The organism is Methyloversatilis discipulorum, from assembly GCF_000385375.1.
Taxonomy (GTDB): Bacteria; Pseudomonadota; Gammaproteobacteria; order Burkholderiales; family Rhodocyclaceae; genus Methyloversatilis; species Methyloversatilis discipulorum_A.
Genome location: NZ_ARVV01000001.1, coordinates 2,806,673 through 2,863,839 on the forward strand (window position 1 = coordinate 2,806,673; position 57,167 = coordinate 2,863,839).

General features: G+C 67.6%; 48 protein-coding genes (2 of these 48 running past the window's edge). 16 read left to right on the top strand and 32 right to left on the bottom strand.

The window, feature by feature from the left end:
- From phbB (METRZ18153_RS0113190) to METRZ18153_RS0113200, 3 genes are all read right to left on the bottom strand, one after another.
- Positions 1-8: the 5' portion of a beta-ketoacyl-ACP reductase gene (gene phbB, locus METRZ18153_RS0113190; RefSeq protein WP_029143757.1), read on the bottom strand. It extends 733 nt beyond the left edge of the window; the window shows 8 of its 741 coding nt (coding positions 1-8); it begins with the start codon at positions 6-8; its stop codon lies off the left edge, out of view.
- An 85-nt stretch (positions 9-93) separates the two neighbouring features.
- Positions 94-834: an acetoacetyl-CoA reductase gene (phbB, locus tag METRZ18153_RS0113195; protein ID WP_029143758.1), complete on the bottom strand. Its 741-nt coding sequence runs from the start codon at positions 832-834 to the stop codon at positions 94-96.
- A 67-nt stretch (positions 835-901) separates the two neighbouring features.
- Entirely contained in the window at positions 902-2,617 is a 1,716-nt protein-coding gene (locus METRZ18153_RS0113200; RefSeq protein ID WP_020165165.1) for a PHA/PHB synthase family protein, read from the bottom strand.
- Positions 2,618-2,922: 305 nt separating this feature from the next.
- Between METRZ18153_RS0113200 and METRZ18153_RS0113205 the strand changes: the two genes are divergently transcribed.
- Positions 2,923-3,183: a hypothetical protein gene (locus METRZ18153_RS0113205; protein ID WP_020165166.1), complete on the top strand. Its 261-nt coding sequence runs from the start codon at positions 2,923-2,925 to the stop codon at positions 3,181-3,183.
- Here the strand turns inward: METRZ18153_RS0113205 and METRZ18153_RS0113210 are convergent.
- Genes METRZ18153_RS0113210 through rluD form a run of 3 tightly spaced genes read right to left on the bottom strand, consistent with a single transcriptional unit; the run spans position 3,112 to position 5,750 of the window.
- Positions 3,112-3,963 carry a ZIP family metal transporter gene (locus METRZ18153_RS0113210; protein WP_020165167.1) on the bottom strand — a complete coding sequence of 284 codons (852 nt, stop codon included), beginning with the start codon at positions 3,961-3,963 and terminating at the stop codon, positions 3,112-3,114. The two genes, METRZ18153_RS0113205 and METRZ18153_RS0113210, sit on opposite strands and share 72 nt — an antisense overlap.
- Before the next feature lie 30 nt (positions 3,964-3,993).
- Entirely contained in the window at positions 3,994-4,773 is a 780-nt protein-coding gene (gene pgeF, locus METRZ18153_RS0113215; protein ID WP_020165168.1) for a peptidoglycan editing factor PgeF, read from the bottom strand.
- Positions 4,770-5,750, bottom strand: a complete 981-nt coding sequence (rluD, locus tag METRZ18153_RS0113220) for a 23S rRNA pseudouridine(1911/1915/1917) synthase RluD (RefSeq protein WP_029143759.1) — start codon at positions 5,748-5,750, stop codon at positions 4,770-4,772. The genes pgeF and rluD overlap by 4 nt, the downstream gene beginning before the upstream one ends.
- Between rluD and METRZ18153_RS0113225 the strand changes: the two genes are divergently transcribed.
- The 3 genes from METRZ18153_RS0113225 to METRZ18153_RS0113235 are packed head-to-tail and all read left to right on the top strand — an operon-like array spanning position 5,749 to position 8,395.
- The gene (locus tag METRZ18153_RS0113225) at positions 5,749-6,543 is read left to right on the top strand and encodes an outer membrane protein assembly factor BamD (RefSeq protein ID WP_043363903.1); all 795 of its coding nucleotides are present in this window, start codon (positions 5,749-5,751) and stop codon (positions 6,541-6,543) included. The genes rluD and METRZ18153_RS0113225 overlap by 2 nt on opposite strands.
- A gap of 32 nt (positions 6,544-6,575) precedes the next feature.
- On the top strand, positions 6,576-7,016 hold the full coding sequence (locus METRZ18153_RS0113230) for a universal stress protein (RefSeq protein ID WP_020165171.1): 441 nt from the start codon (positions 6,576-6,578) through the stop codon (positions 7,014-7,016).
- On the top strand, positions 7,013-8,395 hold the full coding sequence (locus METRZ18153_RS0113235) for a sigma-54-dependent transcriptional regulator (RefSeq protein ID WP_020165172.1): 1,383 nt from the start codon (positions 7,013-7,015) through the stop codon (positions 8,393-8,395). The genes METRZ18153_RS0113230 and METRZ18153_RS0113235 overlap by 4 nt, the downstream gene beginning before the upstream one ends.
- A gap of 206 nt (positions 8,396-8,601) precedes the next feature.
- On the opposite strand, the gene METRZ18153_RS0113240 is transcribed toward METRZ18153_RS0113235, so the two are convergent.
- The 10 genes from METRZ18153_RS0113240 to METRZ18153_RS0113285 form a co-directional block, all read right to left on the bottom strand.
- Complete coding sequence (locus tag METRZ18153_RS0113240; protein WP_029143761.1) at positions 8,602-9,018, bottom strand: GFA family protein; 417 nt, start codon at positions 9,016-9,018, stop codon at positions 8,602-8,604.
- Positions 9,019-9,093: 75 nt separating this feature from the next.
- Positions 9,094-9,801, bottom strand: a complete 708-nt coding sequence (locus METRZ18153_RS0113245) for a (5-formylfuran-3-yl)methyl phosphate synthase (RefSeq protein ID WP_043364227.1) — start codon at positions 9,799-9,801, stop codon at positions 9,094-9,096.
- Positions 9,802-9,806: 5 nt separating this feature from the next.
- Positions 9,807-10,370 (bottom strand): DUF447 domain-containing protein, encoded by a 564-nt coding sequence (locus METRZ18153_RS0113250; protein WP_020165175.1) that lies wholly within the window; start codon positions 10,368-10,370, stop codon positions 9,807-9,809.
- Positions 10,367-11,827, bottom strand: coding sequence for a DUF6513 domain-containing protein (locus tag METRZ18153_RS0113255; RefSeq protein ID WP_020165176.1), 1,461 nt, complete (start codon positions 11,825-11,827; stop codon positions 10,367-10,369). Before METRZ18153_RS0113255 ends, METRZ18153_RS0113250 begins: the two co-directional genes overlap by 4 nt.
- Positions 11,828-11,865: 38 nt before the next feature.
- Positions 11,866-12,453: a flavoprotein gene (locus METRZ18153_RS0113260; protein WP_019917657.1), complete on the bottom strand. Its 588-nt coding sequence runs from the start codon at positions 12,451-12,453 to the stop codon at positions 11,866-11,868.
- Positions 12,443-14,419: a sigma-54-dependent Fis family transcriptional regulator gene (locus tag METRZ18153_RS0113265; RefSeq protein ID WP_020165177.1), complete on the bottom strand. Its 1,977-nt coding sequence runs from the start codon at positions 14,417-14,419 to the stop codon at positions 12,443-12,445. The genes METRZ18153_RS0113260 and METRZ18153_RS0113265 overlap by 11 nt, the downstream gene beginning before the upstream one ends.
- 433 nt (positions 14,420-14,852) lie before the next feature.
- Positions 14,853-15,656, bottom strand: a complete 804-nt coding sequence (locus METRZ18153_RS0113270) for an ankyrin repeat domain-containing protein (RefSeq protein ID WP_020165178.1) — start codon at positions 15,654-15,656, stop codon at positions 14,853-14,855.
- The gene (gene epsA / locus METRZ18153_RS0113275; RefSeq protein WP_020165179.1) at positions 15,656-16,447 is read right to left on the bottom strand and encodes an XrtB/PEP-CTERM-associated transcriptional regulator EpsA; all 792 of its coding nucleotides are present in this window, start codon (positions 16,445-16,447) and stop codon (positions 15,656-15,658) included. The genes METRZ18153_RS0113270 and epsA overlap by 1 nt, the downstream gene beginning before the upstream one ends.
- 125 nt (positions 16,448-16,572) lie before the next feature.
- Positions 16,573-17,490 carry an alpha/beta fold hydrolase gene (locus tag METRZ18153_RS0113280; protein WP_020165180.1) on the bottom strand — a complete coding sequence of 306 codons (918 nt, stop codon included), beginning with the start codon at positions 17,488-17,490 and terminating at the stop codon, positions 16,573-16,575.
- Between the two features lie 143 nt (positions 17,491-17,633).
- Positions 17,634-18,743, bottom strand: coding sequence for a YVTN family beta-propeller repeat protein (locus METRZ18153_RS0113285; protein WP_020165181.1), 1,110 nt, complete (start codon positions 18,741-18,743; stop codon positions 17,634-17,636).
- A gap of 228 nt (positions 18,744-18,971) precedes the next feature.
- Between METRZ18153_RS0113285 and prfB the strand changes: the two genes are divergently transcribed.
- From prfB to METRZ18153_RS0113310, 5 genes are all read left to right on the top strand, one after another.
- A protein-coding gene (prfB, locus tag METRZ18153_RS0113290) for a peptide chain release factor 2 (protein ID WP_157257243.1) occupies positions 18,972-20,076 on the top strand; the annotation gives its coding sequence in 2 pieces (ribosomal slippage) (positions 18,972-19,052 and positions 19,054-20,076; 1,104 coding nt in all).
- Between the two features lie 2 nt (positions 20,077-20,078).
- Positions 20,079-21,341 (top strand): hypothetical protein, encoded by a 1,263-nt coding sequence (locus METRZ18153_RS0113295; RefSeq protein ID WP_020165183.1) that lies wholly within the window; start codon positions 20,079-20,081, stop codon positions 21,339-21,341.
- Entirely contained in the window at positions 21,338-22,624 is a 1,287-nt protein-coding gene (locus METRZ18153_RS0113300; RefSeq protein WP_020165184.1) for a hypothetical protein, read from the top strand. The genes METRZ18153_RS0113295 and METRZ18153_RS0113300 overlap by 4 nt, the downstream gene beginning before the upstream one ends.
- A 16-nt stretch (positions 22,625-22,640) precedes the next feature.
- Entirely contained in the window at positions 22,641-23,339 is a 699-nt protein-coding gene (locus METRZ18153_RS0113305) for a hypothetical protein (protein ID WP_020165185.1), read from the top strand.
- A 53-nt stretch (positions 23,340-23,392) separates the two neighbouring features.
- Positions 23,393-26,182, top strand: coding sequence for an AAA family ATPase (locus tag METRZ18153_RS0113310; RefSeq protein WP_020165186.1), 2,790 nt, complete (start codon positions 23,393-23,395; stop codon positions 26,180-26,182).
- Positions 26,183-26,423: 241 nt separating this feature from the next.
- On the opposite strand, the gene METRZ18153_RS0113315 is transcribed toward METRZ18153_RS0113310, so the two are convergent.
- From METRZ18153_RS0113315 to METRZ18153_RS0113330, 4 genes are all read right to left on the bottom strand, one after another.
- Positions 26,424-27,770 carry a replication-associated recombination protein A gene (locus tag METRZ18153_RS0113315; RefSeq protein WP_020165187.1) on the bottom strand — a complete coding sequence of 449 codons (1,347 nt, stop codon included), beginning with the start codon at positions 27,768-27,770 and terminating at the stop codon, positions 26,424-26,426.
- A 40-nt stretch (positions 27,771-27,810) separates the two neighbouring features.
- Complete coding sequence (gene lolA / locus METRZ18153_RS0113320; RefSeq protein ID WP_029143764.1) at positions 27,811-28,452, bottom strand: outer membrane lipoprotein periplasmic chaperone LolA; 642 nt, start codon at positions 28,450-28,452, stop codon at positions 27,811-27,813.
- Positions 28,449-30,680, bottom strand: coding sequence for a DNA translocase FtsK (locus tag METRZ18153_RS0113325; protein WP_020165189.1), 2,232 nt, complete (start codon positions 30,678-30,680; stop codon positions 28,449-28,451). The genes lolA and METRZ18153_RS0113325 overlap by 4 nt, the downstream gene beginning before the upstream one ends.
- 198 nt (positions 30,681-30,878) lie before the next feature.
- Complete coding sequence (locus METRZ18153_RS0113330; protein WP_019917642.1) at positions 30,879-31,502, bottom strand: Crp/Fnr family transcriptional regulator; 624 nt, start codon at positions 31,500-31,502, stop codon at positions 30,879-30,881.
- Between the two features lie 350 nt (positions 31,503-31,852).
- Here METRZ18153_RS0113330 and trxB point away from each other — a divergent pair, with 350 nt between their 5' ends.
- The gene (gene trxB, locus METRZ18153_RS0113335; RefSeq protein WP_019917640.1) at positions 31,853-32,809 is read left to right on the top strand and encodes a thioredoxin-disulfide reductase; all 957 of its coding nucleotides are present in this window, start codon (positions 31,853-31,855) and stop codon (positions 32,807-32,809) included.
- Between the two features lie 20 nt (positions 32,810-32,829).
- A complete protein-coding gene (locus METRZ18153_RS0113340) occupies positions 32,830-33,408 on the top strand; it encodes a Smr/MutS family protein (RefSeq protein WP_020165190.1) in 579 nt (192 codons plus the stop codon).
- Positions 33,409-33,430: 22 nt separating this feature from the next.
- Here the strand turns inward: METRZ18153_RS0113340 and METRZ18153_RS0113345 are convergent, their stop codons facing one another.
- On the bottom strand, positions 33,431-33,769 hold the full coding sequence (locus METRZ18153_RS0113345) for a P-II family nitrogen regulator (RefSeq protein ID WP_019917638.1): 339 nt from the start codon (positions 33,767-33,769) through the stop codon (positions 33,431-33,433).
- A gap of 231 nt (positions 33,770-34,000) precedes the next feature.
- On the opposite strand from METRZ18153_RS0113345, the gene METRZ18153_RS0113350 reads away from it, so the two are divergent.
- Positions 34,001-35,854 carry a S1 family peptidase gene (locus METRZ18153_RS0113350; RefSeq protein WP_020165191.1) on the top strand — a complete coding sequence of 618 codons (1,854 nt, stop codon included), beginning with the start codon at positions 34,001-34,003 and terminating at the stop codon, positions 35,852-35,854.
- On the top strand, positions 35,851-38,196 hold the full coding sequence (locus tag METRZ18153_RS0113355; protein ID WP_020165192.1) for a tetratricopeptide repeat protein: 2,346 nt from the start codon (positions 35,851-35,853) through the stop codon (positions 38,194-38,196). The genes METRZ18153_RS0113350 and METRZ18153_RS0113355 overlap by 4 nt, the downstream gene beginning before the upstream one ends.
- Positions 38,197-38,236: 40 nt before the next feature.
- Here METRZ18153_RS0113355 and METRZ18153_RS0113360 read toward each other — a convergent pair whose 3' ends face one another.
- A complete protein-coding gene (locus METRZ18153_RS0113360) occupies positions 38,237-39,853 on the bottom strand; it encodes an NAD+ synthase (protein ID WP_020165193.1) in 1,617 nt (538 codons plus the stop codon).
- 4 nt (positions 39,854-39,857) lie between these two features.
- Complete coding sequence (orn, locus tag METRZ18153_RS0113365) at positions 39,858-40,406, bottom strand: oligoribonuclease (protein ID WP_020165194.1); 549 nt, start codon at positions 40,404-40,406, stop codon at positions 39,858-39,860.
- 140 nt (positions 40,407-40,546) lie between these two features.
- Here orn and METRZ18153_RS0113370 point away from each other — a divergent pair, with 140 nt between their 5' ends.
- From METRZ18153_RS0113370 to rsgA, 3 genes are read left to right on the top strand one after another with little or no spacing between them, the layout of a single operon-like run.
- Positions 40,547-41,779 carry a M48 family metallopeptidase gene (locus METRZ18153_RS0113370; RefSeq protein WP_020165195.1) on the top strand — a complete coding sequence of 411 codons (1,233 nt, stop codon included), beginning with the start codon at positions 40,547-40,549 and terminating at the stop codon, positions 41,777-41,779.
- 2 nt (positions 41,780-41,781) lie between these two features.
- Positions 41,782-42,120, top strand: coding sequence for a 4a-hydroxytetrahydrobiopterin dehydratase (locus METRZ18153_RS0113375; RefSeq protein WP_020165196.1), 339 nt, complete (start codon positions 41,782-41,784; stop codon positions 42,118-42,120).
- Between the two features lie 4 nt (positions 42,121-42,124).
- Positions 42,125-43,009, top strand: coding sequence for a ribosome small subunit-dependent GTPase A (rsgA, locus tag METRZ18153_RS0113380; protein ID WP_020165197.1), 885 nt, complete (start codon positions 42,125-42,127; stop codon positions 43,007-43,009).
- Positions 43,010-43,088: 79 nt separating this feature from the next.
- On the opposite strand, the gene pelG is transcribed toward rsgA, so the two are convergent.
- From pelG to METRZ18153_RS0113425, 9 genes are all read right to left on the bottom strand, one after another.
- The gene (pelG, locus tag METRZ18153_RS0113385) at positions 43,089-44,459 is read right to left on the bottom strand and encodes an exopolysaccharide Pel transporter PelG (RefSeq protein ID WP_020165198.1); all 1,371 of its coding nucleotides are present in this window, start codon (positions 44,457-44,459) and stop codon (positions 43,089-43,091) included.
- The gene (gene pelF, locus METRZ18153_RS0113390) at positions 44,459-46,036 is read right to left on the bottom strand and encodes a GT4 family glycosyltransferase PelF (RefSeq protein ID WP_020165199.1); all 1,578 of its coding nucleotides are present in this window, start codon (positions 46,034-46,036) and stop codon (positions 44,459-44,461) included. Before pelF ends, pelG begins: the two co-directional genes overlap by 1 nt.
- A gap of 66 nt (positions 46,037-46,102) precedes the next feature.
- Entirely contained in the window at positions 46,103-47,104 is a 1,002-nt protein-coding gene (locus METRZ18153_RS0113395) for a hypothetical protein (RefSeq protein ID WP_020165200.1), read from the bottom strand.
- Positions 47,094-48,485: a PelD GGDEF domain-containing protein gene (locus METRZ18153_RS0113400; RefSeq protein ID WP_020165201.1), complete on the bottom strand. Its 1,392-nt coding sequence runs from the start codon at positions 48,483-48,485 to the stop codon at positions 47,094-47,096. Before METRZ18153_RS0113400 ends, METRZ18153_RS0113395 begins: the two co-directional genes overlap by 11 nt.
- Positions 48,482-49,009 (bottom strand): hypothetical protein, encoded by a 528-nt coding sequence (locus METRZ18153_RS0113405; RefSeq protein ID WP_020165202.1) that lies wholly within the window; start codon positions 49,007-49,009, stop codon positions 48,482-48,484. Before METRZ18153_RS0113405 ends, METRZ18153_RS0113400 begins: the two co-directional genes overlap by 4 nt.
- Positions 49,010-49,024: 15 nt before the next feature.
- Entirely contained in the window at positions 49,025-52,738 is a 3,714-nt protein-coding gene (locus METRZ18153_RS0113410; RefSeq protein ID WP_020165203.1) for a tetratricopeptide repeat protein, read from the bottom strand.
- Positions 52,701-55,520, bottom strand: coding sequence for a bifunctional glycoside hydrolase 114/ polysaccharide deacetylase family protein (locus METRZ18153_RS0113415; RefSeq protein ID WP_020165204.1), 2,820 nt, complete (start codon positions 55,518-55,520; stop codon positions 52,701-52,703). The genes METRZ18153_RS0113410 and METRZ18153_RS0113415 overlap by 38 nt, the downstream gene beginning before the upstream one ends.
- Positions 55,521-55,641: 121 nt before the next feature.
- The gene (locus tag METRZ18153_RS0113420) at positions 55,642-56,376 is read right to left on the bottom strand and encodes a proteasome-type protease (protein ID WP_020165205.1); all 735 of its coding nucleotides are present in this window, start codon (positions 56,374-56,376) and stop codon (positions 55,642-55,644) included.
- Positions 56,377-56,446: 70 nt separating this feature from the next.
- On the bottom strand, positions 56,447-57,167 hold the 3' portion of the coding sequence (locus METRZ18153_RS0113425; protein ID WP_020165206.1) for a transglutaminase family protein. The gene runs 89 nt beyond the window's last position; 721 of the gene's 810 nt are visible here — the last part of the coding sequence; its start codon lies off the right edge, out of view — the gene reads right to left on this strand; it ends in the stop codon at positions 56,447-56,449.

Consider the following 57,167-nt stretch of genomic DNA (forward strand, 5'->3'; position numbering starts at 1 on the left):
TTCGTCATGACTTCTCTCCCAGCCAGCTGCGTGAAAAACCCTCCACCCCCGCCGGACGAGGTGGAAGGCGTGCGCGGACCTCCGCGCGGGCGGTCAGGACATGTGCTGACCGCCGTTGATTGCAATGTTGGCGCCGGTGACGAAAGCCGCCTCGTCCGACGCCAGATAGGCCACCAGGCCGGCGATCTCTTCCGGCTTGCCCAGACGCGACACCGGGATCTGCGGCAGGATCTTCGAATCGAGGATGTCCTGCGGAATCGCGGTCACCATCTTGGTACCGATATAGCCCGGCGAAATCGTGTTCACGGTGACCCCAGCGCGCGCCACTTCCAGCGCCAGCGCCTTGGTGAAGCCGTGCATGCCGGCCTTGGCGGCCGAGTAGTTGGTCTGGCCGAATGCACCCTTCGAACCATTCACCGAAGACACATTGATGACGCGGCCCCACTTGCGCTCGGTCATGCCGTCGATGACCTGCTTGGTCATGTTGAAGCAGGAGTCGAGGTTGGTGCTCATCACCACGTCCCAGTCCGCCTTCGTCATCTTCTTGAAGGTCATGTCGCGGGTGATGCCGGCGTTGTTCACCAGCACGTCAACCGGACCGACTTCCTTCACAACCGTCTCGACACACGCCTTGCAGGAGTCGAAATCCGACACGTCGCACGGGTAGGCCTTGAAGCCATAGCCCATGTTGTTCATGGTCTGCAGCCATTCGGCTGCCTTCGTATTGCCAGGACTGTGTGTGGTCACCACGCGGAAACCCAGTGCCGCGAGCTTGATGCAGATCGCTTCACCCAGTCCTCCCATACCGCCTGTTACCAGTGCGACTCGCGTCATTTCCTTGTCTCCTTTTATTAGTCGAGGGTGTGTCTTCCGCAGCCCCCCTCATGAGGCTGCCATGTGTTCAATTCGTTGCGCTGCCTTTCACATAGCGCCCGGGTGCGGGCTCGATCACCTTGTATTGCGCGTTGCCCGCTCGTGACGGGGGCGCGACCTTCTTGCCTGACTTCGCAGTCAGCCACTTGATGTAATGCTTCCACCAGCTGCCCGGCTGTTCGCCGGCATTGGCCCGCCACTCCTCGGCGGTCGATTCGTTGCCGCCAACCCAGTGCGAGCGCTTGTCCTTCGACGCCGGATTGATCACGCCGGCCACGTGGCCGCTGGCACCCAGCACGAAGGTGGTGTCGCCGCCGAGCAGCTTGCGCACCAGATAGGCACCGGTCCACGGCACGATGTGGTCTTCCGACGTGGCCAGCAGGTAGGCCGGCATGTCCACCTTGCCCAGATCCGCCTTGACGCCCAGCATTTCGAGTTTACCCGGCACGCGCAGACTGTTTTCAAGGTAGAGGTTGCGCAGATACCAAGCGAGGAAGGGGCCGGGCAGGTTCGTGCTGTCGCAGTTCCAGTGCAGGATGTCGAAGGCCGGCGGCGTTTCGCCCTTCAGGTAGTTGCCGACCACGTAGTTCCAGATCAGGTCGTTCGGACGCAGGCTGCTGAAGGTCTGCGCCAGTTCGCGCCCCGGCAGCAGGCCACCGCGGCCTATCGTGTGCTCGCGCGCCGCGACCATGCCTTCGTCGACCAGGCAACCGATCTCGCCGGCATCCGAGAAATCGAGCAGCGTGGTCAGCAAGGTCATGCTGGCAGCAGGTTTTTCGCCACGACCGCAGGCTACGGCCAGCGCCGAGGCGAGTATCGTGCCGCCGACGCAGAACCCCATGGTGTTCGGCTGCGCATCTCCGCTGATGTCGCGCACGACATCGAGCGCGGTCAGCGGCCCGAGGCGCAGATAGTCGTCCCAGGTCAGCTGGGCCAGCGTCTGATCGGGATTGCGCCAGGAAATCAGGAACACGGTGATGCCCTGCTCCACCAGGAAACGCACCAGCGAGTTCTCCGGCTGCAGGTCCATCAGGTAGTACTTGTTGATGCAGGGCGGCACGATCAGCAGCGGCTTGGCGTGCACCTTGTCGGTCGTCGGCGCGTACTGGATGAGCTGTATCAGCTCGTTCTCGAACACCACCGAACCTTCGGTCACGGCAAGGTTTCTGCCCACTTCGAAGGCACCGGGCGCCGACATCGAAATATGGCCCTGCTGCAGGTCGCGCAGCAGGTTCTCCAGACCGCGGCGGATGCTTTCACCCTCGGTGCGCAGCGCGGTTTCGACGAATTCCGGGTTGGTGGCGGCGAAATTGGCCGGAGACATCGCCTCGATCATCTGTTTCGACAGATAGCGCATGCGATCCTTCGCACGCCCGTCGGCCACCGGCGTCGCTTCGACGCAGGCACGCATGAACTGCGCGTTCAGCAGATAGGCCTGACGCAGATAGTCGAAATAGGGGCTCTTGGTCCACTCGGGCGCGCGAAAACGGCGGTCGGTGGGGTCGGACTGCACCACGGCCGGCGCCGGTCCGTCGTCCGGTTTGCGCTGGGCGAAGGCCTGCCAGAGCCGGTGCTGGCTTTCCAGCCACTGCTGATGAAGTTCGGAGAAACGGGCGGCTTCGGGTGCCGGGAAGGCACTGCCGTTGAGCGGCGTGTGTGCGGCCAGCGTGCTCTGCTGGCGCGTCATGAATTCGCTGAAGTTCTTGCCCATCGCGGCCATGATGGCCGTCCAGTCGGACTGCACGGCCTCGCTGCGAGGCGGGACGGACTTTCCGGGTGCTGCCGAGTCACTGCTCATCAAACCAAACCCCAGTCGTTCTTATTCAGATGCAACGCGATGGCGTCGTCGGGAATCTGCGTCTATCGTGCCGGTCGCAATCGCGCCAGGCGAGCATAACAGTGCATGCCGACGGACGTGCGCACCACGGGTGCGATCACCCGGCACACGCAACACGACTGGATTGTTGCATCGCACAAAATAGCTGTCAATCCCGCCCGTCCGCCCCTGGCGCGGGCCCATGAAACTCGCAGCAGGAAAGGATTCCCCGCATGTACATCATTGCGATTGCGTGGCTGTATGTGGTGCTGATGATGGCGGTGACCGAACACAGCGTCGTCGCCGCCGTGCTCACCGTGCTTTTCTACGGCGTCGCGCCGCTGGCGCTGTTCCTGTGGATCTTCGGTACGCCGGCGAGGCGGCGTGCGGCCGCGCGGCGGCCGCACCCGGAGGAGGACGGATCAGTGATGGGCGAAACCGTCCACGAAGTGGTGGATCAGCACGATGCTGCCGACGCCCAGCGAAATCAGTAGCACCTGCTGGATGGTGGCGCCGATCTCGGCACGCTTGTGCAGGCCGGGAATCAGATCGGCCACCGCGACGTAGATCATGCTGGCTGCCGCAATGCACAACAGATAGGGCACGGCGCCACTCACGAGCGACAGCGCGAAATAGGCGCCGACCGCGCCGACCAGGGTCGCCATGCTGGACAACAGGTTGAAAGCCAGCGCGCGCATGCGGCTCATGCCCGAATGCAGCAGCACCAGGTAATCGCCCACTTCCTGTGGAATTTCGTGCGCGACGATGGCGGTGGCGGTAACGATGCCCAGCGGAATGCTCTGCGAGAAGGCGGCGGCAATCAGCACACCATCGACGAAGTTATGGAAGGCGTCGCCGATCAGGATGAGCGAGGCGGCGCGCGCGCCGTCGCCGCCATGACCGTGATCGTGGTGTGTCAGCGCCGCGTGGTCGTGGTGAGCCTGGTCGTGGCCCGCGTGCTGCGCCAGTTCAGCCGGATCGTGCGCCTCGCAGCTGACCTCGTGGCAGTGCCGCCACAGCACCAGTTTCTCCAGCAGGAAGAAACCGAGGATGCCCGCCAGAAGCAGACTGGTGGCCAGTTCTACACTGCCAACTTCCTCGATCGCCTGCGGCAGCACGCCGAGCAGAGCGGCGCCGAGCAGCGCGCCGACCGAGTAACTGATGAGCATCGGAATGCGTTGAAGATTGACGGCCATGCCGAACAGCGCGGCGGCACAGACGCTGATCGCACCGCCGACGAAAGAGGCAAGCACGATCCAGGCAAGGACAGACATGGGGGATTCGAAACTGAAAACGGTCTCTTATTATCCTTGATACGACGGTTCCGCGGCGAACGGGGTGGCGCGATCCGCGATCCAGATCAGGCTGGCCATGCGTCCGCAACGGCCATCGCGCCGGAAGGAATGGAAAAGTTCGCGCTGGCTCACCGTGCACAGCCCACCGCCGTACACCGCCTGCACGCCCGCCGCGGCCAGCTCCAGCCGAGCCAGCGCGTAGATGTCTGCGTACAGTCGATCGCCCGTCCCGGCGCGAAATGCACGCGCGGCGCCGCGCAGCCGTTCGACGAATGCGGTGCGCACTTCCGGCCCGACCTCGAACGCGTCGGGCCCGATGGCCGGGCCGAGCCAGGCCATCAGGTCAGCTGGCGCGCAACCCATGCGCTCGACCGTGCGCGTCAGCACCCCGGCCACCAGACCGCGCCAGCCCGCGTGGGCCGCCGCAACCACGCTGCCCTGACGGTTGCAGAACAGCACCGGCAGACAATCCGCGGTCATCACCGCGCAGACGCGGTTCGGCCGGTGCGCGACCGAGGCGTCGCCGGTACCGCAACGCTGACGGTCGGCATCCAGCACCTCCACGCCGTGTACCTGATCCAGCCACAGTGGCTCGGCCGGCAGGTGTGCGCGCAGCAGCGCCCGGTTGTCGGCCACCGCCTGCGGGTCGTCGCCGACGTGGGTCGCCGGATTGAACGGTCCGAAAGGCGGCGCGCTGACGCCGCCCAGCTTCGTCGTGACACAGGCGCGCACCGACGGCGGCGCCGGCCAGTCGGGCAGGATCAGTGGCAGCGCGACCGGCCTGCTCACGTGGCTATCCTCAGCCCGGCGATCAGGCCTTCCATGTCGGCCGGCAGCGGCACCTCCCACTCGACTTCGGCCCCGCTCTTCGGATGGATGAGCCCGAGCCGCCAGGCATGCAGCGCCTGGCGCGAGAAGCGTTCGGAGACGTTGCGCGGGGCATAGACCTCGTCGCCGAGCAGCGAGTGACCAATGTGCGCCATATGTACACGTATCTGATGCGTGCGTCCGGTTTCAAGCCGGCACTCGACCAGCGTCGCACCCTGCAGCCGTTCGCGCACGAAATAGTGGGTGCGCGCGGGTTTGCCGCCTGCCTGCACGACGGCCATGCGGGTGCGCTGCACCGGATGCCGGCCGATGGCGGCGTCAACCGTACCGTCCGTCCTCAGGTCGCCGGCCACCACCGCGAAGTAGCGACGCGACACTGTGCGCGCCTGCAGCTGCCGCACCAGGTCCGTCTGCGCTTCCAGTGTGCGGGCGACCACAAGCAGGCCGGTGGTGTCGCGATCCAGCCGGTGCACGATGCCGGCGCGTGGCACCTGCGCCAGTCCGGGCACGCGGTGCAGCAGCGCGTTGAGCAGCGTGCCATCCGGCACGCCATTGCCCGGGTGCACCACCATGCCGGCCGGCTTGTTGACCACCAGCAGCGTGTCGTCCTCGAACACCACGTCGAGCGGGATGTCCTGCGGCGCGTGCACGGTGTCGGCAGGCAGGCTGCCGGGGTCCAGTTCGAGACGTTCGCCGGTGAAGGTGCGGCGGCGCGCGTCGTCGCAGGCCTTTCCGTCGACCCGCACCCTGCCCTCGCGCAGCCAGCCCTGCAGGCGGCTGCGCGAATACTGCGGCCAGACCCGGGCGAGCACCGCGTCGAGCCGGTCGCCGACCACGCCGGCGGGTACCGTCGCGCATATCGGGACTTGAGGCCGGTTCGCGGGCTGCTCGGCGATATAATCGTCGTCTTGCGTATCTTCCAGGGTCAAAGCGGTCATGTGGCGTAGTGTAGCGATACTGTGGGTGGCTCTGGCCGCCGGGTGCGGGCTCCTTCCCGATAAGATCGACGAAACCGCCAACTGGTCCGCCCAGCGCCTCTACACCGAGGCGAAGGAGTTGATGGGCGAAGGCTCTTACGAACAGGCGATCAAGCTGTACGAGAAGCTGGAAGCCAAGTTCCCGTACGGCCGCTATGCGCAGCAGGCGCAGATCGAAGTTGCCTACGCCTATTACCGCCAGGGCGAGCGCGTACAGGCCGTCGCCGCCTGCGACCGCTTCATCCGGCTGCATCCGAATCACCCCAACGTCGACTACGTGTATTACCTGCGCGGCCTCGTTCACTTCAACGAAGACCTCGGCGTGATGAGCGTGCTGTCGCGCCAGGACATGACCGAACGCGACCCCAAGGGCCTGCGCGATTCCTTCGACGCATTGAAGGAACTGGTGACGCGCTATCCGGAAAGCAAGTACACGCCGGACGCGACGATCCGCATGAACTACCTGGTCAATTCGCTGGCGGCGCACGAAGTGCACGTGGCGCGCTACTACATCAAGCGCGGCGCCTACCTCGCGGCAGCCAACCGCGCGCAGTTCGCGGTCAGCAACTATCAGCAGTCGCCGGCGGTCGAAGAGGCACTGTATATCCTGATGGTGGCCTACGATTCGCTGGGACTGACTGACCTGCGCGACGACGCCCAGCGCGTCATGCTGAAGAACTACCCGCAGAGCGACTTCCTCGCGCGTGGCTTCAAGCGGCCGGGTGAGGACGACCCCTGGTGGAAGCTCTGGTAGGCATCGACTTTCGACACAGCAGGAGAACGTTCATGTACAGCAAGGTATTGCTCGCCTACGACGGTTCCGAATCGGGTCGTCGCGCACTGCTCGAATGCGCCGACATCAACGACCTGCTGCACGCCGAAATCCATCTGCTGGCCGTCGCGCCGATCGCCGCAACGCTGTTCGTCGCTGAAGGCTTCGTCGCTGACGTGCCGCAGGAGGAAGAGAACGAGCGCTTCGCCGAGGTGCTGAAGGAAGGTCTGGACCAGCTGAAGGCGCGCGGCGTCACTGCTGAAGGTCATCTTGTCACCGGCGACGCCGTGCGTGAGATCAGCCGCCTCGCGCACGAACTGCACGTCGATCTGATCGTGATCGGCCACACCCACCATGCCTCGCGACTGGAGCGCTGGTGGAAGGGCTCGGTCGGCGCCTCGCTGGTCGAGGAAGCGCCGTGCAACATCCTCATCGTGGTACAGCCATCGGCATGAACGCCGCGCGCGCGCCCTCGGCCGCCGCCCGCGACGGCGAGCGCGACTGGCAGCAGTATTCGGTGCTGGTCGTCGACGACGAAGAGGGCATGCGCAGTTTCATCAGCCGCGCACTCGGCTCGCGCTGCGGGCTGGTCGAGACGGCGGGCAGTGTCGAGCACGCGCAGCAGCTGTTCGCGCGGCTGCACTTCGACCTCATCATCCTCGACATTTCGCTGCCGGGGCGCAGCGGCCTGGAGTGGCTCAACGAACTGCGCGAGCAGGGCCAGCAGTGCGATGTCATCCTGATCACCGCCTTCGCCGACATCGAAACCGCGATCAACGCGCTGCGCGCAGGCGCCTCGGATTTCATCCTCAAGCCCTTCCGCATCGACCAGATGATGAATGCAGTGGACCGCTGTTTCGACCGCGCCGGCCTGCTGCGCGAGAACTATGTGCTGAGACGTGAGATCGCGCGCCAGACCGAGGGCGTCGAGGGCATGGTGGGCGAATCGCAGCCGGTACGTGAGCTGGCCAGCGTGCTGCGCCGCGCCGCCGCGATGCCGAGCACCGTGCTGCTGACCGGCGAGTCCGGTGTCGGCAAGGAAGTGGCCGCACGCGCGCTGCACCAGATGAGCCCGCGCGCGGCCGCGCCCTTCGTGCCGGTCAATTGCGGCGCGATCAGCGCCGAGCTGATCGAGTCGGAACTGTTCGGCCACGTGAAGGGTGCTTTCACCGGCGCGCAGGACAACAACCCGGGCCTGCTGTTCTACGCCCAGGGCGGCACGCTCTTCCTCGACGAGATATCCGAACTGCCGGCGGCGATGCAGACCAAGCTGCTGCGTGTGCTCGAAGACCGCATGATCCGGCCGGTCGGTTCTTCACGCGAAGTGCCGGTGGACATCCGCGTCGTCGCGGCCACCAACCGCGATCTGGCAACCGAAGTGCGCGCCGGCCGCTTCCGCCAGGACCTGTTCTACCGGCTCGACGTCGTGCGCATCACCATCCCGCCGCTGCGCGAGCGGCGCGAGGACGTGAAACTGCTGGTCGCCCATTTCATGGCCCAGCTGTCGTCACGGCTGGGCGTGGCCCCCATCCCGCTGGACCGCGACACCATCGCCCGCATGGCGACGCACGACTGGCCGGGCAATATCCGCGAACTGCGCAACCTGGTCGAACGCGCCCTCATCCTCGGCTATTTCCCCACAGACGCCTTCGGCACCCTCACTCCGCCCCGTTCGGCCGAGCCAAGCGCGGCGCTGGAAGACGTCGAGCGCAAGCACATCCTCGACGTGCTGGCTGCCTGCGGCGGCAACAAATCCGAAGCCGCCCGCCAGCTCGGCGTATCCCGCAAAACCATAGAACGCAAATGCGCGCAGTGGGGCCTCGCCGGGGTTTAGCGACGCACTGCGTCGCTCCGGCGACACGGGTCGGCCATGCAGGGCCGACCTCCCACATAAAGGATAGAGGCGACGCATGCGTCGCCCCTGCGAGACGGGCCGGCTGTGCAAAGCCGACCTCCCACCTAAGGGGCTTAGCGACGCGCACCCCGCCCGACGTCGACCGCGAGCCCGACCGTCGCACCTCCTCCCCCGGTGTTCCAGGATCAGGACTTCGCGTCCTCCGGCGGAAAACCGTACTGTTCGACCACCTGCTGCTCGGTGAGCATCGGCGTCTCGTTCGCGAACGCGTAGTAGTCGGGCTTCCGATCGACGTAGATCTGGCTCGTCATCACCATGTCGTTCGACTCGAAGGTTCCGGCCGGAATGAAGTACTCGCCGGTGGCGAGAAGGCGGTAATACAGGTGAGTCCCGCACTGACTGCAGAAAGCGCGCTCGGCCCATCCGGAAGACGCATAGACGGTGATGCGCTCGGCGCCGGTAAAGCTCACGCTGGTTCCGCAATGCGTTGCCAGCAACGGGCCGCCGCCCCATCGGCGGCAGAAGCCGCAGTGGCATACCCCGATGTCCTTCGCATCCGGCGCGCTGAATCGTACCGCGCCGCAAAGACAATGACCTTCCATTTCCGCCTCCTCTCGTCATCGGTCCTGAACCGCAGGCGATGGGCGGATGCCGGAGCCTGCTCCGGCTACGACAGCTCAGGCGGCAAGGTGTTGCGCGGCCTGCACAGCGCCGCGCACGCGACGGACCGCGTCGGCCCCGAGCGCGTGTGCCCTCGCCTGCCCGGCGCACAGTGCTCCGCGAAAGCCGAGATAGTCCGGCGCGAGCCGCGCCAGCGGCGCGATGTGGCCCTCGCGCAGCGAACCGGCCAGCCCGCACAGCAGCCCACGGGCACGCGCGCCTCCGACAAAAGAGGCCAACCAGTCGTCAGTGGCGACGTCGGGCAGGCTGTGGCCGGTCTTCAGCGCAGTGTCGACCATGACGCCGTCGAAGCCGGCCTCGGCCACCGCATCGACCAGATCGAGCGGCGGCGCGAGATCGGCGAACATGACCGCGATGCGCCGCACACCGTTCAGCGGGACCAAGCCGCCAAGGCAGGCGCGTACCGCCGCGTAGTCGCGGCCGCCCTGCTGCCAAGCTGCCGGAAACAGCCCCGCCTTGACGTAATCGACGCCGGTCGCGGCGATGCTCTGCATCGCGGCCTGTACGGCCTCCGCATCCGGTTCGATGTTGCCGGCGGTGGCGCTGGTCAGCGTGCGGCCGGCGACGAAGCCAACGACTTCGCTGATCACTTCGGGCGGCAGTGCGCCGAGCGCGCCGTCGGCCGGCTGCTTCAGGTCTATCAGGTCGACCCCGGCATCGAACACGATGCGCGCCTCGTCGAGGTCGCGCACGCTGGCCAGCATGCGGATCACGCCTGCGCTCCGGCGCGGTGCGCGGCGATGCGTTCGATCAGCCAGCCCCAGGCTTCGAGTTCGGCCGGGCCCGCGGTCTTGTCGATGGCGATCTGGAGGTAGACCAGTTCGGCGTCGATCTTGTCGATCGGCAGCATGTGCAGACGGCTCACCAGGATGGCCGCCTCGATCACGGCGGAACGCGCGCGGTTGAAGCCGGGGAAGGCACCATGGCTTTCCTCGTGCACGGTGCGACAGAACAGGCGCGGGCGCACCTCGTCCTCCTCGACCTCGACCAGTTCGAGTTCGCGGTGAGCCAGCGTATTCACGAGGCGGGCACAGCCTATCTTCTCGGCCGCCTGCACCGGCCAGTCGCGGCGGCCCGTCAGCGCGCCGGCGAACACGCGTACGTCATCGGTGAAGTTCACCACCGCAATGCGCGTGGCCAGCACATTGTCCAGCGTGCCCGACGGACGGAAGGGCGCGAGCACGGTCAGCCCGCGTTCCTCGCGCACGCCCAGCGGCGTGATGTGGGTGCGGCCCTGCACGTCCACGGTGGTCAGTATGGTTTCCCAGATCATGCTTGGTCCTGTGTGTCGTCGGCCGGCGGCGGCGCGTCCGTCTGCCTACGCTTCGTCTTGCGCTGCAGCGTGGTGCCGGGCGCGCAGTGCGCCATCAGATCCTGCTCCTTCTTCTCGACCGCGGCGCCCCACTGCAGTTCTTCGTCCTGCGCATAACGGCGGCCGAGCTGCCAGGCGATCTGCGCGCGCGCCAGTTCGACGCCGAGGTAGAAGGCGTGTGCGCCGTCCTCGGCGACATTGAGCCCGGGGTAGAGCGCGAACGGATCGGTATGCACCTGCAGGCCGTCGCGGTTGTAGATGTGTATGCCCTGCTCGCTCACCTGGATGCGGAAGTTCGGGTCGCGCACGGTGGCGGCGATCTCGGCGATCTCCTGCGGTGTATCAGGAAAGGGGCGGCGCTGATGGGTGGTCATCAGGTCGTCGGAATAGTCGCGCGGCAGCGCGTTGTCTTCGCGCGCGGCGAACATGACGCGCCGTGCGATGTCCGCTTCCTTCACGGCCCGGCGGGCGTGCGGGCTCACTTCGGTGGCCAGCACGGCACCGATGCGCAGCTCGGAAATGATGCCGAACAGCAGCGCGTTGATGCCGCTGGTGTCGGCGTCGGTCAGTTCGGTCAGGTTGCCCACGCCCATCATGACCGGAATGTCCGGGTGGCTGCGCCGCAGTTCGTGGTAGCGCACGATGGACGCGGTGAAGCCGAAGTGTATGGGCTCGACGATGGGGTCGGCGTAGAAGGGCAGACCGCGCGCAGTCATGATGTCCACCGCCTCGCGCAGCGAATCGAGGTCGCCCGGCGTGTCCGGTATCAGCACCGGAATGGCATCGACCTCGTCGGCCACCCACAGCGTGCTCTTCTTCAGGCTCAGCAGGTAGTCGGCACCCGCGTAGGCGCCGCGCAGCAGGTCGTCGGTGTTGAGCGAATCGATGCTCACCTGGAAGCCCTCGGCCTTCAGCGCGCGGATGCAGTCCTCCAGGTGCGGGAAGGGCGTGTCCGGCAGGCAACCGATGTCGATCACGTCGGCGCCATCACGGCGGTAGCGGCGCGCGGTGGCGAGCACGGTGTCGATGTCGACCTGCGGCGCATCGACGATTTCGGCGAAGATGAGCACGTCGTGCTGTGTGAGTTCGCGCTTCTTCGCCTTGCGGCCGAAGTGCTGCGGCAGGTCCTTCACTTCGTCCGGTCCGCGCTGCACCGGAATGCCGAAGTGCTGCGACAGCGCGTCGAGATCGCCGCGGCAGCGGCCGGGCACGATGATGCGATCGGCATCGACCGGCACCGGCACGCGGCGGCGGATCAGCTCGGCCGTCATCAGCCCGGCCACGTTGATGCCGACGTCGAGCACGCGCGCCTCGAAAGGCAGCGGCTGCATGTCATCGAGGATGCGCTGCAGGCTCTTCAGCGCCAGATGCCCGGTCAGGAAGAGGATGCGTTCGGCGCGGACGTCTTGTTCAGGCATGCCGGAGTTCGTCGCTCATCGGATCGTCGATCGCGCGATCAACGACCGACGGCCGCAAGTCTCTGCCTGAGCGCGCTCTGCAGTTCCTCGACGCTCTTCACCACGGTGACGCCTTCGAAACCGGCCAGGCGCCCGGTGTGTTCGAGATCGATCGAGCGCGGGTACAGCGTCACCCATTCGCTCGGCGATTCGGTGATCACCACCGGTTCGTTGTCGCAGGCAAACACGATGATGGGAATGCGCAGCTTGCCGGCCTGGGCGAAGATGTTGGTGACCAGCGTGTCGGAAATGCCGAGCGCGCACTTGGCCACCGTGTTCGAGGTCGCCGGGGCGATCACCACGGTGTGGTACTGCCCCTGGTAGAACAGCCCGACCGGCGCCGCGCTCGCCGTGCTGTCGCGGAAGATGCGGTAACGCTTCTTCATGTCGGCCAGCGGGTAGCCATACATGTTCAGCACTTCCTCGCCGGCACGCGACATGAACAGGTCGATGCGGTCGAGCGTGTCGGCGAACTCCAGCGACTCCTTCAGGAAGTGGCCGGAACCGGTCAGCCCCCAGGCGATGCGCGCATCCGGCAGGACCTCGGCTTCGTCCGGGATGTCATTCAGACGCGGATCAGTAGCCATCGCCGGCCTGCGTGTCGGTGTCGATGTCCAGACGTTTCATCTTTCGATAGACGGTATTGCGGCTGACGCCCAGTTCGCGCGCCAGCCCGGCGATGTTCCAGCGGTGGCGACGCAGCTCCGACAGCAGCGCGTCGCGCTCGGCCGACTGCAGCGGATTGAGATTGCTCGGCGTCGAATGCACGGGCTCGCCCGCCGTGTCGGTCGGGTGGGCGGCCGGTGCGACGGCGGGCATCGGTTCCGGCGCATCCATCAGTTCAGGCGGCATGTCGCGCAGCGTGATTTCCGGGCCGTCACACAACGCGACCAGCGTGCGCAGCACGTAGCGCATCTGGCGGATGTTGCCCGGCCAGCGGAAGCGGTCCAGCACCTGCATGGCGGCCTGACCCAGCCGTATCGGCGGGTGGCGGCCGGCGCTTTCCTCGGTCAGGCAGCGCTCGATCAGCGCGCGGCGGTCGGTGCGGTCGCGCAGCGCGGGTAGCGTCACTTCCATGCCGCGCAGCCGGTAGTAGAGGTCTTCGCGGAAGCTGCCCTCGCGCACCATGGCGCGCAGATCGCGGTGCGTCGCGCACACCAGCTGCAGATCGACCGGCACCGCGTTCTCGCCACCCAGCGGCGTCACCTTGCGCTCTTCCAGCACGCGCAGCAGGCGTGCCTGCAGCTGCAGCGGCATGTCGCCGATCTCGTCGAGGAAGAGCGTGCCGCCGTCGGCCTGCAGCACCTTGCCGCGACGGCCGTCGCGATTGGCGCCGGTGAAGGCGCCCTGCTTGTAGCCGAACAGTTCGGATTCGATCAGCGCTTCCGGCAGCGACGCGCAGTTGATGGCGACGAAAGGCCCGCGCGCCCGCTGGCTCGACGCGTGGAAAGCGCGTGCGAACACTTCCTTGCCGGTGCCGGTTTCGCCGGAAATGAGCAGTGGAATGTCGCGATCGAGGATGCGCATCGCGCTGTGCACATTGCCGGCCATGCGCAGGTCGCCGAGATCGAGCTCGGCCAGTGCCTGCGCGGCCGATGCCGAATCGGTGCCGCGGGTACCAGCCTGGGCGCGGTTGCGTGCCGGCTGCTGCGCCAGCAGGTGCCAGGTCTGGTGCTGCGGCATCGACAGCGTCAGCGGATGGAAGCCGGAGCGGAAGGTGCGCGACAGCAGCTCCGGCAGCGACTGGCCGAAGAACTCGGTCACTTCACGCCCGAGCAGCGCCTCGCCTTCGGGCGACAGCAGTTCGAAGGCGGTGTGGTTGGCTTCGATCACTTCGCCTTCCGGCGTCAGCGCCAGCATGCCGTCGACCGCGGTCAGCACGCGACCTGCGTGGGCGTGGAAGCGGATGATGTAGTCGGTGGCGTGGCGCGCGCGGAAAGCGCGGTGCTCGATCACGCGGGCCGAGCGCTCGACCAGTGCGCGCAGCGCCCGGGCGCCGCCCGGCGCCAGCGAGCAGACCGCCAGCACGGCGGCGACTTCGCCTACGCCGTCGTAGATCGGCGCGGCGGCGCACACCATGTCGGTATGGCGGGCGAAGAAGTGTTCCTCACGCGAAATGACCAGCGAGTGGCGTTCGGCCAGAACGGTGCCGATGCCGTTGGTGCCCTGGATGTCCTCGCTCCAGCGCGCGCCCTCGACCAGGCCGCGCAGCGAAGCTTCGCGCGCGAAACCGGGGTGGCGCACGATGCTGACGATGACGCCTTCGGCATCGGCCAGCACCAGCGCGGAATTGGGATCGTCGAGCTGGCGGTGCAGCGTCTGCATCTCCGGCACGGCGCTGTCCATCACCTCGCCAAGCTTGTCACCGCGCTCGCGCCAGGCCTGCGGCGCCAGCGGCGGCGGCGCGTCTTCGGCGGCCGGATCGAGGCCCAGTTCATGGAAGCAGCGCAGCCACGACCGGGCCACCAGTTCATGGCCGGACGGGCGCTGCGGGCGGCTGATGATGGCGTGCACCGAACGGACGTGTTCAGCCACCTGATTGGATGACACCATGTATTCGAACCTTGGGAACCGGTAGCGGCGGACGCGGGAAAAAGCGCTCAATGGTACCACCCGCCCCGGAAGCCCCGCCAGCCAAGGCCGGGCGGCCGACATGCGCGACCTGTGCCCGTTGTGGCGCGCCGGTGTCGCGAAAGGCGGGCACTGTGCTCCGCCACCCGACACGTGCAGCGGTCGTGCGATGTCAGCGCATCGTGCAGACTGTGATGCCCTGCCAGCGAACTGACGTCCGCAGCGGCATGTATCGAAGCCGGCGGACAGCGACGGCCGCGTCGCGGCCATGGCCGCTCCCACAAGGGAGGCGCCCGACCCGCAGCCGAAGTCAGGGCCGGGGTCCTGTGGGAGGGGTCTTCTGACCCCGACAGCCGCCTGAATCGAAGCCGGCGAACTGCAGCGACCGCGTCGCGGCCATGGCCGCCCCCACAGTTCAGTCGTAAATCTCGGTCGACATCGCGCCGGGGTCGGCGCCCGAGGCCAGCAGGTGGGCCACCGCCAGGCGCTGTTTGCGGAACACCGCCCAGTACAGCGCGTTGAAGCCGGCCCGGTCCGGCAGATTGGGGTCGAAGCCGGCAGCGAGCAACTGGTCGAGCACGCGCACATGACCCAGCGAGGCGGCCAGCGACAACGCATGCCGGCCCAGTTCGCGCTCATAGACCAGCCAGTCCGGACGCGCGCGCACCAGTTCGGCCACCACCTCGGCGCGATCCAGCATCACCGCATCTATCATCGGCACGTGCCCATTCGCGCTCTTCGCGTCAACGTCGGCACCGGCGCGCAACAGCAGCGCGACCACCTTGTAATGGCCGGCCAGCGCGGCGGCACCAAGCGGCGTGAAACCCGACGCGCCCTTGCGGTCGACATGTGCGCCGGCGGCCAGCAGTGCGCGCACCGTTTCGGTCTCGCCGGCAGCGGCGGCACGCGCCAGCACGCTGTCGCCCCACACGTCGCGCACGTTGGCGGCGGCGCCGGACTTGAGCAGCCGGTTGACGGCCGCCCAGTCGCCACGGCGGGCTGCCGACAGCATCGCGTAGTCGGCACTGCGGTAGTCGCGCGGGCCAGCGTCGTCGCCAGTGCGACGCATGTCGGCGTACTCGATCGGTGTGGTGGGTATCGCCGCGCGCGGGCGTGCCGGTTCGGCGATCACGCCCTGCCACTCCGGCGGCAGTTCCTGTGCGCCGACGGCTCCAGCGCATGCCAGCAGCGCGCAGGCTGCGATCTTCCGCGTGTTCATCATGTCTCTCCCGCCAGATCCCGGCCCGCTTCGTGCGCACGCAGCGCCGCCAGTCGCGCCACGGCCTGCGCGCGATTGGTCACGTCGAGCTTGCGCAGGATCTTCTGGATGTGGTTCTTCACGGTGAGCGGGCTGATGTCGAGGATCTGCCCGATCTCATGGTTGGTCTTGCCCTCGCGTACCCAGTCGAGCACCTGCAGTTCGCGCGCGCTCAGCGTCAGCGGCGAGCTGTAGCGGCCGTTCGCGCGCTCGGCGCCCTCGCGCCGCTCGAATTCGGTGATGCGCAGCAGCGCCAGATGCAGGTTGGGCATCAGCAGTTCGATGCGGCGGGCGTCCTGATCGGTCGGTGCGTCGGGCATGCCGAGCAGCGCGAAGAAGGTCGATTGCTCGCCGCGCGCCTCGCGGCAACCGTGCGCCAACGCGTGCTGCAGCCCGAGTGTGCGCAGCGCGGCAGCGCCGCTGCGGCCGCGCACGCCACCGCCGTAGGCCAAGGGCTCGCGTGCGCCGGCGCGCCAGTCGTCGAGCAGGCGCGCCATCAGCCCGGAGGCCGGATCGATCAGCCTGGATTCATACTCCGGCGACAGCACCGAGCGCGAGAACACCGAGGCGCGATAGTCACCGCGTTCGATGTCGCCGCAGGCGCAGAGCAGCGTTTCGTGCGGCAGGAAGGTCTGCAGCGAACCCTGCGCCCAGAGAAAGAACTGGAAGCGCTTGACGACCCGGATCGAGGTTTCGATCGTAAACAGCAATAGCTGCACGTCGATCTGATCCTGCGCGAGCGGATCTGTCATGTAGAAACCGGGATGGAAGCAGCGTGTAGCCGTCGTTCGAATGAAGCCTGTCCGATGCCGCAACAGACGCGCCGGCCGTTGCAACACTTTGCAACAACCGGCGCGAATTCTTGCAGCCGAATGTTTCAGCGGGGTGACGACGGCGCCGGCGCGCGTGTCAGCGGCATCTGCACTTCCTGTTCGTGGCGCCAGCGCCGGGCCAACAGCGCGGCAAGAATTTCGCTCCAGCGGCTGAATACGAAGAAGTGCCCCTCGCCCGCCAGCAGCCGCACGCTGGCCTGCGGAAACAGGAAGGCGAGCCGGCTGGCGCAGTCGGCCGGCACGATGGCATCGTCGCAGCCCTGCACGATCTCGACCGTGCCCGGATAGTCCTGCAGCGTGAGCTGCCAGTCGGAGGCGGCAATCGCCAGATCGCGGACGATGGCCGCCGCGCCCTGGCGGGCAGCGCTCGGCAGATCGTCGAAGAACATGTCGTGGATGTCCGCGCGCGCCAGCTCGGCGCGGTCGGCCTCGCCAACCAGCCGGCACATCGCCGACAGGTAGGTCCTGGGCCACAGCGCGGCAACGACGGCAAGCGGCTCGATCAGCAGCCTGGCGAGGCGGGGCGTGCGCACCGCGAGGCGGACCATCACCGCCTCGAAAGGATGCAGTTTCAGCGCATCCGCCGACGCGCCATAGCCAGGCGCCACGCCGCTGACCAGCACCAGTCGCGACACCCGTTCGCCGAACTCCGCCACCAGTGCGCAGGCGAATGGCGCACCGCCGGACACGCCGCCGACCGCGAAATCGCCCAGCTTCAGATGATCGACCAGCGCGCCGACGTCCTGTCGCCATTGCGCCAGCCCCCAGCCGGGCGCGCCATCGGACAGGCCGTAGCCGGCACGGTCGGGCACGATGAGGCGCGCGTGCCGCTCGCTGGTGAGCGCATCGAAGGGCGGCACCTGCCGGCGCGATCCCGGAACGCCGTGGCACAGGATGACCGGATAGCCGAACGGATCACCGTACTCGGCCCAGGCCAGTCGCCGCCGGTCCGGCAGAAACATGCTGCGCTCGTCCACGCAGGCACCATGACATGAAGATTGACATGGGCAGTCTGCGCGCGGCGTATTTCAGCTTCGGGACAATGCAGCGCAAAAAAAGAACCCGCCTTGCGGCGGGCCCAGGACAACGAAACGAACGAAGCGGATCAGTTCTGGTCGAGGCTGCCCATCGCGCGCGGGTAGGTGACGACGCCCCAGGGCAGCTTCTTGTCCTCGATCTTGCCGGTGACTTCGAGCTTCTCTGCATCGATGATCACCACGGCGTCCGAACGGCCGCAGGCCACGAGGATCTGCTTCTCGTCCGGCGTGAAGGTGAAGTGCCAGCAGCGCTCAGCGTTCAGCGGAACATCCTTGATCTTGGCGAAGGTTTTCGCGTCGAAAACTTCGAGCGCCTTGGCGCGCGCGGTGGCGACGAACAGGCGCTCGCCCTTGGCGTCGAAAGCCACGCCGTAAGGCGTCTGGCCGGTGGCGACCGTCTTGACCGGGTTCAGCTTGTCGTCGAGCACCAGGAAGTTGTTGCCGAACTCGAGCGTCGCGATGAAGGTCTTGCCGTCCGGCGACAGCTTGATGCCGCGCGGGCGGGCGCCGTGCTTCTCGACATCGACCTTCTTCAGCAGCTTGCCGGTCTTGATGTCGTGCAGCGTCAGCGTGTTGTCGGCCTCGTTGGTCACCACCAGGCGCTTGCCGTCGGCGGTGAATTCGATGCCTTCGGTTTCCGGGCCGCCGACGATGTTGCGGATCACCTTGCCCTTCTTCAGGTCGATCACCGCGACCTTGGCCGGCTCCTTGTCATCGTCGTCATCGTCGTCGTGACCGTGGCCGCCTTCCTTGCCGCCTTCCTTCTTGTCGTCATCCTTCTTTTCCGCGCCCGGCTTGGGCGGAGGGCCCAGCTTAGACGTCGGCTCGAAGGACACGAAGGCCATGTTGCCGCGCACCCGCACGAATTCCGGGTTCTTGCCTATCTTGACCCGCTTGGTCACCTTGCCGCTGGCGGTGTCGATCAGTGCGATGTCGCCGGTTTCGCGCACGGCGACCACCAGCGTCTTGCCGTCGTCGGTGACGCCCAGGCCGCGCGGCACCTTGCCGCCCACCTCGTACTCGCCGGTGACTTCCATCTTCGCCAGATCGATGATGGAAATGCCGCCGTCCTGATTGCTCACGTAGGCGGTGCCGGCAGCCTGCACCAGACCGGCGCCTGCCATCATCGAGAACAGCGCAGCCGGGATCAGGCCGCGCATCGCGGATTTGAGCTTCATGGGGAATCCTCCGTCGTTTTCTTGTCGTGTGCCGAACCGGCAGCGTCGCGCAGTATAGAGAGCGGGATGCGCCATCAGGTTCAGGATTTCCGTGAATTGGCCACTGTCGCGGCACGGGAAATCCTCCCTCACAAGGTGTCGCAGGCGCCCGATCCGGACAAGGGAAAACATCCCGGCCGCCTGCAACGGTAGAATGTCGGGTTTTACGCAATTCGGCCGGTACCTATCATGGAAGCAGAACGCCTCAACGCCATCGCCAATCACCTGACCGACCTGCAATCGCGGGCCGGCGAACTGCGGAGGTATCTTTGACTACGATGCCAAGGCATCGCGGCTCGAAGAAGTAGAACGCGCGCTCGAAGACCCGACGGTCTGGAACGACACCGCGCGCGCTCAGGAACTGGGCAAGGAAAAGCACGGACTGGAAGCGGTCGTGCGCACGCTGGAATCGATCGACGCCCGGCTGGCCGACACGCGTGACCTGTTCGAACTCGCCCGCGAGGAAGCGGACGAGGACACCGTGGTCGCCATCGAGGCGGACAAGGAAAAGATCGAAGCCGACGTCGCCGGCCTCGAGTTCCGCCGCATGTTCAACAACCCGCAGGACCCGAGCAACTGCTTCCTGGAAATCCAGGCCGGCGCCGGCGGCACCGAAGCGCAGGACTGGGCGTCGATGCTGCTGCGCATGTACGTGAAGTACTGCGAACGCAAGGGTTTCGGCGTCGAGGTGCTGGAAGAGTCCGAGGGCGAAGTCGCCGGCATCAAGAGTGCGACGCTGAAGATCAGCGCCGAGTACGCCTACGGCACGCTGCGCACCGAAACCGGCATCCACCGGCTGGTGCGCAAGAGCCCCTTCGATTCCGGTGCGCGCCGCCACACCAGCTTTTCCAGCGTGTTCGTCTATCCGGAAGTCGATGATTCGATCGAGGTCGACATCAACCCGGCCGACCTGCGCGTCGACACCTTCCGCGCCTCCGGCGCCGGCGGCCAGCACATCAACAAGACCGACTCCGCCATCCGCATCACGCACGTGCCGACCGGCATCGTCGTGCAGTGCCAGAACGACCGCTCGCAGCACAAGAACCGCGCCGAAGCGATGGCCATGCTGAAGTCACGTCTGTACGAAGCCGAACTGCGCAAGCGCCAGGCGGCACAGCAGGCGCTGGAAGACACCAAGAGCGACATCGGCTGGGGTCATCAGATCCGTTCCTATGTGCTGGACCAGAGCCGCATCAAGGACCTGCGTACCAATCACGAAGTCGGCAACACGCAGTCGGTGCTCGACGGCGATCTCGACGGCTTCATCCAGGCCAGCCTGAAACAGGGCGTCTGACGGTGCGTTTCCTGCTGCGCGCCGTGGTGTTCGGCGTCGCGCTGAGCATCGTCGCCCTGTTGCTTGCCCTGTGGGCGGCGCTCGACAGCGCACCGTCGATCACCGATGCGCAGGCGGTCATCTCCGCCCGCTCGGCTGAGCGCGCCGCCAAGCGGCTGGGCCAACTCGACCCGCGCCGGCTGCGCGACGGCGAGCGCCGCAGCATCGTGCTGGCGACCGACGAAGTGCAGGCCCTGCTGCAGATCGCGGCCAAGCGGCTGCCACACACGCGGGCGCAGGCGGTCAGCGTAGACGGCCAGATGAATCTGCGCACCGCCACCGCCCTGCCCGGCTCGCTCTGGCTCAACATCGACGCGCCGGTCGTCATCGCTGACGGCGAGCCGCGGCTGGACGGACTGCAGATCGGCAGCCTGTCGCTGCCGGCCCCGATCGCGCGCAAGGCCTTCGCAGCCGCCCTGCCCTGGCTGCTGCGCCAGTTTGGCTATGGCGGCGATCCGGCACTGCTGTCCGAGGTCGTGCACGGTGCACGGATCTCGCGCGATGGCCTGCGCATCGACTACGCGCTGAGCAGGCAGGTGGCCGCCGAGGGCATGCGCGCGCTGCTGCCGGCCGGCGAAGCGGAACGGCTGGCCGCCTATCACGCCGAGTTGCGCACGGCCGTACTCGCGCTGCGCGAGGGCGGCGCAGCGCGCGAGGCCGACAGCCTGCCGCCGGTGCTGCAGCGACTGTTCGCGCTGGCACAGACGCGCGGCGGTGACACGGTCGCCGAACAACGCTCGGCCCTGCTCGCTCTGGCGCTGCACGTGAATGGCCGCTCGCCGGCCATGCTGGTGCCCGCCGCCGCCGACTGGCCGCCGGTTCCGCGTCAGGTGCTGACGCTGCATGGCCGAGAGGACCTGACGCAGCACTTCGTCGGCTCCGCACTGATCGCCGCCCACGCCGGCGCGCAGTGGGCGAACGCCATCGGCCTGTCGAAGGAGGTGCGCGACGCGCGCAGCGGCAGCGGCTTCTCCTTCACCGATCTGCTGGCCGACCGCGCCGGTACCCGGCTGGGCGAGCGCATCGCCGCCGGCGACGACGCAGTGAGCCGCGTACTTGGTGGCGATCCGGCGACCGAAGACCTGCTGCCGTCGATCGCCGGCCTCGCCGAATTCATGCCGGAAGCGGTGTTCCTGCGCCGCTTCGGCGGTGTCGGCGCGCCCGCCTACAACGCGGTGCTGGCCGACATCGACGCGCGCATCGCCGCACTGGAGCTGTACAAGTGAGCATCGACAACGCCGCCGCTCTCACCGATTTCCTCGCTCCAGGCGTCGATGCCGACGAGGTGCCCGAACTCGACCGCCTGCTGCGCGCGCGCCCGATGCTGGCCGCCTTCACCACGCTGTTCCACGGCTCCGAAGCCGAAGTGCTGATGCGCGTGATGGTGCTCGGCGAAATCGGCCGCACCGCCGACATGCCGCGCTGGTCGCCGGACGCGCTGCGCGCGCGCTTCGCCTTCATCGACCCGGTCAAGCTGGAAACGGTGCTGCGCCGGCTGCGCGACCACGCGCTGCTGCTGATCGCCGACGGTCAGTACCTGCTGTCCGACATCGGCCGCAACGCCTGTGCCGCGCTCACCATGCTGCTCGAACTGTCGGGCGACGAGGACGTCGAGCTGGGCTTCCTGACTGCCCAGCTGGCGGGTCTGCAGGCGGTCGATGGCGATACTGGCGAAGCGCTGCAGCAGCTGCTGGGCAAGTTGAACGACCTCACGCTGCACTTCGAGGACGCCATCGCCTCCGGTTCCGAATTCCGCATCCTGTCGGCGCGCCGCAGGCTGGCCGCCAACGCGCGCTGGCTGGACCGCGGCACGCTGCTGCTGCGCGAACTGCTGGCCGACGAAGACATTCCGTTCGAGCGCGCCAGTCTGGCGCAGCGCATCGGTCTGGCGCAGTCGCGGCTGGCGCGCGTCGATGCGTCCTTCCAGCGCGCGCTGAACAAGATCGAGTCGCAGCGCGTGACGCTGGGCGGCTCCGGCATATCGTCGTCCGACGTGGCCAGCTGGCTGCGCGGGCTGGACGCCGCTGCACTGGCCGGTCTGTGCGCCGACGCGCTGACGCCCTGCCCCGACCTCACGCTGCTGGCCGGCGGCCACGAACTGCTGGACCGCGCGGAGCCGGCCGCCGCCAACGAACCGGTGCCCGAAGCCGGCGCGTCCGCGCTGCCGGCGCCGGACGAAGCGCCGGTCGCACCGGCGCCGCAGATGGAAGACCTGCGCCTGCTCGAACTGTTCGGCCAGCGCATCGAACGGCTGAGCGCGCCGTCTTCGCTGGCCGACGTGATACCCGGCGGCAGCTTCGCCCAGGCCTCCTACCGCATGTCGCTGCTGGCGCTGCTGCGCGACAGCGACGCCGACGGCATGCGCGAAGCCGGCGAAGGCCCTATCGCCGACTTCCTGCGCATGCCGGTGGACGTGCGCTTCAGCGAGGACATCCAGCCAGTCGACGACGACAACGTCGCCGCCATCACGGTCGGCGAAGTCACGCCGCGGATGGCGAACCAACCCTGACCCGACGCGAGTGACGATGGAAACAGAACTGCGCACCCTCACCGCCCGCCTGCTGGCGCACCGCTCGATCCCGCGCTCCGACGTGCTGGCGCGACGCGCGCTGGTCGACGACAGCTTCCGCCACGCGCTGGACAACCGGCTGGCCACGGTCGGCCTGCAGCTGCTCGACAACCCCTATGCCGCGCACATCGCGGTCGGACTGTCCGAGGACATGCGCGAGCCGGTATTCGGTCAGGGCCGCGAGTACGCGGCGTCCAACGTCGGGCTGACGCGCGACGAACTGGCCTGGCTGATGGTGATCTGGGCGCTCATCGTGCTGCCCAAGCGCGAGCGTCAGGTGAACCGCCGCAGCCTGCAGGACGACGGGCAGGACGACATGTTCGGCGCCGAAACGCCGGTCGAGCACGGCGAGACCGTATCGGGCGCGCTGTCCGAAGCGTCGCTGGCGGCCGACTTCGGCAACCGCCTCGGCGGCAAGACCAAGCTCAATTTCGCGCTCGGCAAGCTGGCCCGCCTCGGTTTCATCGAGCGGCGCGGCGGCCAGGTGCTCGAAGGCCCGCTGCTCGACGTGCTGCTCGACTACCGCATCCTGGCCGACCGCGTCATCCACGGCACGCTGGCCGACGTGCTGGCCGAGGCCGGTCATCGCCTTCCGGCGGCCAACGCCTTCGAACTGGCGCAGGACGCGCAGGCCGACGAGGACGGCGAAGAATGATGACGCCGACCACGTTCCGACGACACCTTCACTCGCGCTGACGATCCACGACCATGTTCCACATCAAGCAACTCGAACTGGTGCACTGGGATTTCTGGCGCCGCTTCACGCTGCCGCTCGACGCCCAGATCATCACCATCGTCGGCCCCAACGGCTCCGGCAAGACCACGCTGCTCGACGCACTGCGCACGCTGTTCGCGCTGCGCTGCTCCGGCAAGCGAGACTTCCGCCGCTACGTCCGCCGCGCCGACCGCGACTTCGCCTGGATACGCGCCGTGGTCGCCAATGTGCCGGGCGGCACCGGCAAGCGGCCCTTCTTCCCCTGCATCCACGACGAGGTGACGCTGGCCTGCCGCATCAAGCGCGCCGGCGGCGACTGGACGCGCGACTACGCCATCGTCGACGGCAATGTGGCGATCGAACAGCTGGAAGCCGGCAGCGACTGGGCCGGCCTGCGCGACTACCAGAACCGCCTCGCCTGGGGTGGCCTGACGCCGGCCATTGCCAAGGTGCTGTCGCTCGAACAGGGCGACACCGACAAGCTGTGCGAGTACTCGCCACGTGCCCTGCTCGACCTGGTGTTCGACGTGTTCGGCGACAAGGAGGTGCTGGACAACTACCAGGCCGCGCGCGAAGAACAGAAGAGCGCCGAGCGTGAACTGGAGAGCATCGGCCTCGATCTCGACCGCCTGCGCACCCAGGCCGAAGCCAAGCGCATGGAAGCCGACAACTACCTCGAATGGAAACAGCATTCGGACGAGGCGCACGCGCTGGAGGCGGAAATCGTGCCGCGGTTGGAAGTGGCCGAACTGAGTCGCGACATCGAGGGCGAACGCAGCGGGCTGACGCGGCTGCGCGAAGATCTGCGTCGCCTGAAGGTCGAGCACGACGCGGTGTCGGCGCGGCTGGAATCGGTAAAGGGCGAGCGCGACACCGCAAAGTCGGCGCTGGATGCCGCACGCGCCGCCGAGAAGGCCACCGAGACCGAACAGCTGGCCGCGCACGACGCGCTGCGCGACATCGAGCGCCTGCTCGACGAGGAGCGCAAGCTGCGCGAACGCGTCGCCAGCGAACACGGCGCCGATGCACTGGCGCTGGAAGCCGAACACGCCGAGGCGGAATCGACCGCTGCCCGGCTGGCCGCCGACGAGCGCGCACTGGTGCTGCGCTTCGAGGAAAAGACCGAGGCGCTGCGCGCCGCGCGCGAACGCCGCGGCGCACCGAGCGACCGCGAAGTCAGCGAATTCCGCGCCGGGCTGGACGAAGCCGGCATCGCGCACAGCGCGCTGTCCGACGTGGTCGAGGTGACCGACACCGCCTGGCAGGCCGCGCTCGAAGCGGTGCTGCGGCCCTACCGCCATCTCATCCTGCTGGAGCGCGAGGACGACCGCCATGCAGCGTGGGCGCTGGGCGAACGCGCGCGCTTCCGCCACTTCATCGTCGCCGAACGCGAAAGCGCAGCCGCGCCGCGTGCCGGTTCGCTGGCCGAAGTCGTGCGCTTCGCCGCGCCGGTACCGCGCTGGCTGTGCGACCTGCTGAACCGCATGCAGCGCGTCGACGACGCCGAGGCGGCGCGCACTCTGCCGCGCGACGCCGAATGGATCACCCGCGACGGCTATCACAAGGAACGCCGCGGCGCCCGCCACCTTGGCCGGCCCGCCGAATTCCACTTCGGCGAACTGGCGCGCCAGGCGCGCATCGCCCAGCTCGGCGCCGACATCGCCGCGCTCGACAACCAGCGGCGCGAACTCAGTCCGCAGCTCGACGCCGCGCGCGAACGGCTGAAGGCACTGCGCGCCCGCCTGCTCGGTCTACAGTCGGCCACGCTGCTGGCCGAACGCAGCGCCGAATTTGCCGCCGCTGCGCAGGCACAGCCGGCCGCGCGCGAACGCAGCGCAGCCGCCGAAGCAGCGCGCGATGCCGCCCGCCGCGAGGTCGAACGGCTGAACGAGAACCTGCGCGGCATCGAGGTCGAATCCGACCGCCGCCGCCGCGAGATCGACGACACCGGTCGCCGCCTGCGCGAACTGACGCAGGAGTCGGCACCGCGTCGCAACGAGCAGGCGCGCCGCCTGCTGCAGCTGCGCGCGCGCCGCCGCGGCATGCCGGCACACTGGCTGGATCCGCAGGAACTGGCGCAGCTGGCCGAACGTTACGGAGACGCCCGCGCGGCACGGCGCGAACTGGGCCGCCTGCGCGAGCTGCTGGCGCGCGGCGACTGGATCACCGACCCGTCGGCACTTACCTTGCGCGAGCGCCTGCGCGACGATCTGGCAAAGCGCGAACAGGACTACGCCGCCCGCCAGGGCTACTGCGCCACCGCGCGCCGCCTGACCGACGACGCGCGCTCGGCCTACATCGCCAAGCTGCGCGCCACCGTGCGCCAGTATGCGAAGAACCTGCGCGCGCTCGGCGACCTGGCCGGCGTCGGCGTCGACTGCCCGACGCCGCATCTCGACAACGACGACCTGTCGCTGGCCCAGGCCGGACTGGACGTGAGCTTCGACTTCGACCGCAAGGGCGCGGTCGGTCTCAACGACGGCGAAGCCTCGGGCGGCCAGCAGGTGATGAAGTCGCTGATCCTGCTGATCGCGCTGCTGATGGACGACACCCGACCGGGTGGCTTCGTGTTCATCGACGAACCCTTCGCCCACCTCGACGTCGCCAACATCGACCGCGTCGGCCGTTTCCTCGGTGCGACGCGGGCGCAGTACCTGATCACCACCCCGGTCACCCACAACGCCAACGTATTCGCGCCGGCCCAGCTCACGCTGGTCACCAGCAAGAAAGCGCCGGGCGAAGGCTGGGCACCGCCGATCGGCGTGCTGAAGCGGGCGAAATAGCGCGCAACCGCCGCTGTCGGGGTCAGAAGACCCCTCCCACAGAAGCCCGGCTTCGGCATTGGATCGGGCGCTATCCCTGTGGGAGCGGCCTTGGCCGCGACGGGGCTGCTGCGGTCCGCCGTCTTCGATACAGGCTGCTGTCGGGGTCAGAAGACCCCTCCCACAGAAACCCGGCTTCGGCATTCGATCGGGCGCTATCCCTGTGGGAGCGGCCTTGGCCGCGACGGGGCAGGCGTCTCGATCAGTCCCCGCGCGCCTTGCGGTCCTGCTCGCGCAGCCAGTTCAGCTTTTCGGCGATCTTGGCTTCCATGCCGCGGTCGGTCGGCTGGTACCACTGCACGTCCTTCATGCCGTCCGGCAGGTAGCGCTCGCCGGCCGCGTAGCCGCCCTCTTCGTCGTGCGCGTAGCGGTACTCGGCGCCGAAGCCCATGTTCTTCATCAGCTTGGTCGGCGCGTTGCGCAGATGCAGCGGTACCGGCCGCGAACCATCCTCGGCGACGAAGCGGCGTGCCGCGTTGTAGGCCATGTACACGGCATTCGACTTGGCGGCGCAGGCGAGGAAGATGACGGCCTGTGCCAGCGCCAGCTCGCCTTCGGGCGAACCGAGGCGCTCGTAGGTCTGGCAGGCCTGCAGCGAAATTTCGAGCGCGCGCGGATCGGCGAGACCGATGTCCTCGACCGCCATGCGCACGATGCGCCGGCCCAGGTAGAGCGGATCGGCGCCGCCGTCGAGCATGCGCACGAACCAGTACAGCGCCGCGTCCGGATTGGAACCGCGCACCGACTTGTGCAGCGCCGATATCTGGTCGTAATAGGCGTCACCGCCCTTGTCGAAGCGGCGCAAGTTGCGCGACAGCGTGCTGTCAACGAAGGCCGCGGTGACCGGATCGACCTTGGCCGTACGCGCGGCCGTACCCAGCTGTTCGAGCAGGTTCAGCAGCTTGCGCGCGTCGCCGTCGGCGAAGCCGATCAGCCGCGTGCGCGCGTCCTCGTCGAAGTTCAGGCCGCCGAGTGCCGCTTCACGCGCGCGTTCGAACAGCGTCACCATTTCGTCCTCGGTCAGGCTCTGCAGCACATAGACCGAAGCGCGCGACAGCAACGCGGAATTGACCTCGAAACTCGGGTTCTCGGTGGTGGCGCCGATGAAGGTGACGACACCCGATTCGACGTAGGGCAGGAAGGCGTCCTGCTGCGCCTTGTTGAAGCGGTGCACCTCGTCGACGAAGAGAATGGTGCGCCGCCCGGTGTTGGCGGCCACCGTCTCGGCGCGCTGCATCGCCTCGCGGATGTCCTTCACGCCGGAGAACACCGCCGACAGCGCAGTGAATTCGGCGTCGAAGGCGTTGGCCATCAGCCGCGCCAGCGTGGTCTTGCCGACGCCGGGCGGGCCCCACAGGATCATCGAGTGCGGGATGCCGGATTCGAAAGCCAGACGCAGCGGCTTGCCCGGGCCGAGCAGGTGCTGCTGGCCGATCACCTCGTCCGGCGTTCTCGGGCGCAGCAGTTCGGCCAGCGGCGCGTTGGCCGAGGCACGGGCCTCGGTCGCGGCAGAGGCAGCGCGCGCGGGTGGCGCCGGCTCGTCCGGCATGCCGAAAAGGTCAGTCACTGCGAATCGCCCACGCCCGGTTTCACTTCTTCGCGTCGTCGCTGATGACGTCTGCACCGGCCGGCGGCGTGAAGCGGAACTGCGCCGGATCGATGGCCGGGTTGCGCTCGAAGGAGGTGAAGCGCAGCTTCGTCGTCTGACCGAAGCTGTCGCGCAACACCATGCCGCGCAGCAGACCGTCCTTGAAGCCGATGCGCACCGCCTCGAAACCGCCCTCGTTCGCCTTCGGCTTCGCGTCGACCCAGTCTAGGCCGTCCTCGCTGCCGCCTTCGCTGAGGTCGAAGTTCTTTTCCAGTTCGTTGCGGCCGGCCAGCAGTGCGGCGGGCGTGGACGCCAGCGCGTCGCCCAGCGTCTTCACCGTCACCTGGTTCAGGTCGCGGTCGTGCACCCACAGCTTTTCGCCGTCGCCGACCAGCAGCTGGTAGTAAGGCCTGTCATAGGTCCAGCGGAACTTGCCCGGACGCGAGAAAGCCATCGTGCCGCTGGCGTTCTGCGGCTTGCGGCCGGACTTGGCCGTGACCTGCTGGTCGAAGGTGGCGCGGCCGGACTGCGTGGATTCGACGAAGGTGCGCAGCTGGTCGATCGCGCCGGCGGCAAAGGCCGACAGCGGCAGCGCCAGCGCGACGGCGGCGATGCAGCCGCGGAAGCTTGAAGTCATGGTCATTCCTCGCGGGCGGGTGCGAGCACTTCGCGCCCGCCGGTTGCGTTCATCGGAGACACCAGACCCGACCGTTCCATCTGTTCGATCAGCCGCGCCGCACGGTTGTAGCCGATGCGCAGATGGCGCTGCACCAGCGAAATCGACGGTCGCCGGGTCTTCAGAACCACTTCGACCGCCTGGTCGTACAAAGGGTCCGACTCGCCGTCGGCGCCACCACCGCCTGCGCCGTCGAGCGACAGTTCGCCGCCCTCGTCGTCACCGCTGCCGCTGAGGATGCCTTCGACGTAGTCCGGCGCGCCGGTGGTCTTCAGGTGCTCGACCACCTTGTGCACTTCGCCGTCGGCGACGAAGGCGCCGTGCACGCGCGTCGGCACGCCGGTGCCCGGTGCGAGGTAGAGCATGTCGCCCTGCCCCAGCAGCGCCTCGGCGCCCATCTGGTCGAGGATGGTGCGCGAATCGATCTTGCTCGACACCTGGAAGGCGATGCGCGTCGGTACATTAGCCTTGATCAGGCCGGTGATCACATCGACCGACGGCCGCTGCGTCGCCAGGATCAGGTGGATGCCCGCCGCGCGCGCCTTCTGTGCCAGCCGTGCGATCAGTTCCTCGATCTTCTTGCCGGCCACCATCATCAGGTCGGCCAGTTCGTCGATCACGACGACGATCATCGGCATCGTGGACAACGGTTCCGGCGTTTCCGGCGTGATCGAGAACGGATTGGTCAGCGGCGTGCCGGCCTTCTCCGCGTCGGCGATCTTGCTGTTGTAGCCGGCGAGGTTGCGCACGCCCATCGCCGACATCAGCTTGTAGCGGCGGTCCATCTCGCCGACACACCAGTTCAGCGCGTTCGCGGCGTGCCGCATGTCGGTCACCACCGGCGCCAGCAGGTGCGGAATGCCCTCATAGACCGACAGTTCCAGCATCTTCGGGTCGACCATGATGAGCCGCACCTTGCTCGGATCCGCCTTGTACAGCAGCGACAGGATCATTGCATTGATCGCCACCGACTTGCCTGAACCAGTGGTACCGGCGACCAGCACGTGCGGCATGCGCGCGAGGTCGGCCACCATGGGCTGACCGCCGATGTCCTTGCCCAGCGCCATGGTCAGCGGGCTGGCCATGTCGTGATAGACCGCCGACCCGAGGATTTCCGACAGTCGCACGATCTGCCGCCGGGTGTTCGGGATTTCCAGGCCCATGCAGCTCTTGCCCGGGATCGTCTCGACCACGCGGATGCTCATGACCGACAGCGCGCGCGCCAGGTCCTTCACCAGATTGACGATCTGGCTGCCCTTGACGCCGGTCGCCGGTTCGATTTCGTAGCGCGTGATGACCGGGCCCGGATAGGCGGCCAGCACCTTCACCTCGACGTTGAAGTCGGCCAGCTTGCGTTCGATCTGGCGCGAAATGAGTTCCAGCGATTCCGGGCTGGGCGGGTCGATGTCGGCCTTGGCTTCGTCGAGCAGCGCCAGCGGCGGCAGCGAACCCGGCAGGTCGGCGAACAGCGTCTGCTGCCGCTCCTTCTCGACCCGCTCCGACTTCTGCACTTCGACCTCGGGCACCTCGATGCGCACCGGTTCGCGCCGGCGCGTCGGCTTGCGTCGCTCGGCTTCGACCACCGCTTCGCGCTGCTCCGCCACCTGCTGGCCGACGCGACGGTCACGCCAGCGCGCCCAGGCATTCAGGCTGGCGAACCACGCCAGTTCGAGCGCGCGGCCGACCGTTTCGGCGGCGCGCAGCCAGGTCACGCCGGTCATCGCGCTGAGGCCGACGCCCAGTGTCACCAGCAGCAGCAGCGTGCCGCCGGTGAAACCGAAAGCGCCGGCGATCAGCCGTCCAAGTTCGATGCCGACCATGCCGCCGGGCCCGACCGGCAGTTCGGCACCCATGCTGTGGAAGCGGATGGCTTCGAGCGCGCAGCTCGCCAGCAGCACCAGCAGGAAGCCGCCGAGCGCGACGAACAGCGGCCGCCTGTCCTCGCGGCGGTCGGCGCTGCGCGACAGCCAGACGCAGCCGCCAACCAGCATGACGACCCACCACCAGGCCGACAGGCCGAACAGGAACAGTGCAAGGTCGGACAGCCAGGCGCCGAAGCGGCCGCCCGGATTGTGCAGCTGCTCGACCACCGAGGCGTGCGACCAGCCCGGATCGGCGCGGTCGTAACCGCCGAGCACCATGACGAGGTAGAGCGCGATCGCGGCCAGCACGAGCCAGCGTGCTTCGTGCAGCACGGCGGCGATGCGTTCGGGAAGGGGAAGTTGCTGAGCGTCTTTCGCCACGGGGAAACGGTGCGGTGCCGGGAAAAACAAAGCGGGATTATATAAGCGGATGACGATGTCAGCCGGCGCGCAGGCGGACGGCCTGCAAAAGCATACGGGCCGCATCTGCGGCCCGTATGCTCAATCGTCTGCAGCCACCGGCTGCGGGAATCAGACGGTTTCGAGCCGCTCGCGCAGCAGGATCTTGCCGTTGGTTTCCTCGATCAGGCCCTGCAGGTGCAGGTCCTTCATTACGCGCGACACCATTTCGCGCGACGCGCCGATCATCTTGGCGATGTCCTGCTTCGAAATCTTGCGGTTCACCACCTTCTCGCCATTCACGTCGTCCGCCATTTCGAGCAGCAGGCGTGCAACGCGGCCATAGACGTCCATCAGCGCCAGGCTTTCGATCTTGCGGTCGGCGGTGCGCAGACGGGCCACCAGATTGCGCATGATGAACATCGACACTTCGAAGTTCTCCTGCAGCACGCGCTTGAAATCGCTCTTGGCGATCACGATGAGGTCGCTCGGCACCACGGTCACCACGGTGGCGGAACGCGGATTGTCGTCGAGCACCCCCATTTCGCCGAACAGTTCGCCCGGGCCCAGCATCGACAGGATGACCTCGCGGCCCTCCTCGTCGCTGACCAGCACCTTGAGACTGCCGGAAAGCACCAGATATACGAAATCCGTCTTGTCACCGGCACGCACGACTATCGAGCCGCGCGGCACACGCCGCATGTTCGCGACCTTGGCAACCGGTTCGAGGCTGCTGTCGGGCAGACCGCTGAACATCGAAAACGTCCGCAGAGCGGTAATTGAAACGGGGTGAGCCGTTACCATCAAAAGACCTCCTGATACGGGCATGCCGGACGGGGGGACAGGCTGCGCCGCTTTGAATGGATCGTCGCGCCTGTGGTCATTGCCGAAGTCGCGCCGCTGCGACCGTTTGGCCATTCTGAGCCACAAACACTGAAGCGGCCCTGATTATAGGTAGTTTTTCACGCAGGAAACAAACTGCCCCAATATCTGTCATGTGTATCGGACCTGGTTCACAGGAACTTGAGGCCCGAAGGCAGTCGCCAGACTGATCGCTATAATCCTCCGCCACCCTCCACACCCAACAAAACGAACGGATTTCCGCCATGGCTGCACGTCACTCCCGTCTCCTCATCCTCGGCTCGGGGCCGGCCGGCTACACCGCCGCCGTCTACGCCGCCCGCGCCAACCTGAAGCCGGTGCTGATCACCGGCCTGGCCCAGGGCGGTCAGCTGATGACCACGACTGACGTCGACAACTGGCCGGCCGACGCCGAAGGGGTGCAGGGCCCGGACCTGATGGCCCGCTTCCAGCGCCACGCCGAGCGCTTCGAGACGGAAATGGTGTTCGACCACATCCACACCGCCCACCTGAAGGAAAAGCCGATACGCCTGGTCGGCGACAACGGCGAGTACACCTGCGACGCGCTCATCATCGCCACCGGTGCCAGCGCCAAGTACCTCGGCCTGCCGTCGGAAGAAGCGTTCGCCGGCAAGGGCGTGTCGGCCTGCGCGACCTGCGATGGCTTCTTCTACCGCAACCAGGACGTGGCGGTCATCGGCGGCGGCAATACCGCGGTCGAGGAGGCACTGTATCTGGCCAACATTGCACGCCATGTGACGGTCGTGCACCGGCGCGACAAGTTCAAGTCGGAGAAGATCCTTCAGGACAAGCTGTTCGAGAAGGAAAAGCAGGGCAAAGTGACGATACGGTGGCACAGCACGCTGGACGAGGTGCTGGGCGACAAAACGGGTGTCACCGGCATGCGCATCAAGTCCACGCTGGACGGCAAGACCGAGGACGTCGCGCTCGCCGGCGTGTTCATCGCCATCGGCCACCAGCCGAACACCCAGCTGTTCGAAGGCCAGCTCGACATGGAAGGCGGCTACATCGTTACCCAGGCCGGTCGTAACGGCAATTTCACCGCGACCAGCATTCCCGGTGTGTTCGCCGCCGGCGACGTGCAGGACCACATCTACCGCCAGGCGGTCACCAGCGCCGGCACCGGCTGCATGGCGGCACTCGACGCCGAGCGCTATCTGGACAGTCTGGGCCTCGCCTGAACCCGTGAGCGCGCGACTTCATGTCGTCGAAAAAGCGGCGTCACCCGAGGGCGCCGGTACTGCCCAGCGAAGAGGACATCGCGCTGTTCCGGCAGGCGGTGGTCGGCGTACAGCCGATCACCACTGACCGCGTACTGCTCGAAACGCCGCCACCCCGCGCCTGGCCGCTGCAGCGCGAGGCGGACGACATGTCGGTGCTGGCCGAGTCGCTGCGCGGACCGCTGTCGATCGACCTGCGGCTGGAAGGCGGCGAGGAGCCCTCCTTCCTGCGCACCGGGCTGACGCGACAGGTGCTGCGCGACCTGCGGCGCGGACGCTGGGTGTCGCAGGGGCAGATAGACCTGCACGGCGCCACGCGCGACGCGGCACACGACCTGGTGGTCGAGTTCCTGCACGACGCACACCGTCGCGGCATGCGCTGCGTGCGGGTGATCCACGGAAAAGGGCTGGGGTCGCCCGGCCGCGAGCCGGTGCTGAAAGGACTGGTGCTGGGCTGGTTGATGCACCGCCCGGAAGTGCTGGCCTTCTGTCAGGCCCGGCCGCACGAGGGTGGGGCCGGGGCACTGATGGTGCTGCTGAAACCGGCCGCCCGCGACTGAGCGGCGGCCGGCCGGCGCGGAATCAGATCGCTGCTTCGCCCGATTCACCGGTGCGGATGCGCACCACCTGTTCGACCGGCATCACGAAAATCTTGCCGTCGCCGATCTTGCCGGTGCGCGCCGCCTTGATGATGGCCTCGACCGCCGGCTCGACCGTCTCGTCGGCCACGATGACCTCGATCTTGATCTTGGGCAGGAAATCGACGACGTATTCGGCGCCGCGATACAGCTCGGTATGGCCCTTCTGGCGGCCGAAACCCTTTACTTCAGTCACCGTCAGGCCGGTCACGCCGACTTCCGACAGGCCTTCGCGAACTTCGTCGAGCTTGAAGGGCTTGATGACTGCTTCGATCTTTTTCATGCGGGAGTCTCCTCGGTGAGGCCGCGAAGTATAAAGGCTTATGAGCCTGCCGTCGGCACCCCCCGGAATCGGCGGCTCGCAGCGTCGTTCGCGGATCCCGTCCGCCGGGTGACCCATCGACAGGGACATCTGCAGCACTCAGTGATAAAGGCAACACCGCGGCCGACAATTACGAATGCCTTTGCCAAGCCGACGGCATAATGCGCGCTGTCGCCTGCGCCAGAGTCCGCCATGTCCGCCCTCACCGCCCCGCACCGCACGCTGCGCACGAAGACCGTCGTCCTGATTTCAGTCGCCATGATGCTGTCGGGGTCCGCCAACGCAGGGTCCGGCCCACGCGCCGTGTTCGAGCGCGCCTCGTCCAGCGTGTACGAGCTGCATCTGCAGGACGAGAACGGCGTTGCCGAGGCCGTCGCCAGTGCGTTGTCACTGGGCGGCGGTCGTTTCGTCACCCGCTGCGAAACCGGCTGGAACCCGCAACAGCACACCCTGCAGCTGCGCAAGGACAGCACGGTCCTCGTTGCTCGACTGGAGTCGCGCGACGCGCAGAACGCACTGTGTGCGCTGGTCGCCGACGGAGCCCGCAAGCTGCCGGCCCCCAGGCTCGCCGGCCTGCCATCGGCCGGGGACACCGTCTATGCCGTCAGTAACGGCCTGGGACTTGGCACCGGCATTTCGGAGGGCGTCGTGTCGGCAATACGCGGTGCCAACAACGAACGGCGCATCCAGTTCACGGCAGCCATCTCCCCGGGCTCCGAAGGTGGCGGCCTGTTCGACGCCAGCGGCGCGCTGATCGGCATGATCGAAACGTCCAGGCGCGAAGGCCAGAACATCAATTTCGCCATCGAGGTGCGCCAGCTTGCCGGCGTTGCCCAGCGCGCCGCCGTCATCGACGCGGCCGCCCAGGAACAGTCACGCCTTGCCGCCGAGGCCGAGCGCCTGGTCGCGGAGCAGAAATGGACCGAACTGCTGCAGCATGCCGATCGCTGGTCCAAGCGTCACCGCACGAGCGTGGACGCGCAGATCGCAAAAGCACAGGCCAACGAGGGCTTGAACAGAACGCCGGCGGCCGAGGCCGCCTATCGCGCCGCACTCGCGCTGGACGCCAGCCATCGCCAGGCGGCCTTCGGCCTGTGCCGCACCCTGATCGGGCAGCAGAAGACCGACGACGCGCTGACCGCTGCCCGGCGGCTGACTGCCGATTTCGGCGACGAGCTGGACGCGTGGCTGATGCTGGCTTACACGCAAGGGATGGCGAAACGCCTCGATGAAGCGGAAGCATCCTACCGTCACGCTCAGCAGCTGTATCCGTGGTCGAGCGGCCCGCTTGACGGCCTCGCCCACATTGCAGCACTCCGCGGCGACACCGCGGCGTCGCTCGACTATCGCCGGCGAGCGCACCACCTCGCGCGGAACGACACCGGCGCAGTGATGCGACTCGCCGACGCATACCTGGCCGCCCGGAAGCCCGAACGGGCGCTGGAGCTCATCCTCGGGCAAGGTGCGTCGGCGGATACCGATGGCGATCTGCTGTATTTCCGCGGCCGCGCCTTGGCGGCGCTCGGGCGCCCGCAGGAATCGTCGCGGGTGCTGAGGCTCAGCCTTGAGCACAAGCCCCGGTCACCCGCCTGGGTGTGGTCCGCCATCGGCGAGAACGCGTATGCCCAGCAGCGATGGACGGAAGCGATCGCGTCCTTCCGCAAGGCGATCGCGCTGTCGCCGGACGAACCCCTGTGGCGCTGGAGGCTCGGTCTCGCACTGAAGGACTCCGCACGTTTCGACGAGGCGATGGACATCTTCAAGCGCTGGGCCAAGGACTTCCCCAAGGATCCGGACGGCTGGCGACAGATCGGATTCGTCCACGCCAGCACGAACCGGAATGCCGACGCGGTGAAATCCCTGGAGCACGCCATCTCGATCGACCCGTCGCAGATCCAGGTATGGCAAGCGCTGGTCGAGGTCTACTACAAGCTCGATCGCCACGAAGACGCCCGCCGGGCATACGGCCGGCTGCGCGAACTGGACCGCGAACGCGCCGAACTTGCCTACCTCTGCTGCATCGTGCCGCTGGAGATCACGCGATGATGCGCCGCGCCCTCATCCTGCTGCTCGCCACCCACGGCCTGCCGGCCTCGGCCGACACACCACCGGCGGCATCGGTAAAAGCCGCACTGTCCGGGGTGGTGACCGTCCGTGCCATCGACATCGAGGACCGTATCGCCGGCGAAGGCAGCGGTGTGGTTATCGCACGCGCGACCGTCATCACCAATTGCCATGTCATCCGCTACGCGAAATCGATCTCGGTGAATGACGGCAACAAGACCCACAGCGCCCGCTGGACCCTCGGCGATGTCGAGCGCGATCTGTGCCTGCTCGAAGTCGACACGCTCGACGCGCCTGCGGTCGCGCAGCGGGCGGGCGCCACGCTCGCTGTCGGCGATCGGGTGCATGCGATCGGCAACCCGCTCGGCCTGGGTGTCTCGGTCAGCAGTGGCCTGGTATCCAATCTGCTGACGGGCGACAGCGCCCCGATCATCGTCGTGTCGGCGTCGCTGTCGCCGGGCTCCAGCGGCGGCGGCCTGTTCGACGACCAGGGCCGGCTGGTCGGCATCACCACCGGCACCATGGTGGCGGGACAGAACACCAATATCGCGCTGCCGGTCGAATGGATCGGCGACCTCGCCCAGCGAGGAACGGCGCCGCCGCCACCCTTCGTCGTACCCGAGGCCGAACCTCGCTGGGCGGAGGAGGCAGAGCGGCTGCGCTCGTCGGGAGACATGGCTGCCTTGGCCGAATGGTCAAGCCGCTGGATCGACGCACTGCCCGATACGTCCGAGGCCTGGCGCCTGCGCGGGCTGGCCAGGATGAACCTCGGCCGCTACGACGAAGCCGAGCGCGACCAGCTGCGCGCACTCGAACTGCACGAGCGCAACGCCGCCGCCTGGGTCGAACTGGCCGACGTCCGGCTCGTCGGCAAGCGCCCGGCGGAAGCGGCGGCCGCATTTGCACGCGCCAAGGAGGCCCAGCCCCTTTCCGGCTACCCGTATCGGGTCGAAGGCCGATGGCGGATGCGGCAAGGTGACGCGCGCGCCGCCCACGAACTGGCGAATCAGGCCATCAGGCGCAGCCCGAATGACGACGACGCCTGGGCGCTGCTGGCGGAATCGCATGACGCGCTCGGCCGGCCAGCCGAAGCCGCACGTGCATGGCGCATCGCCCTGCGGCACCAGCCGGGGCAGGTGTCGTGGTCGGCCGCACTGGCGCGTTCGCTGAAGGCCGCCGGACAGACCGACCAGGCGCGCGCGGTGCTCTCGACCGCAAGTTCCGGCAGCGAAAACGTGGCCACACTGATCGCGCTCGCGCACGAATCGCTGGCGCAGAGCCGTTATACCGAGGCCGAACAGGCGCTGGGCAAGGCACTCGCCATCGCACCCGCGTCCAACGATGCCGCGGCGCCGCTGGGCGCCCTGCTGATGGACAGCGGACGTGCAGAAGAAGGGCGGAAGATGATCGACGCGGTACTGGCGCGCGATCCGGATCATCGCGAAGCGCAGTTGAGCCTTGCCCGGCATCTGGCGAACACCGGCGACCGCGCGGGGGCCGCGAAACTGCGTCAACGGGTCGTTGCGCGCCACCCCGATGACGCAGCGGCCCTGCGCGAGCTGAATCAGGTGCAGAGCCAGCTCGGCGACTGGCCCGGCGCACTTGCCAGCGCTCGCAGCCTGGTCCGTCTGCCCGGCGCCGCCGCGCCAGACCAGATCGCGTTGAGCGAGGCAGCGCTGCGTGCCGGACTGGTGGACGAAGCGCGCACTGCGCTGACGCGCGCCGAGGCGGCCGCGCCTGAAAGTCTCGAAGTGCTGCTCGCCCGCTGCGCGCAATACGGTCGCGAACAGGATCACACGCGCTCCCTCGAATACGCGACGCGCGCAACAAAGCTCCATCCCACTGCCGGTCCGGCCTGGAGCAGCAAAGGCTATGTGCTGATTCTGCTCGGCCGCCCGGCAGAGGCGGTGGAAGCGCTCGAAGTCGCGGTGCGGCTCGACCCTCAGACCGTCAACGGCTGGATCAATCTGGGCCACGCACTGATGTTGAAGCGGGAAGTCGGCCGCGCGATCGAGGTGCTGGAGCGCGCCGAGCAACTGGCACCCGAGTCGCCCGACGGCCAGTTCTTCCTCGGTCAGGCCTACGGACAGAACAGGCAGTTCGCCAAGGGCATCGCGGTGCTCGACCGCCTGACCGCGCGCTACCCCGGCTTCCTGAACGCCTGGCACGTGAAAGCACTCGTGCACGCCAATGCGCGCGACGCCGCCGGCCTGCGCAGCAGCTACCTCGGTTTGCGCCAGCAGAACGTCGCCGCAGCACAGTCACTGCGTAACGACATCCTGACGAAGATGCCGGATTTCGCGGCGGCGGTGAGCGATCCCTGAGCCCGCGAGCGCGGGGCGCCTCACCCGCTCCGCAATCGCCTCAGTCCTCGTCCCGATACCGATTCGTAATCGGATACCGCCAGTCCTTGCCGAACCCCCGCTCCGTCACCCGCACGCCCGGCGGTGCCTGACGGCGCTTGTACTCGTTGCGCTTCAGCAGCCCGATCACCCGTTTCACGTCGTTCTCGGCGAAGCCGGCGGCGATGATTTCGCGCGGCGACTGATCGCGCTCCATATAGGCCTGGATGATGGCGTCGAGGATTTCGTAGGCGGGCAGGCTGTCCTGGTCGGTCTGGTTCGGGCGCAGTTCGGCCGACGGCGCACGGGTCAGGATGTTGTCCGGGATGTCGTGGCGCTGGCTGTTGCGCCAGGCGCAGAGGTGGTAGACAAAGGTTTTGTAGATGTCCTTGATCACCGCGAAGCCGCCGGCCAGGTCGCCGTAGAGCGTCGAATAGCCGACCGCCATTTCGCTCTTGTTGCCGGTGGTGAGCACGATGGCGCCGGTCTTGTTGGACAGCGCCATCAGCATGATCATGCGGGCACGGGCCTGCACATTCTCTTCGGTGGTGTCGGCGGCGGCGTCGCCGAACAGCGGCTTCAGCATCTGCTCGAAGGTCTGCATCGCGGGAGCGATCGACACTTCGTCGTAACGCACGCCGAGATTGCGCACCAGTTCGCGCGAGTCGTCGAGGCTCATCTGCGCAGTGTAGGGCGACGGCATCATGACCGCACGCACGTGCTCGGCGCCGATGGCGTCGACGGCGATGCACAGCGTCAGCGCCGAATCGACGCCACCTGACAGGCCGATCAGCGCCGACCTGAAGCCGTTCTTGCCGAGGTAGTCGCGCACGCCGAGCACCAGCGCTTCGTAACAGTCCTGTTCGACGGTGGTCTGCCGCGGCAGCGGCTGGGCAACGATGTCGCCGGCGCTGAATTCGACCGTGGCGAAATGTTCGCGGCAGTGCGGCGCGCGCCAAGCCAGGCGACCGCGGCGGTCGAGCGCGAACGAGGCGCCGTCGAACACCAGTTCGTCCTGGCCGCCGACCAGATTGCAGTAGACGACCGGAATGCCGGTGGCAAGCACGCGCTCGGCCACCACCTGTTCGCGGGTGACCGGCTTGTTCAGGTGGTAGGGCGACGCGTTGAGCACGGCCAGCAGCTGTGCGCCGGCAGCTGCGGCGGCTTCGGCCGCGCCCGGCTCCCACACGTCGGCGCAGATGTTCACGCCCACCTTCACGCCCTCGACGTCGATCACCAGCGGCTGCGTGCCGGCGTCGAAGTAGCGTTCCTCGTCGAACACTTCGTAGTTCGGCAGGCGCATCTTGAAATAGGTGGCCTCGACGCGGCCGCCACGGATCACGCTGGCGGCGTTGTACCGGCACTCGCCGCTCGCGTGCGGGTGCCCCACCAGCACAGCCAGATCACGCGGTGCCTCGGCAGCGATGCGGGCCAGCGCGTGCGCGCAGGCGCGGTGAAAGTCCGGGCGCAGCAGCAGGTCTTCCGGCGGGTAGCCGCACAGCGCCAGTTCGGGCGTCAGCAGCAGGTCGGCGCCCTGCTCCGCCGCGCGGTGCGCGGCGTCGAGAATGAGCGCGGCGTTGTGGTCGAGATCGCCGACCACGCAGTTCAGTTGCGCAACGGCGATGCGAAGGGTGCTCATCGCCTCACTCCATGCGCAGGAAGTGTTCGCGGTAGAACTTCAGTTCGTCTATCGATTCGTAGATGTCGGCCAGCGCCTCATGCCGCTGCGCCTTCTTGAACTGCGCGGCCAGTTGCGGCCGCCAGCGCTTGCACAGTTCCTTCAGCGTCGACACGTCGAGGTTGCGGTAGTGAAACCAGGCTTCGAGCGTCGGCATGTGGCGGGCGAGGAAGCGCCGGTCCTGGCAGATCGAGTTGCCGCAGATCGGGCTGGTGCGCTCGGGTACGTACTGGCTGAGGAAAGCGATCATCTGCGCGGCCGCTTCGTTCTCGTCCAGCGTCGAGGCGCGCACGCGTTCGGTCAGGCCTGACTTGCCATGGGTGGCGGTGTTCCAGCTGTCCATGCCGCCGAGCACTTCGTCGGACTGATGCACCACCAGCACCGGGCCCTCCGCGATCACTTCGAGATTGGCGTCGGTGACCACGCAGGCCAGTTCGATCACGCGGTCGTTGTCCGGATCCAGTCCGGTCATTTCCATGTCCAGCCAGACGAGATGTGTGAGGTCCTGTGCCATAATCGAGAAAATTTCCAAGCGGGATTAATGCGTTCGTCCGAACGCGGATCGGCCCGATTTTGTCACACTCGCGTGACCTGGACTGAGTCTAAATTGACTCTGATCCTGACCGGAACCGCATCCACCCGAGGCAACCCACCATGCTCACCGAAATCTTCGTCGCCGCTCTCGTGCTGACCACCGGCGTGCGCCTGTGGCTGGCCACCCGTCACCGCGCCCACGTCGCCGCCCACCGCAGCGAAGTGCCGGTCGCCTTCCGCGAAGCGATTCCGCTCGATGCCCACCAGAAGGCCGCCGACTACACGGTCGCGCGCGCCGGTCTCGGCCGCGCCGACGTCGTCATCGGCGCGCTGTGGCTGCTGGTGCTGACGCTGGGCGGCGGCCTGCAGTGGATGTTCGATCTGGCCGGCCGCCTCGCCGGCGACGGCATGGTGCGTGACCTCGTGTTCATCGGCATCGTCGCCTTCGCCTCGTCGCTGATCGACCTGCCGGTGCTCATGTGGCGCACCTTCGTGATCGAACAGCGCTTCGGCTTCAACAAGATGACGCTGGGCATGTTCTTCGGCGACCAGATCAAGCACGGCCTGATCGGCGCCGCCATCGGCGCACCGGCGGTCGCCGCGGTGCTGTGGATCATGGACAGCCTCGGCGCCGCGTGGTGGGTGTACGCCTGGGCCTTCTGGCTCACCTTCAGCCTCGCCATGATGGTGCTCTATCCGACCTTCATCGCACCGCTGTTCAACAAGTTCGAGCCGATGCCGGCAGGCGAGCTGCGCAGCCGCATCGAGGCGCTGCTGGAACGCTGCGGCTTCCGCTCCGACGGCCTGTTCGTGATGGACGGCTCGCGCCGCTCGGCGCACGGCAACGCCTACTTCACCGGCTTCGGCAAGGGCAAGCGCATCGTGTTCTTCGACACCCTGCTCAACCGCCTTGGCGGCGACGAGATCGAAGCGGTGCTGGCGCACGAGCTGGGCCACTACAAGCACCACCACATCTGGAAGCGCGTCGGCTGGATCGCCGCCGGCAGCCTCGCCTTCTTCGCCCTGCTCGGCTGGCTGGTCGACGCGCCGTGGTTCTTCGAACAGCTGGGCGTATCGTCGCAGGGCGATGCGATGGCGCTGACGCTGTTCGCTCTCGTAATACCGGTGTTCAGCTTCCCGCTGTCGCCCATCCTGTCGCTGATGTCGCGCAAGCACGAGTTCGAGGCCGACGCCTACGCCGTAGCACAGACCCGCGCCGACTGGCTGGTCACCGCGCTGGTCAAGCTGTACCGCGACAACGCCTCGACGCTGACGCCGGACCCGCTGTACTCGCAGTTCTACGACTCCCACCCGCCGGCCGCGCTGCGCGTGGCGCGGCTGCAATCCACCTGACGATGACCGCACAAGAACTCGCACAACAACACTGCACGCCGCAAAAGGGCGCCCACCGCCGCATCGAGGACGAGGCGCTCGCCGCGGCCCTGAAGGACCTGCGCGGCTGGATCGAAATCGACAAGCACATCGCCAAGGACTTCCAGTTCACCGACTACGCGCAGACCGTCGCCTTCGTGAATCAGGTCGCCGCGCTGGCTGCGGCCGAAGATCACCACCCGGACATCATGTTCGGCGCCAACCGCGTACGCGTGGTGTTCACCACGCACAGCGTGCGCGGTGTGTCCCTCAACGACCTGATCTGCGCCGCCCGCATCGAGGCGATGCGCGACGCCGCCTGACGGTTTGAAAAAAACTCTGCAGCCGGCCGCCCGCATCGTGTCGGCCCACGGCCGGCACTACGTTGCACGGCTGGAGGACGGGCGCGAACTGCAGGCCTTCCCGCGCGGCAAGAAGTCGGACATCGCCTGCGGCGACCGCGTGCTGCTCGACATCCAGGGCGAGGACCAGGCGCGCATCGCCGAAGTGCTGCCGCGCACCAGCCTGCTCTACCGCAAGGACATGTGGAAGCAGAAGATGGTCGCCGCCAACGTCGATCTGGTCGCCATCGTCGTCGCCACCGAACCGTCGTTCAGCCCGGAACTGATTTCGCGCATCCTCGTTGCGTGCGAAGCGCAGCAGCTGCAGACGCTGATCGTGCTGAACAAGTGCGACCTCACCGCCTCGCTCGACGCCGCCCGCGCTGCGCTCGCACCGTTCCGTGCGCTGGGTTACGAGGTGCTTGAGATGAGCGCGGTCGAAGGCGCGGACGCACTGCGCCCCTTCCTGCGCGATCACACCAGCGTGTTCACCGGCCAGTCCGGCATGGGCAAGTCGACGCTGGTCAATGCGCTGGTGCCCGAAGCGCGCGCCGCGACGCGCGAGGTGTCGCAGGCACTCGATTCGGGCAAGCACACCACCACCTACGCAAAGCTCTACGCGCTCGACGGTGGCGGCGCGTTGATCGACAGCCCGGGCCTGCAGGAATTCGGTCTCGCCCAGCTCGACGTAAACGACCTCGAACAGGCTTTCCCGGATTTCCGTCCGCACCTGGGCACATGCCGCTTCCGCGACTGCGCGCACGACAGCGAACCGGGCTGCGGCCTGCGCGACCACGTCGCGCCTGACCGCCTGGCGCTCTATCACCTGCTGCGCCACGAAATCACCACGGCAGCTGCCCCGCAGTACTGAGCTGCAAGATTCAAGCGGCAAGAAAATCCGGAGCCCGCGCGTCTTGAACCTTGCAGATTGAATCTTGCAGCTTGCCTCTCTACTGCAGCATGAAAGTCTCGTACTCCAGCCGCCCCAGCTTCCGGTCCAGCGCCCACAGGCCCAGCGTCAGCGTCAGCAGCACCGACAGCGCGTAGCCATAGCCGTAGAAGCTGGCACCGAGCTGGAATGACAAGGCAGTGAAGGCGATGTTGGACAGACAGAAGAAGCCGCACAGCGCGAGAATGATGCGGCGCTGGTCGAGGTAGAAGAACACGTTCAGCAGCGCCAGCAGACCGACCTGCAGGCTGGCGGCCAGGGTCTGGATGTAGAGCAGAGGCAGGTTCAGTTCCGAAATCTCCAGCACCGCGAACACCGCCGGACCGGCGACGATGGCGGCCAGCATGGCCAGCGTCTGGATCTTGCCGATCTCGGCCAGCCCCTGGCGGATCGAGTACACCATCTCGTCTCGCATGTCCTCGATGTACTCGAGCGAACCGCCGGTGCGCACCGCGTCGAAGAAGCGGTCGTAGTACTCGACGAAATCGGTTTCGATGCGCACCAGGAACACCGCCATGCCCGGAATGATGGACAGATAGGCCATGAACACCGGCAGGTCGTAGATGACCGACGCGCGCAGCGGTCCGATGATGGCGTCCGACGTTTCCGGCCAGCTCCAGAACATGAACTTGTCCACCCAGACGCCTAGGTTGTACAGCAGGCCGATCAGCATCAGCGACGGATAGCGCGTCTCGCGGCGGGCGAATTCGTAGGAAATCGTCATCCGCGAGCGGTAGTGCCAGGCGGTGATCATCCACATGCCGACGAACAGCACGAAGTGCCCGAGCACGAATCCACCCAGCAGGCCTTCGAGCCCCCACGGCCGCGCCGCCAGCGCCGACAGCACGGTGACCGCGTAGCCGAGCGCGTACAGCAGCAGGATGGCGCGGTACATCTTCAGGCCGGACAGGAAGATGGTGGCCACCCAGATGCCGCACAACAGCACGAAGCCCGCCAGCATCAGCAGCCGATAGGACACCGACAGGCCGGCGAACAGCGTGAAGGCGAGCAGCAGCCCGACCACGCCGGCAACGGCCAGCACCCACAGCAGCAGGCCGTTGAAGTTCGACATCACGAGGTCGTCGCGCTTCTCGAACAGGCGGTCGGAAATGAAGCGGGTGAAGGCGAGCTGCACCAGGCCGGTCAGGATGAGCGAGCTCGAGATCAGATAGGTGACCGACACCTGGAACTGGGTGATCAGGAATTCCGGCACCACCACCGCGCGCGACAGCAGACCCACCATCAGGATGCCGACGATGGACAGCACCCACGGTCCGGAGCCGATCACGCCGGCGTAGCTGTAGGCCTGGACCAGCCCGAGCAGACTGTCCTTCTTCAGCAGCTTGCGCAGTTCGAAACCGATGCCGGCCATCAGCGCGCTCCGTGTCCGAACGGGCAGCCGCCGGCGCCGCGCGTGTCGCGCGCCAGCGCTTCGTCATAGACGGCGCGGTAGCGGTCGAACATCAGCGCGTCGCTGTAGTAACGCTCGACGCGAGCGATGCCCGCATGCTGCGCCGCCTGCCAGGCCGCACCGTCGTTCAGCAGTTCGAGCGCAGCGTCGGCCAGCGCCTGCGGGTCGGCGATGCCGACCACGCGGCCTGCGGCACCCAGCGCCTCGTCCTCCTCGCCCAGACCGTACATCAGCTGGCGGCAGGAGCCGACGTCGGTCGACACGGCCGGCACGCCGGCTGCATAGCCTTCGAGCAGCACCAGCGGCAGCGCCTCGGAAATCGACGACAGCACGACCAGACCGATCCTGGGCATCAGCTCGTCTATCTTCTGCATGCCGAGAAAGCGCACGTTGTCGGACAGGCCGAGGCTGTCGACCAGGTTGCGGCACTCCTCGGCGTATGCCGGATCCTCGTCGGCCGGACCGGCGATCCAGCCCTGCGCCTCGGGCATGCGATTGACCACGCGACGCATCGCGCGCACGAAGGTCTTGATGTCCTTGATCGGCACCACGCGGCCGATCAGGCACAGCACCGGCGGCACGACGTCCGGCCGCTGCGCGCGCAGCGGCGCCAGCCGCTGTATCGCCACACCGTTCGGAATGTTGCGCGTGCGCGCTGCGTCCGCGCCGTCGGCCACCTGACGCAGCCGGTTGGTTTCGTACAGCGCGATGATGGGGTCGGCGGCGGCGTAGGTGATGCGTCCCAGCCATTCGAAGAAGCGTATCCACAGCTGGCGGAAGTAGCTCAGCTCCGACGCGTCCTTCTGGAACACGTTGCGGTTGTCGCGTATCCACTCGTTCTGGTAGAGGTCGATCTTGCGTTCCTTGGTGTAGATGCCGTGTTCCGACAGCACCAGCGGACGCCCGGTCGACTGCGCCAGCATGGCGCCGAGAAAGCCGGCGTAACCGGTCGACACGCTGTGATAGACCTTGGCCGGCACCAGCGTGTGTGCGATGCGGGCGAGCTGCCACAACGGCTGGTGCATGATGCGCACCGTCCAGAAGTAATCGACGAAGCTCGGGTCGCTGCAGTACTTGCGGTAGCGGTCGGTAACGATGTCCCACGACGCTTCGCTGCGCAGGAAGGCGTCGAGATCGATGCGTCCGCCGGGCCGGATGTCGCGGCAGGCTTCGGCGAACAACGCCTCGACGTCAGCGCCGCCATGGCGGAAGGATTCGTGCAGCGCCGCCATCCGCTCGAAGGCCTGCGCGTCGCCGGCCATGCCGGATTTGCGGTCGTGGGCACTGGCGCCGCCGCCGAGGTCGTCGTGCAGGTAGTGCGCTTCCAGATGCACGACGTTGTCCGGCAGCGCATAGCGCATGTCGCCGTAGTCGCTGCGCCGGCTGCCGATGAAAACGACGGCGAAACGCAGGTCGGGGTGGGCGCGGATGATCTGGTTCACCCAGCTCGACACGCCACCCGATACATAGGGGAAGGTGCCCTCCAGCAACAGCGCCACGTCGACGCCCTGCTCCGCGCGGCGGATCACCTCACTCACTGGATGTTCCTCCGTCGCTGCCGCACGAAGGGAGGCTGCGGTCGAACCGATCGATCAGTGCTGCACTCATGCCTGCCCCCAGAATTTCAGCACCGGCTGCAGCCGCGACAGGCCTTCCCAGTCCTGCATCGTCTGCAGCAGCGCGCGCACCTGCGTGAAGTCGCGTCGCGCGAACGCCAGTTCGGCCAGATAGGGCACGACGCGCGAAGCGGGCAGACCCAGTTCGCGCGCACGCCGGTAGGCCGCATCGGCCTCCTCCAGCCGTCCCATCTGCTGCAGCAGTCGGCCGTGCTGCAGATGCAGCGCCGGGTCGTTGCCGCGCGTCTGCAGTGCGATCTCGCTGTAGCGCAGCGCCTCGCCGACCGCATAGTCGAGCAGGTCGCCCTGCACCAGCCCCTGATAGATCAGCTCCCAGTAGAGCGCCGCCAGCTGATGCGCGACGCGGCTGCGCTGTTCGCCGTCGCGGCTCGCCGCGTAACGCTGACGCGCCTCGTGGATGTCGGCGTTGAGCCGCTTCTCGCGGCTGTCGAGCAGGCCGTAGGCGAGCAGGCGCAGGTCGTCCTCCGAATCGCCGAGCAGTTCGCGCAACACCGGCGAACCGATGCGCGACGGCGCGTGCGACAGCGCCACCATTGCGCGCAGACGCTGCGGCACCGGTGCGCGTTCGTTCTTCAGGAACTGACGCACGCCGGCTTGACGGAAGCCGGCGGCCGACTTCTCGCTGCTTTCGTGGATGTCCAGATCCGGAAGCCGCACCGCCGAGAAGCGCTGCGGCGCCTTCAGCCGCGGCAACAGGTGGCGCATCAGCGCGCCCGCCAGCACGCCGACGAAACCGAGTACCGGCACGAAGAAGATGCAGCTGAACAGCAGTGCCAGCACGCTCGTGCGCGGCTTCGAGCGGGCCGGCGGAATCAGCGCATAAACCGCCAGCGCGAGCATCAGGCTGGCCGGCGCGTGTGCCGCCAGGTAGGCGGACAGCGCGAGATCCGGCGCCTCGATGTTGCCGAGGCCGTAGAAGGCGGTCAGCTCGGCGAGCAGCGCAGCGAAGGCGAGTTGGCTACTGCCCATGTCGCACCTTCAGCACGCCGCTCAACAGAGCAACCGGCTCGACCTGATCGAGCATGCTGATGCGGCTGCCGACGCCGCTGTCGTCCAGTCCGCTGCCGCGGTGCTGGCGCAACCAGCTGTCGATACGCGCCAGATAGCCTTCGACCGCGGCGCTGCCGGCCAGCGGCATCAGCGTCAGCAGACGCGGGCGGTCATCACCGTCGACGCGCCACACGACGTCGAGCGAGCGCTGGATGCGGGCGATCTGCTGCATCAGCTCACGCCCCTCATCGCCCGCCGGAAATTCCAGCGTGACCAGCGCGCTGGCGACGCCGGACTCGACGCGGACGCGCCACATGCGTGCCATTTCGAAGGCGAATTCGAGCGGGCAGTCGGTGAAGCGCGCGCGCAGCGGTGCCGCCAGCTCGCTCGCCGACAGGCCGTCGGCGTAGTAGCCGAGCAGCAGGTTCAGCATCTGCAGCGTTTCTTCGTGCAGCGCGAAGAAAGGCATGCGGTCGACCACCAGCAGCGCCCGCATCGAACCACTCATATCGCTCAGCGGTGCCACCACCAGATAGCGCGAGCCGCCGTCGGCGCGCTCGTCGTCGAGCGCCACGTGCGCCAGCCGGCGACGCTCCAGAGCGAAGCCGATCAGCGGATCGCCGGCATCGATGTCGAAAGGCGCGCCAAGATAGGTCGGCGCGCCGCCATCGGGGCGGCCGTCGGCATCGACCGGCAGCAGAGCCGCGCGCTCGATCTGGCAGTACTGCGCGACCAGACGCAGCAGGTCGGATGCGCCCGGCAGCGCATCACCGGCTGCGCCGGGGGCCGAGGCCAGCCCGCGCAGACTCACCAGCGCGTCGCGCATCGACACCGGGCGCGAAATCAAGTCCTGCTCCAGCCGGTCGTGCGACAGGCGCAGCAGGTAATGCTGGTGCGTCAGATACTCCAGGCGCTGCTCGAGATAGGCCTGCACGCTCTCCGCACGGCGCACGCGATTGCGCCACAGCGACGAGAATTCGCCGCAGATCATCACCGTGATGAGCCAGCCGAGGAAGTACAGCTTGGGCAGTTCGCCCAGCGCCACACCCAGTTCGCCGAACACGAACCACGCGGCGAAAACGATGGCGCTGGCGGTCAGGCCCGGAATCGGCCCGTAGCGCAGCGCCACCAGCACCGGGCCGAGCCACACCCAGGCGAACTGCGCCCGCAGGAAGAAGGGGTCGAGCGGGTTGAGCCAGAAAGCGAGCAGCAGCGCGAGCAGCGGCGTGGCCAGCGTCTCGGCCACGGCCGCCGCACCGGCACCGGACGCGGTCGGCGTGAAGCGCGCCATCAGGCGCCGCAGCAGCGGCTCCTCGGTGCGCCGGATGACCGGCTTCTCGCCGGGCGAGCGGTCGTTCATTTCAGCGCCGGCACCAGCAGCGACTTGATCAGTTCCTGCGCCACCGCGGCCAGCGATTCGCGGCTCCAGCCGCTCTTGCCGCCAACGCCGCTCCACAGCACGCGACCGCTGTCGACCTCGACGATCTGCAATGCGATGCCAACCGCCGGCTCGCCATCGACGCCGACCTTGTAGCGCCACTCATCGACCGTACCGGTCACGGCGTAGCGCGCGCCCTGCGCCTTCGCCCACTCGATCGCCTTCGTGTCGTCCTTCGCCTGCCCGGTTTCGAACAGGTTGTCGCGCTGCAGATCGGACGGATAGCGCTGCACGTTGGCGACGCCGAGCGCGCGCAGCAGATTCTCGGTCACCGCTTCGGCGCGCTGGCCGGCAAACGGCGTTTCGGTGGCGTTGCTGAAGGGCAGCAGCACCCAGGCCGCCGACTTGTCGGCGCCGGACGGCGCCGAGTGGTCGATGACGGCGCAGCCGGCGAGCAGCGCCAGCGCGGCAGCGAGGCCGGCGATGTAGTTGATCAGGCGTTTCATGCGAACTCTCCCGGTTCAGAAAAACAGTCGGTAATGCAGTGCGAATTCGGTGGTGCGCGCGAAGATGCCACCACCGCCCTTGTCCTGTCGCCAGGACAGCGAAAAATGATCGGTACCGAGCAGGCTGCCGGCCACGCCCAGCGACACGTCGTAACCGGCGCCAGCGACGCTGTTGTTCGATACGCCGATCGAGCCGAAGGGGCGCAGCGCCTTCGTGTAGTCGCGCAGCAGGCGGATGTTGTGGGTCAGTCTGAGCCCTTGCAGATTGAAGCTCTGCGGGCGCAGCGCGGTGGCGTCGGCGTCGCTGCCGGCGAACAGGCGCTGCTTGATGTCGACCGCCCGCGCGTCGGCGAGATCGATGTCGGACGGGCTGAAGCGGTAGCCGGCGACATAGGCGCTGACTTCGAGATCGGGCAGTTCGGTGCGGATCGAATGCACCAGCTCGGCCTGCCACAGACGGCCGCTGCCGATGGACAGGCCGTTCTGCGCCCGGTAGCGGTAGCCGCCCAGCTGCAGGCCGACGCGGTCGTAGCGCGACACACGGTAACTGGCACGCAGGTCGATCTGGTCGCGCATGCCGGCCGCGCGCAGACCGAGGTTCTCGGTCGCCGGCATGTCGATGCCGATGCCGGCCGACGCGCTGAGCCGGTTGTCGATGCGCTGTTCGCGCTCGATCGCGAACGGGTGGATGGTTTCGAATCCGTCGCGCTGGCCGAGCGTGATGCGGGTGGTGCCGTCGTCGTGCATCCACGCGAGCTTGCCGAGCAGATAGCTGCTTTCGCCCGGCACCGCCGAGAATTGCGTGTTGTCGCCGCGGCTGCGCGAGATCGAGCCGAATTCGAAACTCATACGCAGATCGGGCGCGACCGCCATGTCCAGCGTGGCGCTCGCCTGCCGCTCGTCGATGCCACCCAGTTCGCGCTGCGCGATGTCGAGATCGAAACGGTGCGCGTAATCGAGCATCGCGTCGGACAGCTGCAGATGCAGCGGCGCGTCGTCGCGCTGGGCATCCATCGTCTCGAACGCGGCCGTCTGCGCCCGACGCAGGTCGCCGACTAGGCGCGCACTGTTCACGCGGTCGTAGCGCGGCAGACGTTCGTCCCAGGTTTCGAGCAGCGCGCCGACCGCGGCGACGTCGCCCTGCCCGAGCGCGGCGGTGATGTCGGCCCACAGCGGGCGGTTCAGCGCGCGTCCGTACTGGTGCCATAGGAAGCCGCGCACCGCGTCGTACTCGCCGCGGTCGATGAACCAGGACAGCGCCAGTTCGCGCGCCGCCGGCAACCACTGGCCGTCCGGAGCGCGGTCCAGCCGCAGCACCTCGCGCAGCAGCGCGTGCGACGCATCGCCCGGCTGCTGTGCCCGCGCCAGACGCACCCGTGCCAGTCGCTGCAGCTGGCCGATGTCGCCGGCGGCAAGCTCGCCCAGCCGCGGTCGCTCCTGCGCCCACAGCGTCTGTCGCAGGCGCCAGGCCCGGTCGACTTCCTGGTTCTGTTCCAGCGCGTCGGCGACGTTCATCATCCACAGGAAGTCGCCACGCTTGCGGCCGAAACGCGGCAGCATGTAACGGTCGAGCGCCACCTGCGGTCGCGACAGCGCCTGCCAGGCCGCGGCCAGCGCGTCATGCAGCGCTTCGTCCTGCGCCCACGCCTGTTCCTTGCGCAGCAGCAGATCGCGCAGCGCGCGCACCTCGTTGCCGTCTATCAGCAGCCACAGCAGCGCCGAGCGCACGTCGGCCGAATCCGGCACCAGCGTCAGTGCAGCGCTGAAGTCGGCGAAGGCGAGATCGCGGCGTCCGGCCGACTGATGCCACTGCGCGCGCATCTGCAGGAACAGCGGCACGCGCTCGGCCTCGGCCAGCTGTGCAGCGCTCATGTCGCCGATGATGCGGCCGACGTCCTGCGGCCGGCCGGCGAACACGTACAGGTCGAGCGTGCGCATCAGCCAGGGCGTATCGCCGTAGCGGCGCCAGCCGCGCTCGGCCTCGCGTGCCGCCGCCAGCGGCGCGACGTCGGTCAGCAGCTCGATAAGGTCGGCCAGCTCGAAGGCGTCTGAATCGTCGAAACGCGTCACGCGCTCCAGTGCGGCACGCGCCCGGTCGTCGTCCTGCAGCAGCATGGCGAGCGAGGAATACAGCCGCCAGTAGTCACGGTCGGCGTCGGTCGCCACCGCCTTGGCCGATTCGAGTGCCTGCATCGCGTCATCGAAGCGGCTGCGCACGATGAGCAGCGCGGCGCGGCGCGACGCACGCGCCGGCTCCGGCGCAACGACGGTATCAAGGCGCGCCAGCGTGGCCAGCGCGAGGTCGATGTCGCCGGCACGTTCGGCCAGATCGGCCAGCGCCTTCAGCGCCTGCGGCGTGGGTGAGCTGGCGGTAATCTTCTGCAGGAAGGCGATGCCCTCGCGCGGCCGGCCCAGCCGTTCGTAGGCGGCGACGATCTCGCCCAGCAGACGCATGTCACCCGGCGTGCGGCGCAGCCGGTGCTGCAGCGCCGGCAGCAGCGCCTCGTCGTCGAGCAGGCCCGGCGCCAGCCGCAGCACGGCATCCCATGCGTCTTCGCGATTGGTACGCTGCGCCAGCACGAGCCACTGGTCCAGCGCCTGCTGCGGCTGGCCGGCCCATTCGGACACGGTGGCCAGACGCTCGCGCCACTTCATGTCGTCCGGCGCCTGACGCACCGCCGAAGCGGCCACGCGCTGTGCGTCGTCGAGCTGACGGTTGCCGAGAAAGGCTTCGTAACCCAGCGTGTAGATCTTGTCGTCGAAGGGCAGGTCGGGGCCCGCGCCGGTGGCGACGCGCCACGGCTGCGCGTCGAAGCCGGCCTGCGCGAGCATGGCGCGGCGCAATTGTTGCTGCAGCGACAGCTTCAGCATCTGCTTCGCGTAGCGGGCGGCCGCCTCCGGACGGTTGGCGGCGCGCGCCAGCGTGACCAGGTAGTAGAGCACTTCGGTGTCGTTCGCCAGTTCGCCGATCTCGCGCTCCGCAGTGTCGAGCGCGAGATCGAGCAGATTGCCGGACTGCAGCGTGCGCAGCGCCTGCAGGAAGAGCTGGCGACGGACCGCTGCGTCGGGCTCGCGGCTGCGCTGCAGCAGCAGCATGCGCGCCGCGCCCTCGTACTCGCCCTGCCCCAGCAGTTCCGCCGCCGCCTGCCCGTACAGGCGCGGATCGACCGCGCTGCCGTCGCGCTGGAAGGTGGCGATCAGGTCCAGCGCCAGCAGCGCCTGTCCGCGCGACAGCGCGCGCTGCACCAGCGACATCCGGTTGATTTCGTTGAGGCCGTCGATCGCCACCGCATCGCGCAGGCGCTGCGGCAGCTGCGCCTCAAGCTCGACGTGGCGTGACGACCACGGCGCCGTCGACAGCAACTCGCTCTCGTACAGCGTCCAGTCGACCCAGCGTGCTTCGGTCAGCGTGTCACGATCGACGCCATTCGCCAGCAGCGGCGCCAGATCGGCACGCGCCTGTTCGTAGTCGCGCCGCGCGAGCGACTGCCGCACCAGCGCCAGCCGCAGTTCCGGGTTCCGCGGATCGGTGCGCAGCAGGTTGCGCAGATAGGCCACCGTGAGTGTGTCGCCGCGCGTGGCGTTGATCGTGTATTGCACCAGCGCCTGATAGGGATAGAGCAGCACCAGCAGCACGCCGACCAGCGCACCGATGCCCAGCAGCACGTGCGGCGCGACCAGACGCGGTCGCTCAAGCGAGGCGGCAGCGTAGCTCGATCGTCGCAGCATGGGCGCTCAGTCGGAAATGGGTCAGCGCGCCGTCGCGGCGCTGCGCGGCGAGTACGCGGCCGTCGGCGGAAACGCTGCAGCGCTCGGCGTTCGCCAGCACGAATTCGAGCGGCACGTGGGCGCGCAGTTCGAAGCGGTACAGCTCGCCGTCGCGCGTCGCCGACAGAATGCGGGCGTTGGCGTCGGCCAGCATCGGCAGGCGCGCATCGACCGCGGCAAGACGCAGTTCCACCTCGTCCGCGGCGAGGTGCACATAGCGCCCCTCGCCGTCGTCGCGGAAGCCGGCCACGCCGATCGACGCCGGCAGGTCGGGTACGCCCAGTTCGCGCGGCAGGCGCAGCGTACGCAGGTGGGGCGCGTTGCGCACCCGGTAACGCTCGCCATCGAGCGTACGCGCCAGCACCACATCGTTGAAGTTCATCGCGATGCGCACGTATTCGCTTGGATAGACCGGATGCACCGGCTGCGCCAGCGCGTGCCGGTACACCTTGTGCAGCGCTTCCAGCGCCGCCTGCTTGCTCGCCGAATAGGTGTGGTAGTAGATGTTGATCGGCTTGAGCCGGCGCGGCCTGTCGGTGAAATCGAAGGTTTCGGTGACGCGCTCGAAACCGTAGAACGGACCGGTCCACAGATTGGTGTAGACGTTCTCGTTCATGATCGGCGCATGAACGTGAAAGCGCCGCCCCTGCCAGGTACCGAGTGCCGACACGGCGGCCAGGCTGGGATAGAGCCGGCTCGCCACCGTATAGCCGCCATTCATCTGCACCATGCCGAGACGCTCGACCATTTCGAGCGCGGCTTCGGTCGGTGCCGCGTCGCCGGTCCACAGCATCAGGCCCACCGGCTTGCCTGGCGGTGCAAGGCGGCTGCGGATGTACTCGACCGAGCCGGCGATCTCGCGCTCCAGCGACGGCACATAGCCTTCGGGTGCGAGCGAGTACCCCTGCAGCGCCTGCTTCACCTCGCCGCGCTCGACACTGTCCCAGTAGAACGGGTGGGTGTAGCTGTGCGACGCGATCTCGACGTTCGGCAGTGCGAACATGCGGCGCGCGACCGACTCCATTTCGGCCGAATCCTTCGCGTACGGCCCCTGCGCGCTGGTTTCGATCTCGATCACCGACATCGCGTGCGGCAAGGCGTAGCGCTTCAGTACGTCATCGAGCAGCACCTCGGCAGCCAGCCGACGACCCTTCATTTCAGAACGTGATGCGAAGCCGTCGCCGTCGATGTGGGCGAAGAACATGCGGCGCCCGCTCAGCGTCGTGGTGTCGGGCACCGGCAAAGGCGGCAGCGCGAGTGCATCGCGGATGAAGGCGAAAGGTTCGACGATCCAGCGCGTCTGCGCCTCCTCGAGCGGAAGCACGCGGATGGCGAAAGGATGCAGCGCAAAGCCGCCCCAGGGCATCTGCGCCACCGCGTCGTAACGCTTGCCGTCGGCGTCCGCCACGGTGAGCAGCGTCCGTGCCGCATCGACATCGACGCGTATCCGTTCCAGCCGTCCGCGCTCCGGAATCGGCGGTGATTCGAAGCCGATCGACGGATCGGCCGACGCGATGTCGAGCCGGCCGCGTGCCGGCGCGACCGGCGCCAGACCGGCCTCGCGCAGGAAATCGCCGGCCGGCTCGAAACCGAATGAACCGAACACCGCCAGACGGGTGCCTTCGGCGATGCGCGCCGCCATCCAGCGTGCCAGCACGGTCGCGCGCGCAGGCGGGACATGACCGTCGAACCAGCTCACGACCCCCGCGTACTCGGCGGCCGGCACCGTGTCCGGCAGCGGCTGGTTCACGTCGACATAGTCCGCCACGTAACCGAGGTGATTGACCGGCATCTCGGCGTAGCGGTGGGCGCCCGACACATTGACGCGCGCCGCCTCACGGCTGTTGTACAGGAACAGGATCTTGCGCGGCAGCACCTCGATCAGGCCGACGCCCAGGTGCCGCAGATCGCCGTCGGTGACGTAGGGCACGATGCCGTGCGCATGAATGCGCCGCGCGGTGTCGCGCGCAAGTTCCCGTGCGGCGGGTGCCACGTAGTCGATGGCGATCGCCGTCACGCCGTATTTGTCGCGCGCAGTCAGCAACTGTCCGAGCAGCCAGTCGCGGTCGGACTGCCCGACCTCGACATAGCGCTTCTTCTTCGCGTCCCAGCCGCGGTAAAGCGATTCGGCAGCGACCGCATAGACCTCGTCGCGCAGATCGGGCAGCAGTTCGAAGCCGCGGTTGAAGATGAGGCGGATGCCGGGAAAGCGGCTGCGCAGTTGCCGCACCACGGCCACCATGCCCTGCTGCTGAGCGACGACGTCGACGCCATTGACCAGATGGTAGGAATCCAGCGTGTCGAGAAAGAAGCCGCGATAGCCGCGTGCCCACAGCGGCGCGATCACCTGTTCGGCGAAGAAGGCCGGCCACGCAGGCTGCGCCTGGTCGATCACGACGGATTTCCAGGCCTGATTGCGACCGATGCGCCAGGCTTCCGGGATACGTGCCGCGTAAGGGCGGGTCGGATGCACCTCGCCCACGCTGACATAAGCGAACAGTTCGGAGCGGCCCTGCCCGCGGTAGGCGGCCGGGTCGAAACCGTGGTCCGGTTCGACCACGGCGATGTCGAAGGCCTTCATCGCCGCCAGCGGCGCATCGGCACCATAGTGCAGCGCGACCGACGGCAGTTCGCCCGCCTGCGCCCGGTCCGCCACGACGAGGAATGCAGGCACGGCGAAGCACAGCAGACAGAAGAAACGCGACAGGAACGGACGGTGCAGCGAACGAAGGGTCGAAAGCATCAGGTCACGGGCGCCGACAGGGTTTCCGGTGAACGGCGCATTGTGGGGGAACCTTTAGCTTGCAGGCCCGACTTGCGCAAAATTTGCGCTGCACAACGCTCTCGCGCCGTCGGGGACGCGATCAGGCGGGCGGGATCCAGTCTGGCGACGGCAACGCGTGGAACGCTTCGCGCAGGCTTTCACCCCAGCGCGTGCGGATCATTTCGAAATAGGCGTTCTCGGCGTCGATGCGGGTGTGCGAGCACACTTTCAGCGCGCCGGTGCGCAGCACCAGCAGGTCCAGCGGCAGCCCGACCGACAGATTGGAGCGGATGGTCGAATCCATCGAGATCAACGCACACTTGGCCGCCTCGTCCAGCGTGGTTTCCGGGCGGATGACGCGGTCGATGATGGGCTTGCCGTACTTCGCCTCGCCGATCTGGAAGTACGGCGTGTCGCGCGTCGCCTCGATGAAGTTGCCGGCGGCGTAGATCTGGAACAGCCGCGGCTCCTCGCCCAGTATCTGGCCGCCGAGGATGAGGCTGGCGTTGAATTCGATGCCGAATTCCTTCAGCGCCTCGGCGTCGCGCGCGTGCACCTCGCGCAGACAGTCACCGACGTGGCGCGCCGCCTCGAACATGTTCGTCACCGTGTACAGGTTGGGCCCGTCGGTGGCGAGACGCTCGCGCAGCAGGCTCACCAGCGTCTGCGTCAGCGCGAGATTGCCGGCGCTCATCAGCACCAGCACGCGCTCGCCCGGGCGCTCGAACAGATTCATCTTGCGGAAGGTGTTGATGTGATCGACACCGGCATTGGTGCGCGAATCGGACAGGCATACGAGCCCGGCGTCGAGCAGCATGCCCACGCAGTAGGTCATGGCGGATTTCCGTCAGGGAAAAGTTGAATGTTAGACGGACAGCGCGCGCGCTGCCCGGTGCGGCAGTGCGTCAGTGGGTGTGGATGGACACCCGGGTGAGCGTGCGCGTGACCGCCTCGCCGCCGGCCATGCGCACCGGGCAGGCATCGAGATGGTCGCGCCCGACCGCCAGCCGGCAATAGCCGTGGCCGGCCAGCGCGCGTTCGAGCACGTCGACGCTGACCCAGCCGGCTTCGCCGCCGGGTGCCGGCCCGCTGGCCAGCCATACGTCAACCCAGGCGTGCGGCGCCGCCCACTCGCCGGCGGCATCGATCAGGTAGCCACTGACGTAACGTGCCGGCAATCCTGCGGCACGGCAGCAGGCGATGAAGGCATGCGCGATGTCGGCGCTGCAGCCGAAGCCGGCGTCCAGCGCGATCGAGGCGCCACCCGGCGGCAGGCAGTCCGGCTGATGCCGCACCGCGCCGCACACCGCACCGCTGAGATCCAGCAGTTCGCCCACGGTATCGCGCCGCGCACGCAGGTGGCTGGCCGCCATTGCGTGCGCCTGTTCGTCCGCTTCAGTCAGTCGCGTACCGGCCAGATAGGACAGCGGCGACAGCGTGCCGCTGTCGCGCGGCATCCACGCATCGGCGTCGGTCAGCCGCACGGTGCCGCTGACGACGATGGACAGTTCGCTGTGCGGCCGGTCCAGCGTCAGCAGGTGACCGATATTGCCGTGCGCATCGACCGAGCGGCGCGCGCTGCCCGGCGCCTGCACGCGCCAGTTCAGCGGCCGCTGGGTCGAGTCC

Coding starts and splice junctions, on each gene's coding strand:
- phbB (WP_029143758.1), bottom strand. CDS start 834: ATGACGCGAGTCGCACTGGTAACAGGCGGTATGGGAGGACTGGGTGAA.
- METRZ18153_RS0113205 (WP_020165166.1), top strand. CDS start 2,923: ATGTACATCATTGCGATTGCGTGGCTGTATGTGGTGCTGATGATGGCG.
- METRZ18153_RS0113210 (WP_020165167.1), bottom strand. CDS start 3,963: ATGTCTGTCCTTGCCTGGATCGTGCTTGCCTCTTTCGTCGGCGGTGCG.
- METRZ18153_RS0113225 (WP_043363903.1), top strand. CDS start 5,749: ATGTGGCGTAGTGTAGCGATACTGTGGGTGGCTCTGGCCGCCGGGTGC.
- rluD (WP_029143759.1), bottom strand. CDS start 5,750: ATGACCGCTTTGACCCTGGAAGATACGCAAGACGACGATTATATCGCC.
- METRZ18153_RS0113230 (WP_020165171.1), top strand. CDS start 6,576: ATGTACAGCAAGGTATTGCTCGCCTACGACGGTTCCGAATCGGGTCGT.
- METRZ18153_RS0113235 (WP_020165172.1), top strand. CDS start 7,013: ATGAACGCCGCGCGCGCGCCCTCGGCCGCCGCCCGCGACGGCGAGCGC.
- METRZ18153_RS0113240 (WP_029143761.1), bottom strand. CDS start 9,018: ATGGAAGGTCATTGTCTTTGCGGCGCGGTACGATTCAGCGCGCCGGAT.
- METRZ18153_RS0113245 (WP_043364227.1), bottom strand. CDS start 9,801: ATGCTGGCCAGCGTGCGCGACCTCGACGAGGCGCGCATCGTGTTCGAT.
- METRZ18153_RS0113250 (WP_020165175.1), bottom strand. CDS start 10,370: ATGATCTGGGAAACCATACTGACCACCGTGGACGTGCAGGGCCGCACC.
- METRZ18153_RS0113255 (WP_020165176.1), bottom strand. CDS start 11,827: ATGCCTGAACAAGACGTCCGCGCCGAACGCATCCTCTTCCTGACCGGG.
- METRZ18153_RS0113260 (WP_019917657.1), bottom strand. CDS start 12,453: ATGGCTACTGATCCGCGTCTGAATGACATCCCGGACGAAGCCGAGGTC.
- METRZ18153_RS0113265 (WP_020165177.1), bottom strand. CDS start 14,419: ATGGTGTCATCCAATCAGGTGGCTGAACACGTCCGTTCGGTGCACGCC.
- METRZ18153_RS0113270 (WP_020165178.1), bottom strand. CDS start 15,656: ATGAACACGCGGAAGATCGCAGCCTGCGCGCTGCTGGCATGCGCTGGA.
- epsA (WP_020165179.1), bottom strand. CDS start 16,447: ATGACAGATCCGCTCGCGCAGGATCAGATCGACGTGCAGCTATTGCTG.
- METRZ18153_RS0113280 (WP_020165180.1), bottom strand. CDS start 17,490: ATGTTTCTGCCGGACCGGCGGCGACTGGCCTGGGCCGAGTACGGTGAT.
- METRZ18153_RS0113285 (WP_020165181.1), bottom strand. CDS start 18,743: ATGAAGCTCAAATCCGCGATGCGCGGCCTGATCCCGGCTGCGCTGTTC.
- METRZ18153_RS0113305 (WP_020165185.1), top strand. CDS start 22,641: ATGGAAACAGAACTGCGCACCCTCACCGCCCGCCTGCTGGCGCACCGC.
- METRZ18153_RS0113310 (WP_020165186.1), top strand. CDS start 23,393: ATGTTCCACATCAAGCAACTCGAACTGGTGCACTGGGATTTCTGGCGC.
- METRZ18153_RS0113315 (WP_020165187.1), bottom strand. CDS start 27,770: ATGCCGGACGAGCCGGCGCCACCCGCGCGCGCTGCCTCTGCCGCGACC.
- lolA (WP_029143764.1), bottom strand. CDS start 28,452: ATGACCATGACTTCAAGCTTCCGCGGCTGCATCGCCGCCGTCGCGCTG.
- METRZ18153_RS0113330 (WP_019917642.1), bottom strand. CDS start 31,502: ATGTTCAGCGGTCTGCCCGACAGCAGCCTCGAACCGGTTGCCAAGGTC.
- trxB (WP_019917640.1), top strand. CDS start 31,853: ATGGCTGCACGTCACTCCCGTCTCCTCATCCTCGGCTCGGGGCCGGCC.
- METRZ18153_RS0113340 (WP_020165190.1), top strand. CDS start 32,830: ATGTCGTCGAAAAAGCGGCGTCACCCGAGGGCGCCGGTACTGCCCAGC.
- METRZ18153_RS0113345 (WP_019917638.1), bottom strand. CDS start 33,769: ATGAAAAAGATCGAAGCAGTCATCAAGCCCTTCAAGCTCGACGAAGTT.
- METRZ18153_RS0113350 (WP_020165191.1), top strand. CDS start 34,001: ATGTCCGCCCTCACCGCCCCGCACCGCACGCTGCGCACGAAGACCGTC.
- METRZ18153_RS0113355 (WP_020165192.1), top strand. CDS start 35,851: ATGATGCGCCGCGCCCTCATCCTGCTGCTCGCCACCCACGGCCTGCCG.
- METRZ18153_RS0113360 (WP_020165193.1), bottom strand. CDS start 39,853: ATGAGCACCCTTCGCATCGCCGTTGCGCAACTGAACTGCGTGGTCGGC.
- orn (WP_020165194.1), bottom strand. CDS start 40,406: ATGGCACAGGACCTCACACATCTCGTCTGGCTGGACATGGAAATGACC.
- METRZ18153_RS0113370 (WP_020165195.1), top strand. CDS start 40,547: ATGCTCACCGAAATCTTCGTCGCCGCTCTCGTGCTGACCACCGGCGTG.
- METRZ18153_RS0113375 (WP_020165196.1), top strand. CDS start 41,782: ATGACCGCACAAGAACTCGCACAACAACACTGCACGCCGCAAAAGGGC.
- pelG (WP_020165198.1), bottom strand. CDS start 44,459: ATGGCCGGCATCGGTTTCGAACTGCGCAAGCTGCTGAAGAAGGACAGT.
- METRZ18153_RS0113395 (WP_020165200.1), bottom strand. CDS start 47,104: ATGGGCAGTAGCCAACTCGCCTTCGCTGCGCTGCTCGCCGAGCTGACC.
- METRZ18153_RS0113400 (WP_020165201.1), bottom strand. CDS start 48,485: ATGAACGACCGCTCGCCCGGCGAGAAGCCGGTCATCCGGCGCACCGAG.
- METRZ18153_RS0113405 (WP_020165202.1), bottom strand. CDS start 49,009: ATGAAACGCCTGATCAACTACATCGCCGGCCTCGCTGCCGCGCTGGCG.
- METRZ18153_RS0113410 (WP_020165203.1), bottom strand. CDS start 52,738: ATGCTGCGACGATCGAGCTACGCTGCCGCCTCGCTTGAGCGACCGCGT.
- METRZ18153_RS0113415 (WP_020165204.1), bottom strand. CDS start 55,520: ATGCTTTCGACCCTTCGTTCGCTGCACCGTCCGTTCCTGTCGCGTTTC.
- METRZ18153_RS0113420 (WP_020165205.1), bottom strand. CDS start 56,376: ATGACCTACTGCGTGGGCATGCTGCTCGACGCCGGGCTCGTATGCCTG.